The sequence below is a fragment of the Pseudomonas sp. NFPP12 genome (assembly GCF_900103205.1).
Classification (GTDB): domain Bacteria; phylum Pseudomonadota; class Gammaproteobacteria; order Pseudomonadales; family Pseudomonadaceae; genus Aquipseudomonas; species Aquipseudomonas protegens.
On sequence record NZ_FMWW01000006.1, the window covers coordinates 575331 to 630183 of the forward strand.

Below are 54853 nucleotides of genomic sequence, written 5' to 3' on the forward strand. Positions count from 1 at the left end.
ATCATCAGGAAGGTCGCCATGAGGAACAGCATCAGCGGCACCACCTTGGCGATCGGCCCCTGGGCCTTGCCGCTTTCCTCCACGGTGCCGCCGGTGGCCACCGAATAGCCGGCGGGCAGTTGCGCGGCGAAATGGTCGATGTCCGGCTTCAGTTGCTTGACCAGGTCGGTGGGCTGGATCGCATCGCGCACCGCGGCCTTGATGGTGATGGTCGGCTTGCGGTCGCGACGCCACACCAGCGGCTGCTCCAGCTCGTAGCGCACGCTGGCGAACGCCAGCAGCGGGATCGAAGTGCCGTTGGGGGTGACGATCTGCAGGTTCTGCAGGGTTTCCGGGGAGCCGCGCTCGTTGTCGTCGGCGCGACCGACCACGTTGATCAGGTAGATGTCGTCATGCACCTGGGTCACGGTGGAGCCGCTGACGATGCTGTTCATCAACTGCGCCACGTCTTCGGAGGACAGCCCCAGTTGCCGCGCCTTGTCCTGGGCGATGTCGATGCGCAGCACTTTGCCGGGCTCGTTCCAGTCATAGATGATCTCGCCGATGTGCGGGTTCTTGTCCAGCTCGGTGGCCAGTTCGATGGCGTGCTTGCGCACCTGGTCGATGTCCTTGCCACTGACCCGGTATTGAATCGGCCGCCCCACCGGCGGGCCCATTTCCAGGGCCTGCACATAGCTGCCGATGCCGACGAAATCTTCCCGCAGGCGTTTCTGCAAGCGCTGGGTCAGGGCCGTGCGCTGCTCCAGGCCCTTGCTGACGATCACCAGCTGGGCGTAGTAGGGGTTCTGCAGTTGCTGGTCCAGGGGCAGGTAGAAACGGATCGCGCCCTCGCCGATATAAGTGCTCCAGCGCTCGATGTCCGGGTCGTCCTTGAGGGTGGCCTCCAGGCGGTCCACGGCCTGGCGGGTCTCGTTGATCGAAGCGTTCTGCGGCAGGTTGAGGTCAACGAGGATCTCCGGCCGGTCCGATGACGGGAAGAACTGGTTCTGCACGAAACGCATGCAGAACACCGAAGCCACGAACAGCAGCACGGTGATGCCGATGGCCCACCAGCGGTTGCGCATGGCCCACAGCAGGCCACCGTTGAAGGCGCGTCCGATACGCCCCGGCTCATCGGAATGGGGTTTGACGTTGGTGCTGAGGATGTGGATGCCGATCACCGGGGCAAACAGCACCGCGACTATCCACGACACCAGCATGGCCACCGCGATCACCGCGAACAGGGTAAAGGTGTACTCACCGGCAGAACTGGCGTTGAGGCCGATGGGCACGAAGCCGGCCACGGTCACCAGGGTCCCGGTGAGCATGGGAAAGGCGGTGGAGGTGTAGGCGAAGGTCGCTGCCTGCTCCTTGCTCTCGCCCTTCTCCAGCCGCGTGACCATCATTTCCACGGTGATCATCGCGTCATCCACCAGCAGCCCCAGGGCGATGATCAGCGCCCCCAGGGAGATCCGCTGCATGGTGATGCCGCTGTACTCCATGAACACGAAGACCATGGCCAGCACCAGCGGAATCGAGCAGGCCACCACCAGCCCGGCGCGGACCCCGAGGCTGATGAAACTCACCACCAGCACGATGATCACCGCCTCGAACAGGGCACTGGTGAAACCGCCCACTGCCTCTTCCACCACCTCGGCCTGGTCGGAAACCTTGTGCACCCCGACGCCCACCGGCAGGTCGGCGGTGAGCTGGTCCATGCGGGCGTGCAAGGCCTTGCCGAAGTCCTGGATGTTGCCGCCCTTCTTCATGGCGATCGCCAGGCCGATGGCCGGCTTGCCATTGAAGCGGAACAGCGGCGTGGAAGGGTCGACATAGCCGCGGCTGATCTCGGCGATGTCCGCCAGCCGGTAGAAGCGGTCGTTGAGCCGCAGGTTGACCGTGGCCAGGTCCTTCTCCGAGGCGAACTGCCCGGACGTGCGCACCGAGATGCGCTCCGGCCCTGCCTCGATCACCCCGGCCGGGGTCACCGCGTTCTGCGATTGCAGGCTCTGCAGGACCTGGCGCTGGTCGATGCCCAGGGCCGCCAGCTTGCGGGTGGAGAAGTTCAGGTAGATGACTTCGTCCTGCTCGCCGACCATCTCCACCTTGCCCAGGTTCGGCACTTCGCGGATCTGCGCCCGTACCTGTTCCACGTAGTCACGCAGCTGGCGCATGCTCAGGCCATCGGCGGTGAAGGCGTAGATCGAGCCGAACACATCGCCGAACTCATCGTTGAACCCCGGGCCCTGCAGGCCCTGGGGAAAGTCGCCGCGGATGTCGTTGATCTTCTTGCGCACCTGGTACCAGATCTCGGGAATGTCCTTGGCACTGGTGGTGTCGCGCAGGTAGACGAAAACCGTCGATTCGCCGGGGCGGGTGTAGCTTTTCACGTAGTCCAGCGAGTCCAGCTCTTCGAGCTTCTTCTCGATGCGGTCGGTGACCTGCTTCAGGGTTTCTTCCTGGGTCGCGCCGGGCCAGCGGGTCTGGATGACCATGGTCTTGATGGTGAAGGAGGGGTCTTCCTCGCGCCCCAAATTCATGTAGGAAAACACGCCCATCAGCAGCGCGACGAACATCAGGTACCAGACGAAGGACTGATGCTTGATCGCCCACTCGGACAGGTTGAAGCTCCCTTTGCTGTCGGGCGTCATTGTGCGCGGTCCTCATCGATTTTGACTTTCTGCCCCGGCTTGAGGCTGTTGACCCCGGCACTGACCACCCGCTCGCCGGGCTTGACGCCCTGGCTGATCAACGCCGAAGCGCTGTCGCGGCTGAGCACCGTGACCTCGCGCGGAGCCACCGTCTGGCTCTGGGGGTCGACGACCCAGATCCGGGTCTGGCCCTGCACCTCTTGCAGGGCGGTCAGCGGCACCTCGGTGCGCGGCTCGATGGCCGAGCTCAGGGTCACGCTGATGGCGGTGCCCAGGCGAAAGGCCTCGGGCGTGTCCTTGAGGGTCAGGCGGGCGCGGCGGGTACGGGTTGCACTCTGGGCCTGGGGTTCGATCTCACGCACCGTGGCGGTGGTGCTGATGCTCGGATCCAGCTGTGCCGCGACCTTGAATTCCACACCGGCCGGCAACTGGTCCACCAGGCTGGCCGGCAGGTCGATCACCGCTTCCTTGATCTCCGGCCGGGCCAGGGTCACCACTTGCTGGCCGGCGGTCACCACCTGCCCGGCCTCGGCGTTCCAGGCGGTGATCACGCCGCCGTGATCGCTGCGCAGTTCGCTGTAGTTGAGCTGGTCCCGGGCCTGGCGCACCGAGGCCTTGGCCTGGTCCAGGGAGGCACCGGTGGTCTTCAGGTCGGTCTGGGCGATGTCCAGTTGCGCCTGGGCGCCCACGCCGCGATCGAACAGTTCCTGCTGGCGCCGGGCATTGGCCTGGGCGTTGATCCACTGCGCCTCGACCTTGGCCAGGTCGCCCTGGGCGGCCCGCAGCTGGTTCTGCTGGTCGGTGGGGTCCAGAGTGGCCAGCAAGTCCCCGGGGCCCACTTCGGCACCGACATCGACATTGCGGTTGGCAATGCGCCCCGGCACCCGGAAGCCCAGGTTGGTCTCGTAGCGGGCCTGGATGGTGCCGGCAAAACGCCCCAGGCTTTCCTCGGCCTGGGGCGCCACCCGGAACGACAGCACCGGGCGCACCGGCTCCGGCGCCGGCTCTTCCCTGGAGCAGCCCAGCAACAAGGCGCTGGCACACAACAACAGCAGCAGGCGCTTCATGGCTGTGCTCCCTGGTCACTCGTTTGCGAGGCGATCTCCACGAACATCCCCGGGTGCAGCAACTGCCCACCCGCCACCACCACTTTCTCGCCGCCCTTGAGGCCGTCGCTGATGATCACCTTGCCGGTGAGGTAGCGCCCGACCTTCACCGTGTGCAGGGCCGTCTTGCCGTCCTCGCCCACCAGCCACACGGCAGGCTCGCTGAGATTCTTGGTCAGGGCCGACCAGGGCAGCACCACACTGGCCTTGCCATGGGCCCGGGCGGTGGCGCTGACCACCGAGCCCAGGTCCATGCCCGCCGGCAACGAATCGAGCACCACCTTGACCTGCACCGTGCCGCTCTGGGCCGAGACCACCGGCGTCACCTCGCGCACCTTGCCGGTGGTGGTCACCTTGGGGTTGTCCAGCAGGCTGATGTGAATGGTTTCCTGGCCCGGTGGCTGCATCAGCAGCGACTCGTAGACGTTGAACACCGCATCGCGCTCGCCATCCCTGGCCAGGCTGAAGATCGGCACCGTGGCCTGCACCACCTGGCCGACCTCGGCCTGGCGCGCGGTGATCACCCCAGGAGCCTCGGCCACCAGCTCGGTGTAGCTCAGTTGCTCGCGGGCGTTAGCCAGTTGCGCCTGGGCCGCGCTCAGGGCGCTCTGGCTGCTGCGCAGGGCGGCCTGGGCCGAATCGTATTCGCTCTGGCTGGTGTAGCCCTTGGGCAAGAGTTTCTGCTGGCGGACAAACGCCGCGCCGGCCTGCTTGACCCGGGCCTGCTCGGCGAACACCGAGGCCGCGGCAGAATCGACATTGGTCTGCAGGTCCTTGGGATCGAGCTTGGCCAGCACCTGTTGCGCGGTAACCCGATCGCCGACATCGACCATGCGCTGGATGATCTTGCCGCCGACGCGGAACGACAGTTCGGTCTGCACCCGGGCCTGGACGTCACCGGTCAGGGTCACCGAAGGGGCGAAGTCACTGCTCTGCACCTCCAGGATGCGCACCCGCGGGCGCTCCTTTTCCCCGGGCTTTTCCGCCCCGCAGCCGCCAAGCAGCAGCAACAGGGTCAATCCCACTATCCACTTCGAATTGAACGCAGCCATGCAGGCTCCTTTTGCGTGATGCTGTCTCGCCAGTGACGTTACGACTGTGAGCTTAGAACAGGGTTCAACCGCTGCACGCCAGTCTCATCAGAGAGGGTTTCGGTGGCGCGGAGCTTGCTCCCGCTGGCCGGCCGGCGCCCCGGGGCGCAGCAGCCGCAACGGCCCTCGACGCGCTCTATCCTGGCAAGCACAACGTCGGTTTCGAGGGCCGCCGCAAGCAAGCTGCGGCTCCACAAATCAGGCACACTGCGCACCACGCAACAGGAGACCCGGCATGCTCAAGACCCTGGCGGTGGCCAACTACCGCTCCATCAACAAACTGGTGATCCCCCTGGGTCGGCTGAACCTGGTCACCGGCGCCAACGGCAGCGGCAAGTCCAACCTGTACCGCGCCCTGCGCCTGCTGGCGGAGACCGCCCAGGGCGGCGTGGTCAACGCCCTGGCCAAGGAAGGCGGGCTGGAATCGACGTATTGGGCCGGGCCGGAACAGATCAGCCGACGCATGGGCCAGGGCGAGGTGCCGATCCAGGGCGGGCCGCGCAAGGCCGCCAGACGCCTGCAACTGGGCTTTGCCGGTGAGGACTTCGGGTACGCGATCAGCCTGGGGCTGCCGGATTCCAGCGGCCATTTCATGTTGCCCGGGCACAGCTCGCCGATTGCCTCACGCTTCACTCTCGATCCGTGGATCAAGCGCGAGAGCATCTGGGGCGGGCCCCTGTACCGCTCGGCCAGTGCCCTGGTGGACCGCCAGGGCCCGATGATACGAGCCCGTGCGGGCCGCCAATGGGAGGTGCTGGCGCAGCACACGAGCAGCGGCGACAGCCTGTTCGACCGGGTGGGCAACCTGAGTTCATCGCCCGAGGTCCTGCATCTGCGCGAGCAGATCCGTGGCTGGCGTTTTTATGATCACTTGCGCACCGACAGCCAGGCACCCGCGCGCCGACCACAACTGGGCACCCGCACCCCGGTGCTGCACCACGATGGCCGGGACCTGGCCGCCGCGTTGCAGACCATCATCGAAGTGGGCGATCAGCAGGCATTGCACGAAACCATCAGCGATGCCTTCCCGGAGTCGCGGCTGGAGATCGATGCCGTTCCGGGGGGGCTGTTCGGGGTGCAGTTCTATCAGGAAGGCCTGTTGCGACCGTTGTCGGCCGCGGAACTGTCCGACGGCACCTTGCGCTACCTGTTGCTGGTAGCGGCCCTGCTGACCCCACGACCACCGACCCTGATGGTGCTCAACGAACCGGAGACCAGCCTGCACCCGGACCTGTTGCCGGCCCTGGCGCGCCTGATCATTCGCGCCTCGCAGCAGTGCCAGGTGTGGGTGGTGTCCCACGCCCGGCGGCTGATCGCAGCCTTGCAGCAAGACCCCGAATGCAACTGCATCGTGCTGGAGAAACAACTGGGCCAGACCGGCATCGTCGGCCAGCGCATGCTGGACGAACCGGCGTGGAACTGGCCTGACTGACCCCTCCCCGCCAGCCCCGACTGCCATGCCCCCCGTAGGAGCCAGCTTGCTGGCGAAGAGGCCCTCGAGCCCCGCACCGTCCTCGCGGACGCCTTCGCTGGCAAGCCAGCTCCTACAGGTCGGGCAGGATCAGCCCTGCCACTTGCCGCCTTCGACAATCACGCTTTCGGGCTTGGTGTCGTCGCTCAGTTCCTTGCGCACGTACTGGTCATACAGCTTGAGCAGGTACTTCTCCTCGCCCAGCTTGGCCAGTTCGGCATTCACCCAGTCCCGCAATTCGATGTTGCCCTTCTTCACCGCCGGGGCGATCGGTGCCTGCTCGCCCAGGGTCTGCGGCAATACGCGGTAGCCCGGGTTCTGCTTGGACCAACTGAACAGGATCAGGTTGTCCTGGGCATAGGCGTCACCGCGACCGTTGGCCAGGGCCTGCAGGGATTCAGTGTTCTTCTCGAACTTGAGCAGCTTCCAGTCCGGGTGGTTCTGGGTCAGCCAGATGTCCGCGGTGGTGCCGGTGGTGACGATGGTGGTGCGGCTCGCCAGGTCATCCAGGCTCTTCACCGCACTGCCTTCAGGCACCAGGGCCTGGACCGCCACCTTGAGGTTGGGGTTGGTGAACTCCACCGCCTCCTTGCGCTCCGGGGTCACGGTCATGTTGGCCAGGATCAGGTCGACCTTGTCGCTCTGCAGGAAGGGAATGCGGCTGGCCGGTTCCACGGCGACAAATTCAACCTTGTTCTCGTCCCCCAACAGGTCCTTGGCGAATTGCCGGCCGATGTCGGTATCGAAGCCCACGTAGCGCCCGGTTTCATCGACGAAACCGAACGGCGGCTTGTCGGTGAATACACCGACGATCAGCTTGTCCCGGGCCTTGATCTTGTCCAGGTAGCCGGCCGCCGGCGCGGCGCTGGCGGCCGTGGCCGCAGGCTTGGGTGCATCATTGGATTTATCGCAGCCGGCCAGCAGGGCCAGACCGAACAGCGGCAGTAACAACAGCGAAGACTTGGCAGTTTTCATAAGAGCTCCAGTTCCTTTTTAGGGGCTTTCTTGGGCAGTGCTTCAACGAAGGAGAACTTCTCCAGGAACTGCTGCGCGCGTGCGCTCTGCGGGTTCGTGAAGAAAGCCTCGGGGGTGTTCTGTTCCACGATGCGCCCGCCGTCCATGAACACGACACGGTCGGCCACGGCCCGGGCGAAGGCCATTTCATGGGTGACGATCAACAGGGTCATGCCGTCGCGGGCCAGGCCCTGGATCACTTGCAGCACTTCCTTGACCATCTCCGGGTCCAGCGCCGCGGTGACCTCGTCGAACAGCATCACCTGGGGGTTCATGCACAACGAACGGACGATGGCGATGCGTTGCTGCTGGCCGCCGGAAAGCTGCCGGGGAAAGGCCTCGCGCTTGTCCAGCAGGCCCACTCGTTCCAGCAGCGCCTCGGCCTGGGCCCGGGCTTCCCGGGGCTCGCGCTTCTGCACCTTGAGCGGCCCCAGGAGGATGTTGTCCAGCACGTTCATGTGGGGAAACAGGTGATAGCTCTGGAACACCATGCCGATCTGCTGGCGCACCTGGCGCCAGTCGGTAGCGGGGCTCAGCAGTTCGCGCCCGGCAAAACGCAGGTGGCCGCTGTGGGCGGTTTCCAGGCCATTGAGGCAGCGCAGCAAGGTGCTCTTGCCGCAGCCGCTGGGGCCGAGGATAACGATCACCTCACCCGCCGCCACGCAGAGGTCGACCTCCTTGAGCACCTGCTGCGGGCCGAAGAACTTGTTGAAACCCTGGAACTCGATCAATGCGCTCATGCTTGCGTCCAGCGCCGTTCCAGCACGCGGGAGGCGGCCGACAACGGGTAGCAGATAAAGAAGAAAAACAGAAACAGCACGCCGTAGATCAGCACCGACTCGTAGGTGCGCTCGATGATCTGCTGGCCGACCTTGATCACGTCCACCACGCCGATCAGCACCGCCAGGGAACTGGTCTTGATGATCCGCGTGTAGACGTTGATGGTCGGTGGCGTCATGCGTTTCAGCGCCTGGGGCAGCAACACGTAGCCGTACAACTGGGCACCGGAAAGGCCGATGGACAGCCCTGCCTCACGCTGGCCCCGGGGCAGGGACTGCAGCGCCCCGCGCACCACCTCGCCGACCTCGCTGGCGCCCCACAGCGACAACACCAGCACCGCGCAGGTGAAGCTGGGAATGCTGATGCCGAAGAAGATCGGAAAACCGAAGAACAGCAGGTACAGCCAGACCAGCACCGGAATCGCCCGGAACAGCTCCAGGTAGATCCGCAGCGGCACGTCCAGCACCTTGCGCTGCAGGCTGCGCAGCACGCCGTAGAGCACGCCGCCCAGGGTGCTGAAGGCAATGCTCAGCAAGGAAATCGACAAGGTCTGCGCAGCGCCCCTGGCCAGTTGCGGCAGGGACACCAGCAACAGCTCAAGACCCGAACTGGCCATGCTGCAACCTCCTTTCCAGACGGCTGAGCAACAGCGACAGGGGCAGGAACAACAGCACGCAGATCAGCGTCAGCACCGCGAGCATTTCGTAGGTCTTGTAGTACAGGGCGATGTAGCTCTTGGTGGTGTAGAGAATTTCCGGCACTGCCACCGCCGAGACCACGGTGGTTTCCTTGAGCAGGAAAATGAAATTGGCGAACAGCGATGGCAGGCTGAGGATCCCGGCCTGGGGCAGGATCACGTAGCGCAGCAACTGCCACTGCGACAGGCCGATGGAGCGCCCCGACTCCAGCTGCGCCTGGGGCACGGCTTCCACGCCGGCCCGCAGCACCTCGGTGAGGTAGGCGCCGCCAAGAAAAGTCATGGTGATGATCGCCGCGGTGAAGCCGGAGACCTTGATCCCCAGGGCCGGCAAGGCGAAGTAAACGAAGAACAGCTGGATCAGCAACGGTGTATTGCGCGCCAGTTCCACGTACAGGCCGATCAGCCGGTGCAGGTAAGGGGTGCGAAATACCAGGAGCGTGGCGTTGATCAGGGCCACTAGCAGGGAAGTGCCGATGGCGATCAGGCCGACCTGCAGGGTTACCCCAACGGCTTTGAGAAAGGCCGGCAGGGTGCTGAGGATAAAGGCGTAGTCGAGGGTCATTGAAAGTCCTGGACGCCGCTGGGGTACAGCGGCGGTGGTGCAGTCCATGGGGCGATGGGTAACCGCCCGGCTGCCGCGACTTTATAGCTATAAAAAGCAGAATTTAAATACCGTTAAGGCATATTGATATCACCCAAAAACCTAACCCGCGGATTTGCCGGGCTGGCGCCCAGCTACTACCTTCTCTGCCGGGCCTGCCGGGTTCTTTCGCACTCGAACAGCCCCACTGGACGCTGCACTTCTCAAGGACGACCACCATGGCCGATGCAAAGACCCCGCAACCCCTGGACCCCCATGAACTGATGAAATGGCTGGCGGCCCTGCGCCGGGCCACCCAGCCCACCGCCCAAAACGCCCCTGTGTAGGCGCCGGCTCCTACGGTTTTTTCGGGCGCAATAAAAAACGCCGACGCTGCGCTAGCCGTCGGCGTTTAAACCTTGAAGGGGTTTGTCGCGTCAGTAGCCTAGTTCATCAGAACGCCGGCAGTACTGCGCCGCTGTATTTTTTCTCGATGAAGGCTTTGACTTCCGGGCTGGTCAGGGCCTTGGCCAACTTCTGGATGGCCGGGCTGTCCTTGTTGTCCGGGCGGGCCACCAGGTAGTTCACGTAAGGCGAATCGGAGCCTTCGATGATCAGCGCATCCTTCGCCGGGTTCAGGCCGGCTTCCAGGGCGTAGTTGGTGTTGATCATGTCCAGGTCAACCTGGTCCAGGACCCGCGGCAGCATGGCCGACTCAAGCTCCTTGAACTTGAAGTTGTGCGGGTTCTTGGCGATGTCCTTGGGCGTGGCCACGGCGTTCTTCGGGTCCTTGAGCTCGATCAGGCCGGCCTTCTGCAGCAGGATCAGGGCGCGGCCGCTGTTGCTGCCTTCGTTGGGGATGGCGATGGTTGCGCCATCTTTCAGCTCGGCCAGGGTCTTGACCTTCTTCGAGTAACCGCCGAAAGGTTCGACGTGCACGCCGATCACGGTTTCCAGGTGGGTGCCTTTGCCTTCGTTGAAGCTTTTCAGGTAGGGCAGGGTCTGGAAGTAGTTGGCGTCCAGGCGCTTCTGGTCGACCTGCACGTTGGGCTGCACGTAGTCGGTGAAGACCTTGATTTCCAGGTCCACGCCTTCCTTGGCCAGGGTCGGCTTGATCAGCTCGAGGATCTCGGCGTGGGGCACCGGGGTCGCAGCGACCACCAGCTTCTCGCCAGCCTGGGCGATACCTGCGCTCAGGGCTGCCGCCAGTGCGGTGAACAACAGAACTTTTTTCATGCAAGGTCCTTAGGTGTCGAGGTCGACGACGGCTTCAAATAGGGAACTGATTGAGGTGCCAGTGAAGTGCCACTGCTGGCGTGAGGCGGACAATACCGAGATTTTTTATTCCCGAACAATATCTTTTTCGCAAGAACTTATACCCTTTTGACTGGTACAAAATGGATAGCTGGCTAGCCTGCCGGTACGTCTCGTTGCTCCGTTACACAACGCCTGCGATCTATCGATTACCGACTTCAATGGCAACCTTGGTAATGACCGACGTCAGTGCCTTCTCCAGTGCACCATCACCCTCCAGGCTGGCGTAAATGTCATACCTCACTTCATGCTTCGAGTTCATCCAGCGCAACCCGGTCTTCCTGACTCCGCCCACTACTTTTTCCGACGTTTTCACCAAGGGCTTACCGAGGTCTTGAGGCTTGGCGTAATCATCGTCGTAAACAACTACACGCTGCGTCAGCTCACGTTCATAGTGGGACTCGTAGGTGACGACATAGTCAGCACCGCACGAATAAAGTGACATGACACCGTTCAAACCGCCTTCCTTCATCTCGACACCGGAGGGGGCTTCTTTGGAAAACTGACATCCCAATTTTTCAATTGCCGCTCTCGACTCCGATTTGAACCTGACTGCTTTAGATAGCCTTTTATCGGTCTTCTGAGCGAGTGTGACCATCGAACTGAATTGCTCGAAGCTTGGAAAGCTCGATCTTTTCTCAGGCTCAATTCAGGATGAGGCGGGTCTCTTGTTAATGATACTTTGAATATGTGCGTTACCACTTAGAGGGTGAATTTCCAACTCCGCAATTGCCGAGAATGAAACGAGCAACATGCTTATGCAGATCATCAACAAGCGCATCATCACCACTCCGTCAGATTGCAAGAGGTCGTGTAGGTTTCGAGGCAGGGCGAACCGTCAGCTACGCTTGGAGACCAGCCAGGAGTACAGACATTGACAAGCAGATGATCCTGTTAAGCGCTGTAGTCAGGATCGCCATATTTCCCGTCCGCATAATGGAAACCGTAGACTTCCCAATCCATGCCACAAAATCCGCAACCTGCATAAGAACGCCAGGTACTGTCGGATTTATCGTAAAACTCCCTGTAACTGCCATCCACAGTGTTGTATTGCACAGACGATGTTTCTAATTTCCATGTACGTATCGTGTCCCAACTGACTGACTCGTTGAAACCGAAACAGTTGGCACGAGAAAACATCGCCAGTTCAGTGAGATACGCATAGGCGTTGGGGGTCAGAGCAGATAGAAAAATGACCGCACAAGATACTCTTCTCATAAAAATCCCTTTAATGCTTGAAGCAGATTTCCTTTTCGAAGAAGTTAATGCAAATCATTTGCATGTAAAACCATTGCTTTTGCAATAACTCTCGTGCTCGCTCCGCTCTACAATCCCAACCGCTGCGCAACCTTCTCCAGCACAGCCTTCAACCCTCCGCGCTCACTCTCACTTCCCCGCAGCAACACCTCTATTTGCCGCTCCAACTCACTCAGCGGTGACACTGTTTCCGGCAGGTTGAGGTGCTCGGGCAGTATCTCCTCGCCGCTGCTGACCAGCAGCGCAAAGTGGATGACGTTCTCCAGCTCCCGGGTGTTGCCCGGCCAGCTGTGGCGATTCAGGGCCTGCTGCGCGGCTTCGCTGATCAGCGGCACCGGCAGGTCCAGGCGCTGGCTGTAGATGCCGAGGAAGTATTCGGCCAGGGACTCGATGTCTCCCACCCGTTCCCGCAGCGCCGGCAGCTCCAGCTGGCCCTCGCTGAGGTAGCGATACAGGCGCTCGTGAAACTTGCCCGCCGCCACCGCCTGGGCCAGGTCGATGCTGGTGGCCGCCACCAGGCGCACGTCCACCGGGCTCGGTTGCTGGGCGCCGACCCGGGTCACTTCGTGGTTCTCCAGGGCGGCCAGCAGCTTGGTCTGGATCGGCAGCGGCAGGTCGCCGATTTCATCCAGGTACAGGGTCCCGCCGTTGGCCGAGCCGAACCAGCCGGCGCGGCTGCTGGCCGAACCGCTGAAACTGCCGGCGGCATAACCGAACAGTTCGGCGTCGGCGTAGGTCGGGCTGATGGCGCCGCAGTTCACCGAGACGAACAGGCCACTGCGATCGCTGGCACGGTGGATGTGCCGGGCCAGCAGCTCCTTGCCGGTGCCGGTTTCACCACGGATCAGTACCGAGACCGAACGCGGCGCCAGTTGCTCCAGCTCTTCGCGCAACTGCCGCGAGCGCGGGTCGACGAACACCAGCGCCTTGGCGCGGATGCTCAGGGGGCTTTTCTCGGCATCGGGGAAGGTCAGCAACGGCTGACCGAATGGGGTATGGGCACTCATGGCAGGCTCCCGCCCCAGACCGCCGGGGGACGGGGCGTTTAAACGAAAAAAGGACGATCAGGCACGACGCAGGGCGTGTTGTTCCATGCGGTTCTGCAAGCGGTACAGATAAGCGAAACCCTGCTCCCAGCGATGGTGGCCGGACTTGACGTTGATATGGCCGGCGCCGGCCAGGATCCCGGCTTCGGCGCCCCAGTCACGGGCCAGCTCCAGGGCCCGCGGCGCGCTCACGGCACTGTCGTTATCCGAGCTGACCACTTGGCTGGGGAACGGCAGCAGGTGCCGGGGGATCGGCGCGAAATTGCGCAGCGCCGGGGCACAGGCCGGGCGCTCGACGTCCGCCGGGGCCACCAGCAACGCACCGCGCACCTGGCGCAGGGCCGCTACGGGCGCGCGCGCGGCCCAATGAGCCACGGTAATGCAACCCAGGCTGTGGGCAATCAGGATCACCGGAGTGTCGTCGGCGGCAATGGCCTCGGCCAGGGCCGCCACCCAATCTTCGCGGCGCGGCGTCAGCCAGTCGGCCTGCTCCACCCGCGCGCTGTTGGGCAGGCTGTTCTGCCAGTGGGTTTGCCAATGATCTTCTGGCGATCCTTGCCAGCCCGGCACAATCAAGTAGCGAATGGATTCGTTGCGCATGGGGAACTCTCCTGCTGCGTGTCTGTTCCCGGACGAGTATAGGGAGGGGATTTATATTCGTTAAGGAATAAGAAGCTATTTATTAATTCCTTAAACGAATATAAAACTTCCCCCGGCCTCCGTAGGAGCCGGCTTGCCGGCGAAGGGGCCCGCAAGCCTTGCGTCGCACTCAAGGACGCCTTCGCTGGCAAGCCAGCGCCTACATCTGGCGCGATTACGGCGGTGTTCTTGTAGGAGCCGGCCTGCCGGCGAAGGGGCCCGCAAGCCTTGCACCGCGCTCAAGGACGCCTTCGCTGGCAAGCCAGCGCCTACGGCTGGCGCGATTTCGGTGGGGGCCTTGCGGGGGCTTTTCGCCAGGCAAAAAAAAGGCCGCACCCTGCCAAGGAGACGGCCTGAAAAGTCGTGGCGTTGTTGCTCGGTCTCAGCGCGCGGTAATCACCGACAGTTTGGTGATGCCCGCACGCTCGATGGACGCCATGGCCCGGGCCACTTCGCCGTAGTTGACGCCATCGTCGGCCTGCAGCTGGACCCGCACTTGCGGGTCCTTGGCCTTGGCCGCTTGCAAGTTGGTTTCCAGCAGGTCCGGCTGGATCTCGTCCTTGTTGATAAAGAGTTTGCCGGCACCGTCGATGCTCACCACCAGCGGGTCTTTCTGCTCCACCGGGGCCACGGCCTCGGTCTTGGGCAGGTTGATCGGAATGGCGTTGGTCAGCAGCGGCGCGGTGACGATGAACACCACCAGCAGCACCAGCATCACGTCCACCAGCGGTGTGACGTTGATCTCACTCAGCACTTCATCGCTGTCTTGGGTGGAAAAGGCCATGTCAGGACGCCTCCTTCACTTTTTGCGGGCTGCCCTGGGCCGCGGCCTTGTGCACGCTCGGGTGGATCAGCACGCGGAAGGAGTTCTTCTGCGCCAGGCTGTAGAAGTCGTGGGCGAAGTCGTCCAGGTCCGCGGCCGTGAGCTTCAGGCGCCGCAGGAAGTAGTTGTAGACCAGCACCGCCGGCACTGCGACGGCGATCCCCACCCCCGTCGCCACCAGGGCTGCGCCAATGGGACCGGCCACGGTTTCCAGGCTCGCCGAACCAGCAGCGCTGATGCCTTTCAAGGCTTCCATGATCCCCCACACGGTGCCGAACAGGCCGATGAAGGGCGAGGTGCTGCCGATACTGGCAACCACCGCCAGGCCGGTTTCCAGGGAACGACGCTCACGCACGATCTGCTGGCGCAGGGCACGTTCGAGACGGTCCTGGTGGTTGATTGCCTGGCTCAGGTCCGCCGCGTGGGGCGCTTCGCCAACCTGGATCGCCGCATAGCCGGCCTGGGCCACCCGGGCCGCCGCGCCGGGCTGGGTTTCACTCAACGAGGCAGCGGAGTCGAGGCTGGACGCTGCCCAGAACTGATTGTGGAACTTGCGATCCTGGGACTTGAGGCGGGCGAACTGCACGCCCTTGACCAGGGCCAGGCCCCAAGTGGCGACGGAGAAGACCACCAACAGCCAGATCACCGCGCTTTCGATGGATTCCAGTGGAGATGCCAGTAACGTCATGATGTGTTCCCTCTGTGTAAGCGTTTAGCGCGTGTTGGTTGATCGGCCTTGCGGCTCAATGAATCTTGAAATCTATGGGTACGCTGACCCAGCCGTCCTGGGCCACGTCGCCCTGCTTGGCCGGGACGAAACTCCAGCGCTTGACCGCGGCCAGGGCGGCGTCATCGAGTTGCTGGCGACCACTGCTCTTCTGGATCTGGATCTCGCCCGGCTTGCCGCTGGCCAGTACATGCACCCGCAGCAGCACCGTGCCTTCCCAACCGCGACGCTGGGCCAGCGACGGATATTCCGGCGCCGGGTTCTTCAAGTACGCGGCATTCGCCGAAGCCGGGGTCACGGGCGCCGGGGCCGGTGGCGCGGGCGGAGCCGGAGCGGCTACCGGGGCCGCGGGCTGTGGCGGCGCGGGCTGTTGCTGGACCGGTTTCGGCGCCGGCTTGGGCTCAGGCTTGGCCACCGGTTTCGGCTTGGGCTTGGGAATCGGCTTGGGCGGTGGCGGCTTGACCGCCAGCTCGTCCTCCACTGGCGGTGACGGCTCCACTACCGGCTGTACCGGCTGCGGTGGCGGCGGTTCGACCACCGGCGGCGCGGGCCGAGAAAACTCGATAGTCATTGGCGGGATTTCCGGCGGCACGATCGGCAGCACCGGGGTCGGCTTCTGGCTCAGCCAGTAGATCACTGCCGCGTGCAGTACCAGGGCCGCGGCGCCGAGGATGATGGCCTCACGGCGACGCAATATCCCCTTGGGCGTGCGTTGCAGACGCAATTGGCCCAGCGGCAAGCGGTGAGGCCGGCCGAGGTCGACCAACTCGCCGCTCGGTGCCTGGCGCCACAGCACCTCGTGTGCACTGGCGGCGGTCTGGACATTGCCCATGGATTCACTCCCTACGATCTTTTGAAAAACCCGGCACCGGCGTTTGAACTGCCCCCACGCAACGGTGCCGCGGGGTCAATGATCAGTGCCCCGTGCTTATCTCTTAAAGTAATCTTTCAAGTTATAGATAGATCGAAATCGAATACCTGATTTCGCGAAAAAGCCCCAGGCCCCGTGGTTCAAGGGCTGCAGCCAAGAGGGAAAAACACCATGCCTTGCGGGCATCGAAAATATTCCCGCAAAGCATCGAAACAAGACGCTTGGCGGGGGATGGAACAGCTCTCCAAGCAGCAGCGCCCCCTCAAGATCAGCCCTTGCGCTGCTTGAACAATCTTGTGAAGGGGCATTCCAGGGCCGCTGGAGCACTGTGCTACCGGCATGAGGCGACGAGATCCCGGCGGCCGCCTGTTATCGAACGCGCGACGGCTAGACGAAGCTGTTCCGCAACTCGCCCCCCGGATGATCGGCCTGTACAGCCCTGGTGCAGACGAACCTGGCCAACCAGCAGACAGTTATCGCCTGGCCACTTGCGGCTTGACGCTTGCCACTGCCCGCAACTGTTCCTGTAGCTCCTTGCCGGCCCGGCTCAAGCCACTGCCGGCGTACAACGCCAGGCGCACGCCCTGGATGTCCGGCAAACCGCTGTCGGCGTCGAGCACGCGATGCCCCTTGCCCAGCACCCGTACCGGCAACAGGCTGATGCCCAGGCCCGCCGCCACCGCCGAACAGACGCTGGCCAGGCTGGCGCTGGAATAGGCGATGCGCCACGGCCAGCCTCCGACCTCCAGGTGATGGAGCATTTCCTGGCGGTACAGGCCGCCCACCGGGAACGCCACCAAAGGCAACGGATCGCGGCCAAAGGCGGGCTGGCGAACGCTATCGACCCAGCACAGCGGCTCGGGCCAGGAGTCCACGCAGTCATCGCTGTGGCCCATCTGCTTGACCAGCAGCAGGTCGAACTCACCCCGCCGGTACTGGCGCAACAGCTCCGGGCCCAGGCCGCTGCTGACCTCCAGGCGCACTGCCGGGTAGTCCAGGCCAAAGCGCGAGAGCATGGGCATCAGGCGCTCGGCGGCGAAATCTTCCGGCACCCCGAGGCGCAGGACTTCTTCGCCGCGCTGGTTGACCAGCATATCGCTGGCCTCTTCATGCAGCGCCAGGATGCGCCGGGCGTAGGCCAGCAGCCGCTCGCCCTCCACCGTGGCCACCACCCGGCGCTGGTCACGGTCCAGCAACTGGCAGCCCAGGCTCTCTTCCAGGCGCCGCACCTGCTGGCTCACAGTGGACTGGGTGAGGTGCAGGCGCTCGGCGGCGCGGGTGAAGTTCTGACTGTCGGCGACCGCGACAAAACTGCGTAACAACACCGGATCCAACATGTTGACCTACCATCCTGACTGCCACTGGTTGGCATGATTATATTTAATTTCAGAATACCCAGGGCCGTCACCATACTTCCCTTTCATCAGCCGGAACGGGAGGTTCTCATGCAACTCAAGCGCTTTCTCAAACGCGGCCTGATCGCCGCCGGCCTGTTCACTGCGGGGGTGGTCATGGCCAGCGATGGCGCGTTGCTGGAAGCGGTACGCAAGGGGCAACTGCAACAGGTGCAACAGTTGCTTGAGCAAGGCGCGGCGCTCGATGGCCGTGGCCTGGACGGCAGCAGCCCGCTACTGGTGGCCACCCGGGACAACCGCATCGACATCGCCCGGGCGCTGATCGAGGCCGGGGCCGACGTCAACCGCAAGAACCTGATCCAGGACAGCCCCTACCTGCTGGCCGGCGCCAGCGGTCACAACGAAATCCTCAAGCTGACCCTGGCCCACGGCGCCGACCTCAAGAGCACCAACCGCTACGGCGGCACCGCGCTGATCCCGGCCTGCGAACGCGGCCACGTGGAAACCGTGCGCCTGCTGATCGAGGCCGGCGTCGAGCTGGACCACGTCAACCACCTGGGCTGGACCTGCCTGATGGAAGCCATAGTGCTGTCCGACGGCGGCCCGGCGCACCAACAGATCGTCGCCCAACTGATTGCCGCCGGCGCCGACCTGAACCTGCCGGACCGCGCCGGCCTCAGCCCGTTGCAACAGGCCGAGCGCCGTGGCCAGGGCGCCATCGCCAAGCTGCTGCGCGATGCCGGCGCTGCCTGAGCCCGCCCCTCTTTTGAAGGAACCTTGCATGCACGACGATCAACACTACCTGCAACAGGCCGTGGCACTGGCCCGGCGCAATGTCGAACAGGGCGGCCGCCCGTTCGGCGCATTGCTGGTGCGCAACGGCCGGGTACTGGCCGAGGCGGTGAATGAAATCCACCTCAGCCAGGACCCCACCGCCCACGCCGAGATGCTGGCCATCCGCGCCGCCAGCAGGCAATTGGGCCCGCGCCTGGATGATTGCGTGATCTACGCCAGCGGCCAGCCCTGCCCCATGTGCCTGGCCGCCATGTACCTGTGCGGCGTGTCCCGCGCGGTATTCGCTGCCAGCAATGAGCAAGCTGAGCCGTTCGGCCTTTCCACCGCGGCCATCTACCAACAACTGAGCAAACCCCTGCAAGCCCAGCGCCTGCCGGTGCTGCACCTGCCCCAGGCAGCGATGAGCGCCCTCTACCAGGATTGGCAGGAGCGTCATGCAGCGAACTGAATCCACCTTCCGGCGCTGGGCCGGCTGGGCCCTGCTGGTGTGCCTGGGGCTGAACCTGCGGCCCATCCTCAGCTCGGTCAGCCCGCTGCTCAACGAGATCCGCGGCGCCACCGGCATGAGCTTCCAGAGCAGCGCCTGGCTCACCAGCCTGCCGGTGATCTGCATGGGCCTGGTGGCCTTGCTCGGTGTACGCATCGAAGCCCGCCTGGGCGAGCGCCGGGGCGTTTCCCTGGGCTTGCTGCTGGTGCTGCTGGCCTGCCTGGTGCGGCTGTTCTTCGGCCAGGCCGCGGCCTTGCTCGCCACCGCCCTGCTCGGCGGCGCCGGGGTGGCCTTGATCCAGGCCCTGGTGCCGGCGTTGATCAAGCGCCAGTTCCAGCAGCGCGTAGCCCTGGCCATGGGCGTCTACTCGGCCTCGCTGATGGGCGGTGGCGGCATTGCCGCCCTGCTCAGCCCGCAGGTGGCTAGCCACTTCGCCAACTGGCAGGCGGGGCTTGGCGTCTGGCTGCTACCGGCGATGGCGGCGCTGCTGCTCTGGGCCTGCCTGCCCCTGGGGGCCGGCCGCCGCAACGGCAGCCCGGCTCCCCTGGCCGGGCTCTGGAACAACCGCCGCGCCTGGCTGCTGGCGTTGTATTTCGGCCTGGTGAACTGCGGCTACATGAGCATGGTGGCCTGGCTGCCGGCCTACTACCTGCAGATGGGCTGGAGCGCCAGCCAGAGCGGTTCGCTGCTGGCCTTCATGACCATTTTCCAAGTCAGCGCCGCCCTGCTGATGCCGGCCCTGGCCCAGCGCAGCAGCGACCGCCGCCCGCTGCTGGGCATCAGCCTCGCGGCCCAGGCCGCGGGTTTTCTCGGGCTGGTGCTGTGGCCCTTGCAGAGCCCGCACCTGTGGGTGGCGCTGATCGGCTTCGGCCTCGGAGCGTGCTTTGCCCTGAGCCTGATCCTCACCCTGGATCACCGGCGCGCCCCTCGGGAAGCCGGGCAACTGGCGGCTTTTGTCCAGGGCGTGGGCTTTCTGATCAACGCCGTCTCGCCATGGCTCAGTGGCTGGCTGCGGCAAGTCACCGGCAGCTTTGTCAGCGCCTGGTGGGTGCTGATCGTGGGTGTCCTGGCGATGCTGCTCCTGACCCGGATCTTCAGCCCCGCCAGCTATCAGGCCCGGGCCCAGCTCGATACCGCGCCCCAACCGGCCTGACACCGGCCCTCCAACCCACCGCCTGCCAGCACGGCAGGCGGCGTTCTTCATGTCGCCACAGCACCACTATCCTTCTCGAACGGCTAAGATCGGCCGCCAACGCCACCCGCGACAACGGGCACACACTCAACTCAGGACACAGGAATAGCGATGGACGCCGCAACGATCGGCCGCTGGGTAAGCAGCCTGGGGCTCAGCCATGAAGAACTGATCGCCCGGGGAGAACGCATCGAGACCCCGACGGACAAGATCTACGACGAATTCGATTGGCTGACCGTGATCGTCGAGCCCGGCCTGATGCTGGACTTCTGGGAAGACAGCCTGGCCCTGGAAAAGGTATTGATCGAACTCATGCCCCTTGAACAGGGGCGCTCATTCTACAGGGGCGAGCTGCCCGCCCCGTTCTCGCGCAGCATGACCCACGCCGATATTCGCGAGCTGCTGGGTACGCCCCTGCGATCGGGGGAGCGCAGGCCATCAGCAGATGGGCAATACACGCTCAACGCCTGGGAGAGCTACCGCCTGCCGGAGCACCTGCATCCCGGTGCGCGGGTTGGGTTCGTCTATAGCGCCGACCGGCAGATCAAGGTCCTGTCGTTCGACTTGCTGGAGCCGCAGCGCGACTGATTCGGCCACACAGAGTGGCTCGTGGAAACTCGCGGCGATCCGCCAGGCATCAGAGGACCGGCGCGAGATCGCCAAGCAAGGCCCTGCGGTCCTTTTCGCAGCCTCGCAGGCTCGGCAGCGGCGACAGGGTACGTGGCGGCCGGTAGGCCGCCGCCACGCACGGCCCGGCGACAAAGGCATTAGCCAAAGGTTTTCATAAAGGGCTCGGCACAGTGCCGGATCGCGGCGACGACATTCGGGGCCCGTTCGGCCCATTCGGCCGATCGGTTCAACACCCGCTCCAGTGCTGCCAGCTGCCCGCGAATGACCTCTTGCGGACGAGCCACATCACAGACCTTGGCAAACTCCAGCAACCCCTGCCGCGAAGCAAACAGGGACTTGTTGCCCAGCAGATCCAGGGCCAGCACGTCCTGCGGGATGTAGGCCGTGGTGTTGACGATGTCGTAGGCCGGCGCCAACCGCGCATCGCGCTGGCCAGGATCGGAATACAACAGCCCGAAGTTTTTCAGGTGGGCATCGCCATTCCCCACAATGCAGCTCAGGCTGACCATGGCAAACAACTGCGCCAGTGAACCTGGCACCTGCTCAGGCGGGCAAAACAGGCGGACGGCCTTGGCAATGGCCGAATAGCTCTTGCTGTATTTCTGCTCCGCCCCCAGCCCCATCAACGCCGCCATGTCTTCAAACCCCAGGCAACCGAGCTGCTCGTCCCGATCGAAGCGGCGCATGACGAACAGTTTGGCGTTATCGGAGAGGTAGAACTCGGGCACCGCGATCCCCGCCTCCCTGGCCACCGACATGCAAAGGAACTCGTTGATTGCCAACCCCGGCAACTCATCCCGGCCGCTCTTGATGATCAGTTCGCAGGTGTTCGAGGTAAAGCGCCGCGCTCCAGCATCAGGCCGCTCGGGCACCATGACCTTGGGTTGCACGCCAGATATCCCGGCACGCAGGATGTAGCGGTCCACCAGGTCGGCAAAAATATCCTCGGCGCCATCCCACGCGAGGATTTCTTCCAGTTTTTCCCCGGGAAACTGCTGTCGCTGCAACAGCCCATCGACTTCGGGCGAGCTCACCGCGACCCGCCCGATCGGCGCACTGCTGCCGGACAGCGCCAGCAGCAACATCGGGTCGACCTTCACCACCTTGGCCAGGCGGTTGCGCAATTGTTCCAGCACATAGCCTTCGGGCAGGTTCATCTGGAAGATCGGGTGCAACTCCCGATAACGGTAGTCATCCAGACGCACAGGCATCAACAGGCTGATCGCCGCCTGCACCCGGGCATCATCCTGATAGCGAAACAGATAATCACCAGCGCCACGGTGGATTTTTCCGCTCTCACCGGCCGGGGTTGATACCTGCAGCACCGTGGCCATCAGTCGAACACTCTCTGGATCTCGTCCAATGTCGGCATGGCAGCCGGCACCAGGGTGAGTTCACAATCCAGGGCTCCCAGCACCCGCGCATAGGCCGCCATGCCCACCGACAAATCGCCCCGCTCGATGGCGATGACCTTCTGCCGGGTCACGCCGGCCAAGGCGGCCAGGCCGGCTTGGGTCAGGCCACGATGCAGGCGGCGCTGGCGAACCTGCTCGCCAAGGCGCGCGGTGATAAGAAAGTAGTCCATGTTCTATATACGTAACAAAATTTAAGGTATGTAACGTATACCTAACATAGCAGAAAATCAAAGCACCACTGCGCGCCGGGACGCCGGCCGCACGCACGGGAACAAGCTCCCTCGCCACAGCATGATTCCCGGCTTGGAGTCGTGACGATTATTGAAAATAAATTATTGTAATTCGATAATTTTTTATCAATAATTTGCCACCCCCAAAGTTTTGCAAGGAATAACGCATGAACTCCCAAATCAACGGCTCGGCCCAGTACCGCTTACGACGGGTCGGCCTGCTGGCCGCGATCCTGGCCTGGGTCATGGGCGTGGTGGAGCTGGGCGGCAATGCCGGGCTCTGGATCTACAGCAAGGACCAGGTCCTGGGCGCCCTGCTCAGCGTATTTGCCGAACACTCGCCGCGCCTGCTGGAAGCCGACTTCAAGCTCTCGTCGCTGAGCTTCGCCCTGCTGGTGATCCTCGACTTCCTGCCACTGCTGCTGTCGAGCTTCGCCCTGTACCTGACCGGCGTGTTCTTCCTGCGCCTGTCCCGTGGCGAAACCTGGAGCGATCGCAACATCCGCATCCTCTGGCGCGTGGGCATGCTGTGGATAGTCGCCCCGGCCACGTTCCCGATGATGGAAACCCTGCAAGGCCTGGCCCTGTCCATCGACCTGCCGCCCGGCCAGCGCATCCTGCAGATTTCCGCGGGCTTCTCGTCCTACGCGGCCTACGAGGTGGTCAAAGGAATCTTGCTCTGCTCGTTTTCCATTATCATGCGCGACGCCAAAGTCCTCAGTGATGAGCACAGTCACTACATATAGAACAATGAGATGACCATTATCGTTCGGCTTGACGTTGTCATGGCTAAAAACAAGATTCGCTCGAAAGAGTTGGCCGCCATCCTGGGCATTACCGAGGCCAATCTGTCGTTGCTGAAAAATGGCAAGGTCAAGGGGATGAAAATCGAGACCCTGGACAAACTCTGCGCCGCACTCGACTGCCAGCCCGGCGACCTGCTGGAATATCAGGCCACCGAGCCCGCGTGACACCCCCGCGTTTGTTTGATCCGAGTCCCGATCGTTAAAGCCTTACCACTCCTCACGTTGCACATTGGCTTATTCATGACTCGCTACCTGCTCTGCCCGCTGCTTTTGCTCGCCTGTCTTTTGACCGGCTGCGCCAACAAACTCGAAGTGGCGATTGCCGCCACTCCGGCCCCGGACTACTACTTCGACCCTCAGGCCCCGGTGCTGGTAAGCATCAACGGAGCCAACGATGCCCACGGCCTCAACGCCAGCTACTACCTGCGCGACATGGTCGCCGCCCTGCATGGCATGGGTTTCAAGCAGGTCTACACCGATACGTCGCTGCCCAAGAACCATCCGCCGTTCCGAATGAACTTCACCCTCGACGTGGGCAGTGAAAAGGTCAGCTACCGCTACACCGCCACCGACTACGGCCAGGTGCCCAGCAGCACCAAGACGGTGTGCAAGCAGAGCACCCATAAAGACAAGAACCTGGTGTGCAACAGCACCCCGACCACCACCTGGGGCCCGGTGGGTTCCTCGGAGCGCACCGGCTACACCACCCTCAGTACCTTCAACATCAAGGCCAAGGACGAGCAGAGCCGGCGCACGGTATTCCTGCTGCGGGCCTCGTCCTATAACGAGGACTGCCAGGACGCCAAGGTCGAGGATTTCCTGGTGCAGGAAAGCCTGGACAACCTCGACTTCCGCAACCGGGTGCAGCGCAAATACACCGTCACCCTGCCCGAAGGCCATAGCTGCAAATAAGCGCCTACCCCGCACCGGGCGACACGCCTACAATCGCCCCTCGACGCTCGCCCGATCCTCCATCGGGTGGGCGCGGCCCCTCAACGACAAGGCGCATGTCGAGCATGACCCTGGATTGGAATGCCTGGGAAATAGAACCCGGATCTATCGTGGACGAACAGCTGATCGCCCAGGTGCAGCATCGCCTCGGCGTCGAGTTTCCGTCGCTGTACCTGGAGCTGGTGCAGTACGCCGAGGCCGCCACGCCGGGGATCGGCGGCTTCGCCTATGACGGCGGCTACACCTGCATCAGCGAGTTCTTCGAATTCGGCCTGAGCAGCCAGCCCTGGACCCTGCTCTGGTACGCCAGCCCTGGCCGTGTGCCGGGGCTCGCCGCAGGCTGCCTGCCGATTGCCCGGGATGCCGGCGGCCTGCTGATCTGCCTGGACTTCAACAGCCCGGCCGTAGCGGTGGAAATCTTTGACCCCGAGAGCGCCAGCCGTTACCCGGTGGCCGCCGATTTCAAGGCCTTTGTCGAGCTGTGGCAGCCATGAACACACCGCGCAAATGGATAGTCGTGCCCACCAGCAAAGAGGCCCAGCAACGCCTGGACCTGGACCAGTGCCTGCCAGGAGACCTGGAGGAACTGGCGCTGTCCCCGGAGCAGTGGGCAACCCTGTCCCACAGCGACCTGCTGCCCAGCTTGAACCGTGCCCTGGGCACTCTGATCGACGACTACGAAGACGCTTCGATCCAGGGTCGGGGCGCCCTGATCACGACTCTGTCGATCCTCACCCAGGCCGCGACGGCCGAGGATGAACTTATCCACAAGCTCATCGCCCTGAATCAACTGGCCCTGGCACGGGACACCGCTCTGTTCTTCTATTTCTGAGGCCGTCACCCAGGGCTGCCCTCGCCGCAGGTCGGCCTCAACAGCACGGCCGCAGGCTCAAATCCCCGCGCTGGCACTGGCCTGTTTGAGCCCCGAGTCCGGCACGCTCACTGCCGTTTCCGAACGCGGCGTGCCCTGGGGCACCCAGTCGTAACTCACCGGCAGAGCCCGGTACACCCAGTTGCTGATGGCCTCGCTGCCCGGCGCCTTGCCCAGATAGGGGCTGACGTATTCCCAGACGATTTCACCTGCGGCCGTCACCTGGAAGAAGCGCCCGTTCATGCCTTCGTCGATCAGGGTATTGCCGTTGGGCAGGCGCCGCGCACTGCTGATGAACGAGCTGTAGAAAGCCCAGCCCGGCTGCCGGGAACTGGCGGCGCTGTACTGCCAGACGATCTGGTTCTTGATCGGGTCGATCTCCAGCACCCGGGAGCCGGCGATCAACCCCAGGGGCACCGAGGGGTAACCGGCGGTGCCCTGGTTGTCGAACACCAGCAGATGCCCGGCCCCCGGCAAGCCGGCGGGAATGATGTGGGCGTCATGCTGGCCGACGAACTGGTCCACCGGGCGCGGCACCTTGGCGGCGGTCTTCGGGTTGATCGGCGACAGGTTCGGCCCCAGGCGCCAGACCACCTTGCCGCTGTGCTTGTCGAGGATGGCGATGAAGTTGGCGTTGCGCGAGTCGATCAGCAGGTTGTCCGGGGCGAAGCGTTTATCACCGGCGTCGAACCACTGGTTGGGGCCCACCACGCTGAGGTTGTTGATGTGCAGGTAGTCCGGGTTGTCGGTGCCGTACACCAGCTTCAGTTGCGCCGGGGTAAAGCCGAATTCCTTGAGGTGTTCGGAGGCCAGCCACTGCCATTTGACCTGGCCCTCGGGGCTGACTTCATAGATCGCGTCGTCGATCACCTGGGGCACCTTGAACCCCGCCACCTTGTGCACCTTGTTGGCCAGCACCAGGGTGTTGCCGTTGCTCAGCCGGCGCTGGTCATGATGCTGCTGGGCCGCACCGCCCGGGGCCTGGTCGCCCCACTGCCAGACCAGCTTGCCGTTCCAGTCCAGCTCGCCGACGCTCTGGTTGCCCAGGCCGTTGCCCGCCGAACCCAGGGGCCCGGGCTCCTTGTCCTTGAGCTGCAACAGCACCCGGCCACGCTCGCCGCCCACCAGTTGCGGGTCGATGATGGCCGAGGGGAAACCGGCCTGGGGCCAGTTCTTCACTTCGTTGCCGTTCATGTCGATCAGGTGGGTCTGCTTATCGGCACCACTGAAGATCACGTACTGGTTATAGGCCCTGGCCGGGTCGTAGCGAGTGACGCCGGTGGGGTAGACGCTGGGCGCGGCCTGCACCGCCGAGGCCAGCAGGGCGGTGGACAGCAGCAGGGGCAAAGCGGTGGTGAGGCGCAACATGACAAGCACTCCTGTTCAAGTCGAAAGGCGCCGGAGAACCCGGCGCAAGGTGCGAAAAGCCGGGTATCAGAAGTCGTAGCGACCGGTCACGCCCAAGGTCCGCGGGGTGCCCAGCAGGCCTTCGTAACCGCCGTTGCCGCCGGTCCAGAGGGTGGTGTAGTAGGTCTTGTCGAAGGCGTTCTTCAGCCACAGCGAAACGTCCCACTGGCCCTGCTCGTAGTTGCCGCGCAAGCCGGTGGACAGGTTGACCACGGCGTAGCTGGGGATCTGCCCGTACTCGGAATCCTCCACGGTGCCCACCGCCTTGGAACGGAACGCATAGCTGGCGGTGACGTACTCTTCCAGGCCGTTGTCCAGGTTCCACTTGTATTCGCCGTTGGCGTTGCCGATCCATTTCGAGGCGCCCACTACCTGGTGGCCGCTGAGATCGCACGAGGCCGGGGCACCGGGGCGCAGGCTGACTTCCGGCGGGCACGGCGCATCCTTGTAGGAGAGGTAGCGCACGTCGTTGTAGGAACCGTTGAGGTTCAGGGTCAGGCCACGGATCGGCACCAGGGTGCTTTCCACTTCCACCCCGCGCGAGCGCACCGAACCGGCGTTGGTCAGGTACTGCACGCGGTTGACGTCGTCGTAGGCGTTGGTCTGGTAGCCGTTGACCTGGGTCCAGAACAGGTTGGCGTTGAGTTGCAGGCGGCGGTCCCACAGGGTGCTCTTGAAACCCAGCTCGGCGTTGTTGGCGCGCTCGGTGCCGATCAGCAGCGAATCGGCCCCGGCGGTAGGCGCCGACCCCACCGTCAGGTTGACCCCACCGGACTTCTCGCCGTGGGACAGGGTGGCGTAGCCCAGCAGGTCGTCGGTGATGCGGTAGCTGAGGTTGAGCAGGCCCGAGGGGCTGGTGCTGTACTGGTTGAGGTCGCCGGAGTCATAGGCTCCGGTGCGCCCGCGCCGCGCGTTGGCGGCGGCGCCGGCCACCGCCGCGCCACCCAGCGGGGCGTTGCGGGTCACCCAGGCGCTTTTCTCCTCGTAGGTGCCGCGCAGGCCGGCGGTGAAATCCAGGCGCTCGGTGAGGTGCCAGGTGCCCTGGGCGAACAGGGCGAAACTGTTGGTCTGGATATGCCCGTTGCCGATGCTGGTGACGTTGCTCAGGGCGCCGGCCGGGGTGCCATTCCAGATGTCCGCCTTGGGCCCGTAATAGGCGAAGGATTTGTTGTCCAGGTCGGAGCCGAAGTAGTAGGCGCCCAGCACGTAGTCGAAGAAGCCGCCGGTGGGCGAGGCCAGGCGAAATTCCTGGGACCACTGCTTGTCTTGCACCGAAACCCCGGCGTTGTAGCTGGCCGGAACGTTGAGGCCATCGTCGTTGCGCGGGGTGAAATTCCACCAGCGGTAGGAGCTGACCGAGGTCAGGGTGAAGTCGCTGGGCAGGGTCCAGTTGGCCTCAAGCGAAGTGCCGCCCTGGAACACCGTCACGTGCTGGTCGTTGTCCAGGTTGACCTTGCGGTGCGAACCATTGACCAGGGTCGCGCCGGCCGCCGCCGCGCGCGACTCGTAGACATTGGTGCCGTTGATGGTCGGCCCGGTGCTGTACAGCACTCGGGTGCCGGCGCTGGAATCCTCTTCGTTGTAGTCGCCGATCCAGCGCAGGTTGAAGCTGTCATTGGGCTTGTACAGCAACTGCCCGCGAAAGCCCTGGCGTGAGCCGCCATTGAGGTCGTGGCCGTCGAATTCGTTCTTGATGTCGCCGTCGCTGCGGGTGCGGTAGGCGGAAAAACGCCCCGCCAGCTCATCGGTCAGCGGCCCGGAAATCGTGCCCTTGGTCTGGAAGTAACCATCCTCGCCGAGGGAGGTTTCGATGCTGCGCTCCGGGGTGAAGCTCGGCGCCCGGGTGCTGATGTTGATCACCCCGGCGGTGGTGTTCTTGCCGAACAGGGTGCCCTGGGGGCCGCGCAGCACTTCCAGCTGCTCGATGTCCATCAGGTCGAACACCGCCATCCCCGGCCTTCCGAGGTAGACGTTGTCGATGTACAGCCCGACGCTGCCTTCCAGGCCGTCGCTGGCCGGGTTGTTGCCCAGGCCACGGATCGACACGCTGGACTGGCGCGCATGCATGTAGGCGACGTTGACGCTGGGCACCAGTTGCTGCAGATCCTGGATGCGGTACACCCGCTGGCTCTCCAGGGCCTGGCCGCTGACCACGCTCATGGGGGTGGGCACGCTCTGGGAGCTTTCCTCGCGTCGACGGGCAGTGACGGTCACCGTCTGCAGCTGGCCATCATCGGCCTTGGCCTTGTTGGCACTGCTCTTGGCCGGGGTGGCTTGCGGCGCCGGGGCCTCTTCGGCCCAGGTCGGTGTCCAACTGGCACTGCCGGCCAGCAACAGCGCCAGGGGCAGGCGCTTGAGCCGCCGGGGCGAGAGGGGTGAAGCGAGGGACAACGGGCTCATGGGCGGCTCCTGGTCAGAAAATATACAGCCTTGTATATTCCTTAAAGTTATTTATTTATGTTTTTACAAAGATTTACTGCATAAGAGATTGCCTTTATAAGGAGTCGACCTAATGCATAGCCAATGCATTTCCCCGATATTTTTTATGTGAAAAATGCATATCGACCTGCGCCAGCTCCGCCACTTCATCGCCCTCGCCGAACAGCGCAGCTTTGTCGCGGCCGCAGCGGCGGTGAACCTCTCGCAATCGGCCTTCAGCCGCAGCATCCAGGCCCTGGAACACAGCGTCGGCTGCCAACTGGTGGATCGCGGGCGCAAGGACCTGGCGCCGACCAAGCAGGGCCAGTTGCTGCTGGAGCACGCGCGCCGGCTGGTCAGCGGCGCCCAGCAGATGGCCAACGAGATCAGCCAGTTCAATGGCCTGGAAGCGGGAGAGTTGCGCTTCGGCTGTGGCCCGGCGCCAGCCGCAGGGCTGATCCCCCGGGCCATCGGCAGCTTTATCGGGCGTTATCCCAAGGCCCGGGTGCAGTTCCAGGTGGATGACTGGCAAAGCCTGAGCAAGCGCCTGCTCAGCGAAGAGTTCGAATTCTTCGTTGCCGACACCCGGCACTTCGAGGCCGATCCGGACTACCTGACCCAGCGCCTGCGCCCGCGCAAATGGCATTTCTGCTGCCGCGCCGGACACCCCCTGGCCCAGCGCGAAAGTGTCAGCGCCAGCGAACTGATGAGCTACCCACTGGCGGTGACCATCCGCCCGCCCAACCTGCGCAAGGTCATTGTCGACCTGAGCGGCAAGCCGGACTTCACGCCCAATGTGGAATGCGAAAACAGCTACAGCCTGCTGGGGGTGGTCATGCGCTCGGACGCCATCGGCATCGTCGGTTCCTACAGCGACGCGTTGCACAACGCCAAGGGCGAGTTGGTGTGCCTGAAGATCGACGGCCTGGCCGACGACCTGGAAGAGCTCTACACCCGCTACGGCATCGTCAGCCGTGCCGGCTATCGCCTGTCGCCTTTGGCCGCGGCGATGATCGACGAGATCAAGCGCATCGACGAACAGGACGAGGACGTGTGCAGCCTGGACAACTTGGCGGTCTGAGCCACCTGCATGCTCTCACCGTAGGAGCCGGCTTGTCTGCGAAGAGGCCCTTGAGCCTTGCAGCGCTCTCAGGGACGCCTTCGCTGGCAAGCCAGCTCCTACAAGACCCCGCCGTCCGCACACGACGTGGGGGGCCGGCCGGCATTGCATGAAACGCATCGAAACTATTCGGCAAATGCGCTTGCCGGAAGCCCCCGCCGGAGGCGAAAAACCTCGCCTGTCTTCCCCTCGGTGAACCCCATGTCCAATACCCATCCGCCCGTGCGCAACGTGCTCTACATCATGTGCGACCAGCTGCGCCGGGATTACCTCTCGTGCTACGGCCACCCGCACCTGCATACCCCGAACATCGACCGCCTGGCCAACGCCGGGGTGCGCTTCAGCCGCGCCTACACCCAGGGCACCATCTGCGGCCCGTCGCGCATGTCGGCCTACACCGGGCGCTACGTCAGCAGCCACCAGGTGGCCTGGAACGCCGTGCCCCTGCCCCTCGAAGAACTGACCCTGGGGGACTACCTGCGGCCCCACGGCATCCGCACCGCGCTGGTGGGCAAGACCCACGCCACGCCCAACCTCGACGCCCTGCAACGCCTGGCCATCGACCCCGGGAGTGCCCAGGCCGAGGTGCTCAACGAAGTCGGCTTCGAGCCCTATTTCCGCCATGACGGCATCTACCCCGACGACCCGGTATTCGACGACAAGCGCGAGTCGGCGCCCTACACACACTACCTGCGCGACCTCGGCTACCAAGGGCGCAACCCCTGGCACGACTGGGCCAACGCCGGGGCCGGCGAGCAGGGGCAAATCCTCAGCGGCTGGAAAATGCGCAACGCCCACCTGCCGGCCCGGGTCGCGCAAGAGCACTCGGAAACCGTCTACACCACCGACCGCGCCATCGACTTCATCAGCGAACAAGGCGAGCAGCCCTGGTGCCTGCACCTGTCCTACATCAAGCCGCACTGGCCCTATATCGCGCCTGCCCCGTACCACGCACTGTATGGCCCCGAGCAGGTCATCCCGGCGGTGCGCGCCGCGCCAGGGCAGCTCAGCGATCACCCGGTCTACGCCGCCTTCCGCCAGCATGAAGAAAGCCTGAATTTTTCCCGGGACGAAGTGCGCCTGAACGTGGTGCCCACCTACATGGGCCTGATCAAGCAGGTGGATGACCAGCTCGGCCGGCTGTTTGACTTCCTGCAGAGCAACGGCCGCTGGGACGACACCCTGATCGTCTTCACCAGCGACCACGGCGACTTCCTTGGCGACCACTACCTGGGGGAAAAGGAATTTCTGCTGGAACCGGCGGTGGGCGTGCCGCTGATCGTCCGCGACCCGCGCACGGCGGCAGACAGCAGCCGCGGCACCGTGGACGAACGCCTGGTGGAAACCATCGACGCCCTGCCGACCTTTCTCGAGGCCCTGGGCCTGCCGGGGGCCGAGCATCGCCTGGAAGGCCGCTCGCTGATCCCCCTGCTGCACGGCGCCGAACCGGCCTGGCGCCGCTATGCCATCAGCGAATACGACTACGCCTTCCAGGCCCCTGCGCGAGAGCGCCTGGGCCAGCCCATCGACCGCTGCCGCATGACCATGGTGCGCAGCGAGCGCTGGAAGTACCTGGCCTACGATGGCTTGCGCCCGCAGTTGTTCGACCTGCACAACGACCCCCAGGAGTTGCACGACCTGGGGGCCGATCCGGCCTATGCCGCGGTGCGCGAAGAACACCTGGGGTATGTGCTGGAATGGCTGCGCGGCCTGAAACGCCGTACCACCATCAGCCATCAAGAAATCGACCTGCGCGGCCAGCGTTTTCGCTACGGCGAGCCGGAAAGCGAAAAGCTGGTACAGATCGGCGTGTGGTAACCCCCACCCGTACCTGCACCTTCCCCCGTAGGAGCCGGCTTGCCGGCGAAGAGGCCCTTGGACCTTGCAGCGCTCTCGAGGGCGCCTTCGCTGGCAAGCCAGCTTACGGGGATGGGGCAGCGGTCAGAGCCCCTTGATGGTCTGGCTGCGCTGGCCGTGGACGCCCACCGGAACGTCGCCCTTGAGGGTCACGCGGCGCACGATGCGGTCCTGGGTGCCGTAGTCGTCCACGGCATAGTGCTGGGTCGAGCGGTTATCCCAGATCGCCACGTCCCCTGCGCTCCAGCGCCAGCGCACGGTGTTTTCCAGACGGGTGACGTGGCTTTGCAGCAAACCGAACAGATGCGCCGAGTCCGCCTGGGAATAGCCCTTGATGCGCTTCACGAAGTGCCCCAGCACCAGGCTCTTTTCACCGCTCTCGGGGTGCACGCGAACGATCGGGTGCTCGGTCTCGAACACCGTGGAGGTGAACACCTTGCGGTAACGCTCCAGCTTCTCCGCCGAAACGTCCGGCTTGGCCCCGGCGTAGTCGTATTCATTGCTGTGCACCGCCCAGAGCTTGTCCGCCAGCTCCCGCAGTTCCGCCGACAGTTCGTTGTAGGCCGTGGCGGTGTTGGCCCAGACGGTGTCGCCACCGGAGGCCGGGGCCACCACCGAGCGCAGGATCGAGGCCTTGGGGTAGGCGTCGACGAAGGTCACGTCGGTGTGCCAGGAGTTGGCCCGCTGGCCCTCGGCGCCATCCAGTTCCAGCAGGTAGCGGGTGCCGTCGCGTACCGGCACGGTGGGGTGGGCCACCGGTTCGCCCAGCAGGTGCGAGAAGGCTTCCTGGCTCTGGTCGTCGAGGTGGGTCTGGCCACGGAAGAAAATCACCTTGTACTGCACCAGCGCTTGCTGGATCGCTTCCACGGTGGCGGCGTCGAGATCGCCGGACAGTTGCACGCCACGGATCTCGGCGCCGATACGGCCGGCCACCGGGTGAATATCAAGGGCATGAACAGCAGGTTGAACGGCTAAGGCGGCATTGCTCATCAGGTACACCCTCATCGGACTGCTTACGGTGGAACCGCCGCGAAACAACGCTCTATCTATATTCAATTTAGATCTAATAGATAACTACATGCTTCGTTGACGGAATAAGAGCTTGCATTTAAAACCTCATTCCTCACTCGTCGCAAATGCCTTCGAGCTATTTTTCGGATGCCGGGAAAGCATATGGATCTTCGCCAATTGCGTTACTTCATCGCCCTCAATGAACACCGCAGTTTTGTCCGCGCCGCCGACGCCATGGGCATCACCCAGCCGGCCTTCAGCCGCAGTATCCAGGGCCTGGAGCAGGAGTTCGGCTGCGTGCTGGTGGACCGTGGCAACAAGGATCTGCGCCCCACCCCGGAAGGCCAGGTGGTGCTGCAGCACGCCTTGAGCCTGGTGCAGGGGGCGGCCTTGCTCAGCAGCGAAGTGACCCAGATGACCAAGCTCGACGCCGGCGAAGTGCGCTTCGGCTGCGGCCCGGCCCCGGCGGTGAAGCTGGTGCCCGACGCGGTGGCGCAATTCACCAGTGCCCACCCGAAGGTGCGCACCTGCTTTGCCGTGGACAACTGGGAAAAACTCAGCCGCAGCCTGAACCGCGAAGAGATCGAATTCTTTATCGCCGACATCCGCCATTTCGAGGCCGACCCGAACTACCAGACCCAGCCCCTGACGCCCAAGCGCGGCGTGTTCTTCTGCCGCCCCGGGCACCCGCTGCTGGCCAAGGAGAGCCTGTCCACCAACGACATGTTCGATTACCCCCTGGCCACCACCCTGATCCCCCCGGGGATCCGCAAGCTGCTGGCCAACCTCAGCGGGCGCATCGATTTTTCCCCGACCATCGAGACCGAGCACTTTCCGGCGCTGGTGAAGATCGTCCGCCAGTCCAATGCCATCGGCGTGGGCACCGCCGAGGCCTTTGCCGAAGACATCGCCCAGGGTTCGCTGGCGCTGCTGCACTGGCGCAACCTGCCGCAGAACATCGACAGCCTGAATGCCCGTTGCGGCATCGTCAGCCGCAGCGGTTTTCGCCTGTCGCCGGCGGCGCGCAAGATGATCGAAGTGCTGGTGGCGGTCGACCAGCAAACCCACAGCATCGCCGTCTGACCCTGTAGCCGCTGCCGAAGGCTGCGAACGACGACACAGTCGGCGCAAGACGGCACCCGGTTCCTCCAGGTAGACCGCGTTGCCGGCCCTGGCGGCCCCTACGGTGCCGAACGCAGCCTGCGGCAGCGGCTACAGGGGTTCAGGAAGGGGTTTACAGGCCGGCAGCGGCCAACTGCGGGGCGACCCAGGCATCCACCTTGAACGGCTTGCGAATCAAGCGTTCCTTGGCCGCCAGGTCTACCGAATCCTGCAGTTTGCCGAGGAACACCGGGTCCAGGGTCGAGGGGAAGATCTCGCTCAGGCGCTGGTCCTTGAGGTCATCCTGCAAGATCACCGGCGGGTAGCTGGCCAGCCCCGAAACCAGCTGGATGTAGGCTTCCTTGTTGCTGTCCTGGGTCAGCCACTCTACGGCCTGCTGCTGGGCCTTGAGCAGTTTTGCCACGGCCTCGGGATGTTCGTCGACAAACTGGCCGGCGCCCACCAGCACGCTCTGCACGCTGCCGGCGCCGCCCAGGTCCTTGGTGCTCAGGGGCAGTTCGGCCAGGCCTTTGCTGCGCAGGGCCGAGAGCCCGGTGCTGCCCCAGGAGGCGTCGATCTGCTTGGCCGCCAATGCAGCCACCGCCGCGTTGAAGTCAAGGTTGACCACCTTCAGGTCCTTCTCGCTCAGGCCCCGGCTGGCCAGGGCCGCGTCGAACGACAGCTGGGTGGCGGTGCCACGGAACACTGCCACGCGCTTGCCCTTGAGGTCTTCCAGGGTCTTGATCCCGGAACCCGGCACCACCCCCAGATAGTGCTTGACCCCACGGGCCGAGGCGCTGAGCAGGCGGGTATCCAGGCCGTTGGACTTGCCGATGATGGCGGCCAGGTCCCCCAGGTACGCCAGGTCCACCTGGCCGTTGGCGAAGGCCTCGTTGATCACCGGGCCTGCGCCCTTGAAGAAATTCCACTGGATCTTGATGCCCTGGTCGGCGAAGGCCTTTTCAAAGATCTGTTGCTGGCGCAGCACATCCACCACCCCACCGCCGCTGTGCTGGGTGCCGGCACTGAGGTCGGGCACGGCAATGCGGATTTCCTTGAGTTCGTCGGCCTGGGCCAGCAGCGGCAGGCAGCCCAGGAGCCCCGCCAGGGCCGGGGCGGCGAACAGGCTGATGACGCGTTTGAAGGGAAGGTTCATGGGTGCGGCTCCTGGTGGCAAAGGCTGAGAGGAGCAAAAGGTAGGCACGGAATCGCTCAACATTTAAATACTATAAATTCACATTTTAATAACCATATCGAATAAATCAGCTGCCACGGGCGTCCCCGGGGATATGCATGAAATGCATGAAAAATATTCTTCAAATGCATTGGATGCGTGTCGGCGAGAAGCCTTAAATGGCCTTTCTTATCTCTTAATAGAATCGATAAGAATTTTAATAGATCATAAATGCATAACACGTAGAAACCGCCTTGCCAGCGAAGAGGCCCTCAAACGCTGATTCGCCGACAAGCCAGCCCCTACGGCATCGACCCACGCCATGCAGTACCCGACGACGGAGGTCATCCATGGCCCGTGTTTCCCTGCTCAGCCTGCCCCTGGCGGCGCCGTCCGACGGACGCCCGGGCTGGCCCCTGATCAGCCAGCGGCTGCTGCCCTGGCTGTTGCCCATCAGCCTGTTCGCCCTGTGGTGGCTGGCCAGCCGCAATCAATGGATGAGCGAACAGATCCTGCCGGCCCCGGCCCTGGTCTGGAGCAGTGCCCTGGAGCTGGCCCATGGCGAGCTGTGGAGCCATCTGGCGATCAGCCTGCAACGGCTGTTCTGGGGCCTGCTGGCGGGTATCGCCGCCGGCGCCCTGCTGGGGGGTGCCCTGGGCTTCAGCCGACGCCTGGAGCGCCTGGTGTTTCCCACCTTCGGCGCCCTGTCGCAGATCCCCACCCTGGCCTGGATCCCGTTGTTCATGGTGTTTTTCGGCATCGGCGAGGTGCTCAAGCTGGTGGTGCTGATCAAGGCGGTGGTGGTGCCCGTGACCCTGCACACCCTGGTGGGCGTGCGCGATGCCCAGCCCCGGCTGCGGGAAGCCGCCGCGGTGCTGCGCCTGCCGCCGGCGCTGCTGGTGCGCCGCCTGGTGCTGCCCGCTGCGCTGCCGGCCTTCATGGCCGGGGTGCGCCTGGCGCTGGCCACCGGCTGGACCTCGCTGCTGGCAGTGGAACTGCTGGCCTCCAGCGAAGGCATCGGCTACCTGATGGTCTGGGCACGCCAGCTGTTCATGCTGGACATCGTCTTCGTGTGCATCCTGGTGATCGGCCTGCTGGGTGTGTGCATGGACCGCGGCATCGGCTGGCTCGACCGCCGGCTGGTGCACTGGCCGCACCCGGCCACCGCCGAATTCCGTCGCGGCCCGCGCTACCAGGGCTGGCAGCGCCTGCAACCCTGGCTGCTGCCCCTGGCGCTGCTGGCCCTGTGGCAAGTGGCGAGCGACCAGCAGTGGGTCGACCCGAACATCCTGCCCAGCCCCCTGGCGGTACTCGCCACCACCGGCAACGGCCTGCTCGATGGCAGCCTGCTGGGAGGCATGGGCCTGAGCCTGGGCCGCACCCTCGGCGGCCTGCTGCTGGGCGGCGGCCTGGGCTTTGCCTTTGGCCTGCTGCTGGGCCTGTCGCGGTTCAGTGAACGCCTGCTGGGCCCGACCCTGGCCGCCATCCGCCAGATCGCCATCTTCGCCTGGGTGCCGCTGCTCACCGCCTGGTTCGGCCTGGGGGAACTGGCCAAGTGGGTGTTCGTCGCCCTGGCCGCGTTCTTCCCGCTGTTCATCGCCACCCAGCGCAGCGTCGCCCAGCTCTCGCCGCAACTGGCGGAAGCCGCCCAGGTACTGCGCCTGAACCTCTGGCAACGGCTGCGCCGGCTGGTGCTGCCCGGCGCCGCGCCGGGGATTTTCGCCGGCCTGCGCATCAGCCTGATCTACGCCTGGCTGGGCACCATCGGCGCGGAATACTTCATGCCGTCCAACGGCGGCATCGGCAGCCAGATGATCAGCGCCCAGCAACTGCTACGCATGGACCTGATCATGGCCGGCATGCTCCTGGTAGGCCTTACCGGGGCCCTGCTCAACCTGATCGGGCAACAACTCGAACTTCGCGCCACCCGCTGGAGACACGCATGAACGCACCCCTGGTCAGTTTCACTCACGTGGGCAAGACCTTCGCCGTCGCCGGTGGCGAGGTGGAGGCGATCCGCGAATTCAACCTGGACATCGCCGAAGGCGAGTTCGTCGCCATCGTCGGTTCCAGCGGTTGCGGCAAGTCCACCCTGCTGCGCCTGCTGATCGGCCTGGACACCGAGTTTCGTGGCCAGATCCGGGTCGACGGCAAGGCCGTCAGCGGCATCGGCGGCGAGCGCGGCATCGTGTTCCAGGAACACCGCCTGTTCCCCTGGCTGACGGTGGCCGAGAACATCGGCCTGGGCCTGGTCAACGAGCCCCTGAGCGCCGCCGAGCGCCAGCAGCGGGTCGGCGAATTCATCGAACTGGTGGGCCTCAAGGATTTCACCCGGGCCTATCCCCACCAACTGTCCGGCGGCATGGCGCAACGAGTGGCCATTGCCCGGGGGCTGGTAGCCAGCCCGCGGATCCTGCTGCTGGACGAACCCTTCGGCGCCCTCGACGCCCTGACCCGCCAACAGATGCAGGACGAACTGCTGGCGATCCGCGAGCGGGCCAAGATCACCACGGTGCTGGTGACCCACGATGTCGAGGAAGCGATTTTCCTCGCCGACCGGGTGGTGGTCATGGAACCGCGCCCGGGGCGGATCAAGCGCGTGGTCGAGGTGGCCCTGCCCCACCCGCGCCAGCGCAGCAGTTTCGACTTCCACCAACTGCGTGAGGAGCTGCTTCACGAACTGACCCGCGACGAGCTCTACCAGGCGCCTTCGCCGGTACAGATCCGCGACCTGCCCCTGACCTTCATAGCTTGCTGAACAGGAGTGACTCGATGCCGCAACGTCCCAACTTCCTGGTGATCCTGGCCGACGACCTGGGCTTCTCCGACCTCGGCGCCTTCGGCGGCGAGATCGCCACGCCGAACCTCGACGCCCTGGCCGCAGGTGGCCTGCGCCTGACCGATTTCCATACCGCCCCCACCTGCTCGCCGACCCGCTCCATGCTGCTCACCGGCACCGACCACCACATTGCCGGGATCGGCACCATGGCCGAAGCCCTGACCCCCGAGCTGATCGGCAAGCCGGGCTACGAGGGTTACCTCAACGACCGCGTGGTGGCCCTGCCGGAACTGCTGCGCGAGGCCGGCTACCAGACCCTGATGAGCGGCAAATGGCACCTGGGGCTGACTGCCGAACGCGCGCCCCATGCCCGAGGCTTCGAGCGCTCGTTCTCGCTGTTGCCGGGGGCGGCCAACCACTACGGCTTCGAGCCGACCTACGACGAGCACACCCCCGGGCTGCTCAAATCCACGCCGGCGCTGTACATCGAGGACGACCGCTTCATCGATGAACTGCCAGCGGATTTCTATTCCTCCGATGCCTTTGGCGACAAGCTCTTGCAGTACCTGAAAGAGCGCGACCAGAGCCGGCCGTTCTTCGCCTACCTGCCGTTCTCGGCGCCCCATTGGCCGCTGCAGGCTCCGGAGGAAATCGTCGCCAAGTACCGGGGCCGCTATGACGCCGGCCCCGAAGTGCTGCGCCACGAGCGCCTGGAAAAACTCCAGGCCCTGGGCCTGGTTGACCCGCAGGTCGAGCCCCATCCGCTGATCAACCTCAACGCCGAATGGGACGCCCTCAGCGACGAACAGCGCCAGGTGTCGGCACGGGCCATGGAGGTGTATGCGGCGATGGTCGAGCGCATGGACTGGAACATCGGCCGGGTGGTGGACTACCTGCGCCAGCAGGGCCAACTGGACAACACCCTGATCCTGTTCATGTCCGACAACGGTGCCGAGGGCGCGCTGCTGGAAGCCTTCCCCAAGTTCGGCCCGGAGCTTTTGACCTACCTCAACCAGCACTACGACAACCGCCTGGAGAACATCGGCCGGGCCAACTCCTACGTCTGGTACGGCCCGGCCTGGGCCCAGGCGGCCACTGCGCCATCGCGGCTGTTCAAGGCCTTCACCACCCAGGGCGGAATTCGCGTGCCGGCGCTGCTGCACTACCCGCAACTGCCGCTCAAGGGGCAGATCAGCCACGGCTTCGGCACGGTGATGGACATTACTCCGACCCTGCTCGACCTGGCCGGCGTGCGCCACCCGGGCAAGCGCTGGCGCGGGCGCGATGTGGCGCCGCTGCGGGGCAAGTCCTGGCTGGGCTTTCTCTCCGGCGAAACCGCCCGGGTACATGATGAACAAACGGTAACCGGCTGGGAGCTGTTCGGCCGCCGGGCAATTCGCCAGGGCCAGTGGAAGGCGGTGTACATCCCCGGCCCCGTGGGCCCGGCGACGTGGCAGCTGTACGACCTGGGCCAGGACCCGGGGGAGATTCACGACCTGGCCCACAGCCAGCCGGAAAAACTGCGCACCCTGCTGGAAGAATGGCAGCGCTACGTGGATGAAACCGGAGTGATCCTCAGCGAATCACCGTTCCAGCCCGATTGACCCGGGGGGAGCTGGCAATCGGACCATGTAGGAGCTGGCTTGCCAGCGAAAAGCGTCCCCCGGGCTGCGCCAGGCGCTGGCCTCAGCCTCGGGTGATGCGGCAAGCCGGGGTATTCGGCAGTTCCTTGACCACGATGTAATGCCCAGCCCGGTTTTTCTCGACCCGCAACGGCGAAGCGGCCAAGTAGCTGCCGCGCAGGCTCTGGTCGACAAAACAGATGGCGATGCCCTGCTTCCCCTGCTCCATCACTCTGACGCTGTAGACCCAGCTTTGCTCTTCGTCCACCGCGCTGTAGGTGCCCTCGGCGCCTGCGGCCTTCTCGTAGATCCGATAGGGCGTCTGGCCCAGCGTGGTGCCGTCCGGGTAATGCCGCGGCCGCAAGGAATTGCGAAAACCGTTCACTTCCAGATGCTTCAAGATACTCAGCGCCAGTGCCTCGTCACTGCCCTGCGCCACCGAGTCGGCCAGCGACACGCTGCCCACACTCATCAAGGCAACGGCGATCAATCGCCTTACCGCACTGCTCATACTGTCTCCCTGTCGTTGCCTCTTCGCGGATTCCGGGCGTTTCCCGGCACCGCGTGACCTTGGCTTAACGTTATCGGTCCTTGGGTATTTAACCAGAAAGACAGTCCGCCCCCTCAAGCCCGGGCGTTATGCGCCGGTTGCATCGCTTCGCGCTCCTGCCGGGTAAAGCGGTTGGCCCGGGCAAAAGTGCCGAAATCGTTGAAGCGCACGCCCATCTCGGCCATCACTTTATGCGCCACCGATGCCGTCATCTGGCGGATGTAGAACGGCTCCCTGACCACGAAATGGTGGATGCCGTGGGTGCTGCCGAAGTTGCAGCAGAAGGCCTGCAACGGCCACATCCACCAGGGGTTGAGTACCTGGGTCTGCTGGATCACGTTGCCCGGCTCGATGTCGCCGTAGTAGTGCATGTTGGAACTGACAAAGTGCAGGCAGAAGGTGCGCAGCACGTTGGGGCCGATGATCACCACCACGGCGATATCGACGTAGTGCATCAGCGACGCGGTGTCTTGCGACCACTGGATCGGGCTGCCCAGCAGGGCGGCCACGCCGTTGGCCCCATGAAAGCCCAGGAACACATACCAGGCGCCCCAATGCAGCAATGCCAGCGGCGCGTACACCGCCAGGGTACGAACGAGGATGCCCAGCTTGCGCCTGGCCCCCGGCGCCCGCAGCAGGCGGATGAAGGCAGCCATCAGGTTGTCCCCCACCATCAGCAGGCGGGCGATGCCCCAGGGCTCGCCGTTGGTGATGGCGCGCTCCTCGATGTCGCTCTCGCTGCCGGACACCTTGTGATGATTCAGGTGCAGGTGGCGGCGCACCCAGGGGTTGATGGTACTCGGCCGCGCCAGCCACACCAGCCCCAGCATCAGGTTGTGGGGCAGGCGCTGCTTGCGAAAGTACATGCTGTGGATCAGGTCGTGCTCCAGCTCGTGGGTCAGGGAGGCGAAGAACGCGTTGAGCAGCAGGCACGCCCACCAGGCCAGGTGACCCGTGACATAGAGCAGCGCTGACCCCAGCATCCCCGACAGAGCGAACGCAAGGATCCCCGCGCCCAGCGCGTCCTGGTGCCGCAGCAAGGGAAAACGCCGGCGCAGTTCATCACCCCGGGCCAGGACCACCTGGCGTATATGCGCCGCCCGCTGCTGTGCGTTCATCCGCTCGGGGCTTGCAGAAATACCCTGCATGATTCCATCCTCTGGTCAGTGATGTGTGCATCCTGCCCCGAGCCCCGGCTCCGGGCGCTAGCCGTAAACGCCAACCTGTTGACCGGACGCGCCAATCGCATGACCGAAGCCACCTCCCTTGCCAGCTGGACCCGCGCCTTGCGCAAGCAACTGGACGCTCTGGACCTCGACAGCGCCGCACTGTGCCGCGAAGCCGGGCTCGACCCGCAATTGATGGACGACCCCAACGCCCGCTACCCGCTGTCGGCCACCACCCGACTGTGGCATCTCGCCGTGCAGGCCAGCGGCGACCCGGCCATCGGCCTGCGGGTGTCGCGCTTTGTCAGCCCCACCACCTTCCACGCCCTGGGCTACGCCCTGGTGGCCAGCGGCAGCCTGCGGGAAGTGTTCGAGCGCATCGTGCGTTATCACCAGGTGGTCAGCGACGCCCTGGAACTGGCCCTGACCCGGGAAGCGGACCGCTACCGGTTCTTCCTCAAGGTGCCGGAGGGCGCGCCGCAACCGGCCTTCGAAGCCATCGACGCCTTTGCCGCGATCTACGTGCGCACCTGCCGCAACCGCCTGGGCCGTGACTACGCGCCGCTGGCCGTGCAATTGCGGCGCCCGGCCCCGGCGGACCCGAGCCAGTGGCACAAGGTATTCCGCTGCCCGGTGCAGTTCGCCGCCGTGGACGACTGCCTGGAGTTCGGCCTGCACGATTTCGACAGCCACCTGGACGACGCCAACCCGGAGCTGGCCGAGCACAACGAAGCGGTGCTCAAGCGCACCCTCCTGCAACTGCGGCCCCTGACCTGGGAGCGCAAGGTACGCGGGGTGATCGAAGCCCAATTGCCCGAAGGCGAACCTTCGGCGGAGCGAGTGGCCCAGGCCCTGCACCTGAGCCTGCGCAGCCTGCAACGGCACCTGGCGGATGAAGGCACGCGCTTTGACACCCTGCTCAACGAATGCCGGGAAAACCTCGCCCTGCTGCACCTGCGGGACCTGGAATGCTCCCTGAGCGAGATCAGCTACCTGCTGGGCTTTGCCGATGCCAGCAGTTTCAGCCGGGCATTCAAGCGCTGGACCGGGATGACCCCGGGGCAATTTCGCGACGGCCTGCGCTAAGCCCCAGCAGCCTTGTAGCCGCTGCTGAGCCTGCGAAGCTGCGAACGACCGCAACGCGGGCGCAAATACTGCAGGCCGCTGAAGGCCTGGCGGCCTTGTCGCAGCCTCGGCAGTGGCTACAGGAGGGGGAAGCCCAGTTCGAATACCGTGGCCTGCTCATCGCTCGTGACCCGCACCTGGCCGCCATGCAGCAGCATGATCGAGTGCACGATGGCCAGCCCCAGGCCCCCGGAGTCCCCCGGCTCGGCTCGGGACGGGTCGACCCGGTAGAAACGGTCGAACAGCCGGGGCAGGTGCTCGGGGGCGATCGCCGGGCCCTGGTTGTGCACCTGCAACCAGCACCAGCCCGCTTCGTCGTGGCGCCGCAGGCGGATCAGCGACCCTGCATCGGCATGACGCACGGCATTGGCCAGAAGGTTGCCCAGGGCCCGTTGCAGCAATTGCTGGTCAGCCCGCAGCTCGCCGGAAAAACCGTTCTCCAGGCGCAACTGGCGGTCGTCGGCCAGGGCTTCGAAGTAGTCGCACAGTTGCGCCCCGACACCGGCCAGTGACAGTACCTGCAGGTCCAGCACCGCATCGGCCTGCTCGGCCCGGGCCAGGAACAGCAGGTTCTCGGCCATGCGTCCCAGGCGCTCGAACTCTTCCATGTTGGAGGCCAGCACTTCCTGGTACTCCGCCGCACTGCGCGGCTGGTTCAAGGCCAGGCCATTGCTGCCCAGGAGGTTGTGCAACGGCGTGCGGATCTCGTGGGCCAGGTCGGCGGAAAATTGCGACAGACGCTCAAAGCTCTCTTCCAGGCGCGCCAGCATGGCGTTCAGGGCCTGCACCGGCTCGTGGAATTCCGCCGGGATGCCGTTGGTGTGCAGGCGCCGGTCGAGGCTGCGCAGGTCGATCTGGCGGGCCGCTTCGCTGAGCTGGCGCAAGGGCTGCAAGCCCCGGCGCAACAGCAGCAGGCCCAGGGCGAAGGCCAGCAAGGCCCCCAGCCCCACCGCCAGGTACAGGCGCAGGCGGTAACTGGCGAGCATCTGCTCGCGCTCGCTGAGAACCTTGCCGGCGACCACGGTCAGGGCCAGGCCCTTGGGCCCCCGGGCCTGGCCCGCCAGCAGCGCCACCGGCACATCGTCCGGCCCCGGCCAGAGGCGGACATCGGTGCGTTGCGGCGCCTGTTGCAGCGCAATGGGGTCGAGCGCGGGCAGGGGCTGCCGGCGCGGGTTGATGTCGATCACCGTCGAGCCATCGGCCCGCAGCACCAGCAGCAGGCTTTCCTGGTTGCCCAGCATGTTCTGGTACAGCCGGGGCCGGGCTTGCAGGGCATCCAGGCTGTCGCTGTCCTGCAGCAGGGCCCGCACCTGTTCCAGGCGGCCGAGCAGGGCCAGGTCGTCGCGGTAGGCGATTTCCCCGGCCAGGGAACGGTAGAGGAACACCCCGATCACGCTGAGCACCAGGGCGCAGACCGCGGCAAAGGCCAGGGCCAGCCGCCAGGCGATGGAACTAGAGCGCTTCATCCGGGGCTTCCAGCTGGTAGCCGACGCCACGCACGGTGTGGATCAGCTTGGGCATGTAGGGGTCGTCGACCTTGGCCCGCAACCTTCGTACCGCCACTTCCACCATATTGGTGTCGCTGTCGAAATTCAGGTTCCACACCTGGGAGGCGATGAGGGTCCGCGACAGCACTTCGCCCTGGCGGCTGGCCAGCAGGTGCAGCAGGGCGAACTCCTTGTTGGTCAGGGCGATGCGCTGGCCGCCACGGCTGACGCGACGGCGCAGCACGTCGATCTCCAGGTCGGCGATGCTGAAGGACTCGGCCTCGCGCAGCGGTCCGCGGCGCAGCAGGGTGCGCACCCGGGCCAGTAGCTCGGCAAAGGCGAAGGGCTTGAGCAGATAGTCGTCGGCGCCCAGTTCCAGGCCGCGGACCCGGTCCTCGATAGCGTCGCGGGCGGTGAGGAACAGCACCGGGGTGGCACCGCGCTGGCGCACCAGTTGCAGCAACTGCCAGCCGTTGAGGCCGGGGAGCATGACGTCGAGGATGATCAGGTCGTACTCCTGCTGCTCGATGAAATAGCGCCCGTCAAGGCCGTTCAGGGCCACGTCCACGGCAAAGCCGGACTCTCCCAGGCCCTTGGCAAGGAAATGGGCGGTCTTGGATTCGTCTTCAACTACCAGCAAACGCATGGTGCACCTCGGAAATGATCGGCACAGGCTAGGCGCCCGGCGCGCGCTTGCCCATTACAAACTTGTAATCAAGACGACGGAGTTCTGACGGAGTGCGCTGGCTAAGGTGGCCACCGGTCTTTATGGAGCTCGTTCGATGATCTGCAAACCTCTTGTCCTGGGCCTCGGCCTGAGCCTCGCCGGCACGGCCCTGGCGGCGCTCGAACTGCCGCGCCATGCCGAACTGGACCTGGCCGCCGCCCGCCAGCTGGCCGATGCCAGCCTGGCCCAGTGCACCGCGGCGGTATCGGTGCTGGACCGTGGCGGCAACCTGCTGGTGGCGATGCGCGGCGATGGGGTGGGCCCGCACAACGGCCCGGCCAGCCAGCGCAAGGCCTACACCGCGCTGTCGACCAAGACTTCGAGCCGGCTGTTCGCCGAACGGGCGCGCAACAACCCCGAGGCGGCCAATCTCAATACCTTGCCGGAGCTGTTGTTGCTCGGTGGCGGCCTTGCGTTGTTTGCCGGCAAGCAGTTGGTGGGGGCCATCGGGATTGCCGGGGCCGGTGGCGCGGCGCAGGACGAGGCATGTGCGCTCCAGGCCGCGCAGCGGGTGGGGTTGGCTGCCGAGGCCGGGCGTGAGTGATCGTGAAAGCCTGCGCCCGCGTTGCGGTCGTTCGCAGCCTCGCGGGCTCGGCAGCGGCTACAAGTTCTGTTGTTTGTTCAATCGAGGAAGGAGTGGGGCATGAATGTTTTGCGTAATAGTCTGGCGGCCATCGGCCTGTGTGGTTTGTCGAGCCTGGCCCTGGCGGCAGGCAATCCGTTGAGCGTGCACGTGCTGAACCTGGAGAACGGCCTGCCATCGCCGGGGGTCAAGGTGACCCTGGAGCAGCAGGTGGGCCAGGACTGGAAGCCCTTGTCCGAAGGGGTGACCAATGAGCAGGGGCGGATTGCCGAGCTGTTTCCGGCGGGCCGGGCGCTGACGGCCGGCGAGTATCGGGTGGTGTTCAAGACCGGCGAGTACTTCAGGCAAGCCAAGCGCGAGACCTTCTTTCCGGAGATCCCGGTGATCTTCGAGGTCAGGCAGACCGAGCAGCATTACCACATTCCGTTGTTGCTCAGCCCTTATGGGTTCTCGACCTATCGTGGCTCGTAGGAACCAGCTGCCGGCGAAGGCGATCTCGCGGGCCTCTTCGCTGGCAAGCCAGCTCCTACGGGAGGCAGGAACAACGCGGGGGCTTCTGTAGGAGCCGGCTTGCCGGCGAAGGCGATCTTGCGGCCTCTTCGCTGGCAAGCCAGCTCCTACGGGAGGCAGGGACATCGCGGGGGCTTCTATGGCGAGGTCAGGGCGCGCAGGCGCTCGGTGTCGAGGATTTCGATCTCGCCATAGCTCAGGCGCAGGATGCCCTGGTGCTGCAGCTCCTTGAGGATCTGGTTGGTGGTCTGGCGCGACAGCGAGAGCATCAGCGCCAGTTGTTCCTGGGGCAGTTGCAGCACGCGGCGGGCCTGGGCCACTTCACCGTAGCCGGCGGCCATCGCCAGCAGGCGGCTGGCCACCCGCGCCGGGGCCGGCATCAGGCTCAACTGCTCCAGGTTGATAAAGGCCAGGCGCAGTTTGTGGCTCATCAGCAGGGCGAACTGGCGCCAGTATTGCGGCTGCTGCTCCAGTAGTTGCAGCAGGTTCGCCTGCGGCACCTGGAGCAGGGTGCAGGCGCCCTCGGCGTAGGCATCGTGGGTACGGGGCTGGCCGTCGAACAGGCAGATCTCGCCGAACCAGTGGGGCGCTTCCATCAGGCTCAGCAAGGCCTCCTTGCCCTGCTCGCTGACCGCGCCCACCCGCACCGTGCCCTCCAGCACCGCGTACAGCCCGCAGGGCGGATCGCCGCGCCGGAACAGGCACTGCCCCGCCGTCAGCCGGCGCAGGCGCGCACTGTCGAGCAAACTATTCTGTAAGGAAGCCGGCAGGTGGCTGAACCACTGGCCGGTCATCAGGCATTCACGCCACTGGTGCAGGTCCATGAACAGGTCTTTCCCTCAGGGCATCGCAATGATTGTCGCCTAGCTGACAGAGCCGAGCACCGCCGCCGGGCATGATCGAGCCATCCTAACGGAGGAACAACAATGAAAAGCCTCGTTGATCATCTCAGTCAATACGCCGCCTACCACCGCGACCCGCGCAATATCGCCAGCCACTTTATCGGCATTCCGATGATTGTGGTGGCGGTGGCCGTGCTGTTGTCGCGTCCCGCCTGGAGCATGGCCGGGCTGTCGTGGTCGCCGGCGTTGCTGCTGGCCCTGGCCGCGTCAGTGTTCTACCTGCGCCTGGAAGTGCGCCTGGGGGTGCTGATGACGGTGCTGATGGCGCTATCGGTGTGGGCCGGCCAGGTGCTGGCGGCGCAAAGTACCGGGCTCTGGCTGAGCAGCGGCCTGGGCCTGTTCGTGATCGGGTGGGTGATCCAGTTCATCGGCCATTACTACGAGGGCCGCAAGCCGGCCTTCGTCGACGACCTTTCGGGGCTGATTGTCGGCCCGCTGTTCGTGGTGGCCGAACTGGCCTTCCTGCTGGGGCTGCGCCATGACCTGAAGCAGGCCATCGAGCAGCGTTCCGGGCCGGTGGCCCTGCGGCACAAGAAAGCCATGGTCTGAAGCCCGGGAACGCTTCGGGAATATTGGGCCGGCCCCCGCAGGAGCCGGCTTGCCGGCAAAGAGGCCTTCGAGCCAGGTGCAAACCTGAAGGACGCTTTCGCTGGCAAGCCAGCTCCTACAGCGGGCGTGATGTCGGCGGGGTCAGAGGCTGGCGTGTTTCTGCCAGACCTTGGGCTTGAAGAACAGGGTTTCGCCACGGGCCAGGCCGATCAGGCTGTCGTGGTCCTTCACCACTTCGGCTTCGATCAGTTCGCTCTGCCCTTCCACCTTCAGGGTCACCCGGGTGGTGGCCCCCAGCGGACGGATATCCCGTACTTCGGCGGCGTGGTGGTCTTCCAGTTCGGAACGCGACAGCGACACTTCGTGAGGCCGGAACAGCACGTGGTTGTCCTCCCCCAGGTGCAGGCGGTTGGAGTCGCCGAGGAAGTGGTAGACGAAGTCGCTGGCCGGGTTCTCGTAGACCTCGCCCGGGGAACCGATCTGCTCGATCACGCCCTTGTTCATCACCACGATGCGGTCGGCCACTTCCATGGCTTCTTCCTGGTCGTGGGTAACGAATACCGAAGTCAGGTTGATGTCTTCGTGCAGCCGCGCCAGCCAGCGCCGCAGCTCCTTGCGCACCTTGGCGTCGAGGGCGCCGAAGGGTTCGTCCAGCAGCAGCACCTTGGGCTCCACCGCCAGGGCGCGGGCCAGGGCGATACGCTGGCGCTGGCCGCCGGAGAGCTGTTCCGGGTAACGGTCGGAGAGCCAGTCCAGCTGCACCATGTTCAGCAGCTCGTGGACCTTCTCGGCGATCTTGCTCTCGCTGGGGCGCTGGTTCTTCGGCTTCATGCGCAGGCCGAAGGCAACGTTGTCGAACACGCTCATGTGGCGGAACAGGGCGTAGTGCTGGAACACGAAACCGACGTTGCGATCACGCACGTCGTGGCCCGAGACATCCTCGCCGTGGAACACGATGCTGCCTTGGTCCGGGGTTTCCAGCCCGGCGATGATCCGCAGCAGGGTGGTCTTGCCGCAGCCGGACGGGCCCAGCAGGGCCACCAGCTCGCCGCTCTGGATGTCCAGGTTGATGCTGTTCAGGGCCTTGAAGGCGTTGAAGTTCTTGCTGACGTTACGGACTTCGATCGACATGACTTATTCCTCCGCGGCGCTGGCGCGCAGGCGGTTGATTCGGGATTCGCTCCACTGCTTGAGCAGCAGGATGAACAACGCAAGGATCAGCAACAGGCTGGCGACGGCAAAGGCGGCGACGTGGTTGTACTCGTTGTAGAGGATTTCCACGTGCAGCGGCAGGGTGTTGGTGACCCCGCGAATGTGCCCGGAAACCACCGACACCGCGCCGAACTCACCCATGGCCCGGGCGGTACACAGCACCACGCCGTAGATCAGGCCCCATTTGATGTTGGGCACGGTGACGTGCCAGAACATCTGCCAGCCATTGGCCCCCAGCAACCTGGCGGCCTCCTCTTCCTGGGTGCCCTGCTCCTGCATCAGCGGGATCAGTTCCCGGGCAACGAAGGGCACGGTGACGAAGATGGTGGCCAGGACAATGCCCGGCAAGGCGAAGACGATCTGGATGTCGTGGTCCGAAAGCCACGGGCCGAACAGGCCCTGGGCGCCGAACATCAGCACATAGACCAGGCCGGCGATCACCGGCGACACCGAGAACGGCAGGTCGATCAGGGTCACCAGGATGCTCTTGCCGCGGAACGAGTACTTGCTCACGCACCAGGCCGCGCTGACCCCGAACACCAGGTTCAGGGGCACCGAGATCAGCACCGCGACCACCGTGAGTTTCAGCGCCGACAGGGCGTCGGGCTCGAAGATCGCATCGAAGAACGCCCCCAGGCCGAGCTTCAGGCCCTGGGACACCACGATGAACAGCGGCAGCAGCAGGAACAGGGCGAAGATCAGCCAGCCGAGGCCGATCAGCAGGCGCCGCGAGGTGGCGCTGCCACGGCGGGCAGCGTTGGCGGAGGACGCGGCGGAAATGGACGATTGGGACATGGTCGCGCCTCCTTAAGGTCGTTCGATGCGCCGCTGCAGCAGGTTGATCAGCAGCAGCAGAATGAAGGAAACCACCAGCATCAGCACGCCGATGGAAGTGGCGCCGGTGTAATCGTACTGGTCGAGCTTGACCATGATCAGCAGGGGCAGGATCTCGGTCTTCATCGGCATGTTGCCGGCGATGAAGATCACCGAACCGTACTCGCCCACGCCCCGGGCAAAGGCCAGGGCAAAACCGGTGAGCCAGGCCGGCAGCAGGGCCGGTACCAGGATATGGCGGAACACCTGCCACGGCTTGGCACCCAGGCAGGCGGCGGCTTCTTCCACTTCACGGGGGATGTCCGCCAGCACCGGCTGCACCGTGCGCACCACGAATGGCAGGGTGACGAAGGTCAGTGCCAGGGTGATGCCCAGGGGGGTGTAGGCGATCTTGAAACCCAGGTCGGTGGCGAACTGCCCCACCAGGCCGGTGGGCGCGTAGAGCGCGGTCAGGGCAATGCCCGCCACGGCGGTGGGCAGGGCGAATGGCAGGTCGATCATGGCATCGATGATCTTGCGCCCGGGGAAGCTGTAGCGCACCAGGACCCAGGCCAGCAGGGTGCCGATGACGCCGTTGATGATGGCCGCATACAACGCGGTACCGAAGCTCAGCTTGAGCGCGGCGAGCACCCGTGGCGCCGAAATGATCGCCCAGAACTGTTCCCAGGTGAGTTGCGCGGCATGCACGAACATCGCCGCCAGGGGGATGAGCACAATCAGGCTGAGGTACACCAAGGTGTAGCCCAGCGTCAGCCCGAAGCCGGGTATGACGGGGGAGATACGACGCGACATAAGAGTCCTTGGTTAACGGAACGGATACGCAAAACCCGCAACTCAATGCGGGCTCTGCCTGGTAGGAGCCGGCTTGCCGGCGAAAGGGCCCGCAAGTCGTGCTTTGCCCTCAGGGGCGCCTTCGCTGGCAAGCCAGCCCCTACAACAGGGTTATTGCGCCGTGTAGATCTGGTCGAACACGCCACCGTCATTGAAGAATTTCGGTTGGGCAGTTTTCCAGCCGCCGAAGTCCTTGTCGATAGTTACCAGGTCCAGTTTCGGGAACTGCTGGGCATATTTGGCGGCGATGTCCTTGTCCCGTGGGCGGTAGAAGTTCTTCGCGGCAATTTCCTGGCCGGCCGGGCTGTACAGGTGCTTGAGGTAGGCCTCGGCGATCTGGGTGTTGCCTTTCTTCTCGGCGTTCTTGTCCACCACCGCCACCGGTGGCTCGGCGAGGATCGACAGCGAAGGCACGACGATATCGAACTTGTCTGCGCCGCCGTCTTCCTTGAGGGCCAGGAAAGCTTCGTTTTCCCAGGCCAGCAGCACGTCGCCCTGGCCGTTGTTGACGAAGGTGATGGTCGAGCCGCGGGCCCCGGTATCCAGCACCGGTACGTGCTTGAACAGCTCCTTGACGTATTCCTGAGCCTTGGCCTCACTGCCACCGGCCTTCAGGCCGTAGGCCCAGGCGGCGAGGAAGTTCCAGCGTGCACCACCGGACGTTTTCGGGTTCGGGGTGATCACCGAGACGTCTTTCTTGATCAGGTCGCCCCAATCCTTGATGCCCTTGGGGTTGCCCTTGCGCACCAGGAACACGATGGTCGAGGTGTAGGGCGTGCTGGCGTCGGGCAGGCGCTTCTGCCAGTCCGCCGGCAGGGTCTTGCCGAGCTTGGCGATTTCGTCGATGTCACCGGCCAGGGCCAGGGTCACCACGTCGGCGCGCAGGCCGTCGATCACCGCCCGGCCCTGCTTGCCGGAGCCACCGTGGGATTGCTGGATCTTCACGTTGTCGCCCGGGTGGTCCTTCTTCCAGAAGTTCACGAACTCGGCGTTGTAATCCTGGTACAGCTCACGGGTCGGGTCATAGGACACATTGAGCAGCTCATAGTCCTTGGCAACGGCGGAACCGGCGAAAACGGCGCTGGCGAGGGCGGCCAGGGCATAACGGCGAATCGACGACATGGTGAAGCTCCTGAAATTTTTTAAGGTGCTGGCATTTTTCTTATGGCGATTTCAGCCCGCATTCGAAAAGGAACGCTGGGATTCGTGCAGGGGGTCATGGATGACGCCCTCCGGTTGACCAGTCGGGCCTCTCGTTCGCGAGAGGGTGACGCGGTGTTCAGCGAGGTACTTTCAACTCGGTTTGTGGCCGGGCTGCTGCAGACGGAATTTTTCCTTGCGTTCGATCTGCACGACCTGGGCGTTGTGCACGGTGATTTCCACCGCACCGAAGCGCAGGTCGCGCAGTGCGCTTTGAATTTCCCGCAAGATGGTTGCTTCGTCCTGGCCGTCAACGCTGCGTAGAGATGCGCTCATGGTGTTGCTCCTGAGTGGGATGTGCCTGGCAGTGGCGGCACTGCTTGCGGCGTGGGAGCAATACTAGATAGGGCCGGATATTCTTAAAAATACTATTTAAGAATGTTTATATAACCAGAAGAAATTATTCGAGCTGACAGCAGCTTAGCCCCAACCCTGTAGCCGCTGCCGAGCTTCAGCGAGGCTGCGCAAAGGCCCCCAGGGCCTTGCCTGGCGCCCTTGCGCCAAACCTCAACACCGCGCCTGCCACGTCGGTATGCCGCCCAAACCGTTCGCAGCCTGCGCCAGCGGCTACAGGGATCAACGGATCTGCGGGGCGTTGCTCCAGACCAGTTGCGCCGCCGGCATCGGCCGGCCGAACCAGTAGCCCTGGCCCAGGTCGCAGGCGTGTTCCAGAAGAAAACGCGCCTGTTCCACCTGCTCGATACCCTCGGCATGCACCTGCATGCCCATGCTCTGGGCCAGGGCAATGATGACCCGGGATATCGCTGCATCGTCCTCGTCGAACGGCAGGCCGGCGACAAAACCCTGGTCGATCTTGAGCTTCTGCACCGGCAGGCGCTTGAGCCGCAGCAGGGAGGAGTAGCCCGTGCCGAAGTCGTCGATGGCCAGGCGAATACCCAGCTCGCGCAAACGGTGCATCTGCTCCAGGGCCACTTCGGGATCGTCCATCACCGCGCTTTCGGTGACCTCCAGCTCCAGGTAGGCCGGGTCCAGCCCGGTCTCGTGCAGCACCTGGGCCACCTGCTGGTACAGCTCGCTGCGGGCGAACAGGCGGGTCGAGACATTCACCGCGATAAACGACAGCACCACGCCATCGGCCTGCCACTGGCACATCTGCCGGCAAGCCTGCTGCATGACCCAGGCATCGATCTCGGCGATCATCCCGGTGCGCTCGGCAATCGGTATGAACTCCGCCGGCGACACCAGCCCGCGCTCGGGATGCTCCCAGCGCACCAGGGCCTCGACGCCTACCAGGCGGCTGGTCTTGAGGTCGTGCACCGGCTGGTAGTAGACCCGCAGTTCCTGCTGGTCCAGGGCGCGGCGCAGCTCGAAGGCGATTTCCACCCGCTGCTGGGCATGGGCGGTGAGCTCCTCGGTGTACAGGGCGTAACCGTTGCGCCCGGCGCTTTTGGCCTTGAACAGCGCCGCATCGGCGTTGCGCAGCAGTTGGCTGGCGCTCAGCGCGTCGCTGGGAAACAGGCTGATACCGATACTGGCGTTGATCACCACCTGCTGCTCGCCGAGCTGGAAGGGCTCCTTGAGGCCGTCGATGATGCGCTGGGCCAGGGCCGCCGCCTGCACCAGCTGCGGGCAGCTTTCGGCCAGCACCGCGAACTCGTCGCCGCCCAGGCGCGCCAGGGTGATGCCCGGGCCGAACATCCCGCCCAGGCGCTCGGCCACCGCCTTGAGCAGTTGGTCGCCGACGTTGTGCCCCAGGCTGTCGTTGATCATCTTGAAGTGGTCCAGATCGATCATCAGCATGGCGCAGCCGCGCTTGTGGATCTGCGCCGAAGCCAGGGCCTGTTCGGCACGGTCGGTGAACAGCAGGCGGTTGGGCAGGTCGGTCAGCGGATCGTGATGGGCCAGGTGAGCCAGCTCGTGCTCGGAATCCTTGATCGCGCTGATGTCGGAAAATACCGCAACGTAATGAGTCAGCTCGCCCTGCTCATCGCGGATCGCGCGGATGGTCTGCCATTGCGGGTAGATCTCGCCGCTCTTGCGCCGATTCCAGATTTCACCGCTCCACTCATCGGTCTTCTGCAACGAGTCGAACATCGATTGATAGAACTGCGCCGAATGATGCCCGGACTTGAACAGGCTCGGCTGGCGGCCCAGCACCTCTTCGCGCTGGTAGCCGGTGATTTCGATGAAGGCGCGGTTGACGTGGACGATCTGCCCCTGGGTATCGCTCACCAGCACCCCTTCGCGGGTGCAGTCGAACACCGCCGCCGCCTGGCGCAGGCGCTCGCGGTCCTTCTGCTGGTGGCGCAGCCAGCGATCGGCCCCCAACACCCGCAGCAGACGGGCCCGGGCGAAGAAGATCAGCACCGCGCTGACCACCGCCCAGGCATAGCCGCCAACCAGTTGCCAATGGGCCCGATCGGAAAACTCATCGAAGAAACTGCTCAATAAATAACCACTGAACTGCAACCAGACCAGCGACAACAGCAGATAGAGCAGCGCGGCACGCAAACCATTGCGATAAGAAACCGACATAAGTCCGTCTATTTCCACACGAAAAGTTTGGGATTATAGAGGAAGAAACATTCCGCCACTCTTATCTGAAAGGGCGACTGGTTTTCTCAGTGGGCTTAGTGATAATGCCTGGGCTGTTTTTTTCTTTATCGAGGGCCTTATCGCCTATGTGGTATGAAGGTTTACTTGGCTTGTCCGCCTGGCAACTGGTGGCAGTCACCCTGTTGATGACCCACGTGACCATTGTCGCGGTCACGGTCTATCTGCATCGCTATTCCGCGCACCGTTCCCTGGAACTCAACGCCGGCCTGAAACATTTCTTCCGCTTCTGGCTGTGGCTGACCACGGCGCAGAACACCCGCGAGTGGACCGCCATCCACCGCAAGCACCACGCCAAGTGCGAAACCGCCGACGACCCCCACAGCCCGGTGGTCAAGGGCCTGTCCACCGTGCTGCGCAAGGGCGCAGAGCTGTATCGCGAAGAGGCGAAGAACCCGGAGACCCTGCGCATCTACGGCAAGAACTGCCCGGAAGACTGGATCGAACGCAACCTCTACAGCCGCTACAAGCTGGGCGGCGTGGCGCTGATGGCAGCCATCGACCTGCTGCTGTTCGGCACCATCGGCATCACCATCTGGGCCATCCAGATGATGTGGATTCCGTTCTGGGCCGCCGGGGTCATCAATGGCCTGGGGCATGCGGTGGGCTACCGCAACTTCGAATGCCGCGACGCCGCCACCAACCTGGTGCCCTGGGGCATCATCGTCGGCGGCGAAGAGCTGCACAACAACCACCACACCTACCCCAACTCGGCCAAGCTCTCGGTGAAGAAGTGGGAGTTCGACCTGGGCTGGGCCTGGATCAAGGTCTTCAGCTTCCTGCGTCTGGCCAGGGTCCAGCGCGTGGCGCCCATCGCCCACCGGGTCGAAGGCAAGGGCCACCTGGACATGGACACCGCCATGGCCATCCTCAACAACCGGTTCCAGATCATGGCCCAGTACCGCAAGCTGGTGATCGGCCCGCTGGTGAAACAGGAACTGGCCAAGGTCGATCATTCGGTGCGCCACCAGTTCCACCGTGCCAAGCGCCTGCTGTCCCGGGAAACCAGCCTGCTGGAAGACCGCCACCACCTGCGCATCCAGAGCATGCTGGAGCACAGCCAGGCCTTGAAGGTGATCTACGAGAAGCGTCTGGCCCTGCAGCAGATCTGGGTCAAGACCAGCTCCAACGGCCACGACATGCTCGCGGCCATCAAGGATTGGGTACACGAGGCCGAGGCCAGCGGCATTCAGTCCCTGCGCGATTTCGCCCATCAGCTCAAGACCTATTCCCTGCGTCCCACCACCGCCTGACCCCAGCCCCTCGCCACTCCCGTGGCGAGGGGCTGCCCTTCTGAAATCAAGCCTTGCAGGCCCCTCTCGACCGTCTGGCG

General features: G+C 64.4%; 53 protein-coding genes (1 of these 53 running past the window's edge). 21 read left to right on the forward strand and 32 right to left on the reverse strand.

What is annotated here, in order from left to right; genetic code table 11:
• The 3 genes in view from BLS75_RS27415 to BLS75_RS27425 are tightly spaced (each overlapping or abutting the next) and all read right to left on the reverse strand, a layout consistent with a single transcriptional unit that may run on beyond the window.
• Positions 1 to 2630 carry the 5' portion of an efflux RND transporter permease subunit gene (locus BLS75_RS27415; RefSeq protein ID WP_011058618.1) on the reverse strand. Its footprint begins 457 nt before the window's first position, so 2630 of the gene's 3087 nt are visible here — the first part of the coding sequence; its start codon is at positions 2628 to 2630; its stop codon lies off the left edge, out of view.
• Positions 2627 to 3697, reverse strand: a complete 1071-nt coding sequence (locus BLS75_RS27420) for an efflux RND transporter periplasmic adaptor subunit (RefSeq protein ID WP_072452156.1) — start codon at positions 3695 to 3697, stop codon at positions 2627 to 2629. Before BLS75_RS27420 ends, BLS75_RS27415 begins: the two co-directional genes overlap by 4 nt.
• Complete coding sequence (locus BLS75_RS27425; protein WP_011058616.1) at positions 3694 to 4788, reverse strand: efflux RND transporter periplasmic adaptor subunit; 1095 nt, start codon at positions 4786 to 4788, stop codon at positions 3694 to 3696. Before BLS75_RS27425 ends, BLS75_RS27420 begins: the two co-directional genes overlap by 4 nt.
• 274 nt (positions 4789 to 5062) lie before the next feature.
• On the opposite strand from BLS75_RS27425, the gene BLS75_RS27430 reads away from it, so the two are divergent.
• Positions 5063 to 6259 (forward strand): AAA family ATPase, encoded by a 1197-nt coding sequence (locus BLS75_RS27430; protein WP_072452157.1) that lies wholly within the window; start codon positions 5063 to 5065, stop codon positions 6257 to 6259.
• 129 nt (positions 6260 to 6388) lie between these two features.
• Here the strand turns inward: BLS75_RS27430 and BLS75_RS27435 are convergent, their stop codons facing one another.
• From BLS75_RS27435 to BLS75_RS27490, 12 genes are all read right to left on the reverse strand, one after another.
• A complete protein-coding gene (locus BLS75_RS27435) occupies positions 6389 to 7273 on the reverse strand; it encodes a transporter substrate-binding domain-containing protein (protein ID WP_011058614.1) in 885 nt (294 codons plus the stop codon).
• Positions 7270 to 8052, reverse strand: coding sequence for an amino acid ABC transporter ATP-binding protein (locus BLS75_RS27440; RefSeq protein ID WP_011058613.1), 783 nt, complete (start codon positions 8050 to 8052; stop codon positions 7270 to 7272). The genes BLS75_RS27435 and BLS75_RS27440 overlap by 4 nt, the downstream gene beginning before the upstream one ends.
• Positions 8049 to 8708 carry an amino acid ABC transporter permease gene (locus tag BLS75_RS27445; RefSeq protein ID WP_015633731.1) on the reverse strand — a complete coding sequence of 220 codons (660 nt, stop codon included), beginning with the start codon at positions 8706 to 8708 and terminating at the stop codon, positions 8049 to 8051. Before BLS75_RS27445 ends, BLS75_RS27440 begins: the two co-directional genes overlap by 4 nt.
• The gene (locus BLS75_RS27450) at positions 8689 to 9354 is read right to left on the reverse strand and encodes an amino acid ABC transporter permease (RefSeq protein WP_011058611.1); all 666 of its coding nucleotides are present in this window, start codon (positions 9352 to 9354) and stop codon (positions 8689 to 8691) included. The genes BLS75_RS27445 and BLS75_RS27450 overlap by 20 nt, the downstream gene beginning before the upstream one ends.
• Before the next feature lie 471 nt (positions 9355 to 9825).
• Entirely contained in the window at positions 9826 to 10608 is a 783-nt protein-coding gene (locus tag BLS75_RS27455) for a MetQ/NlpA family ABC transporter substrate-binding protein (RefSeq protein ID WP_011058610.1), read from the reverse strand.
• A gap of 220 nt (positions 10609 to 10828) precedes the next feature.
• Entirely contained in the window at positions 10829 to 11284 is a 456-nt protein-coding gene (locus BLS75_RS27460) for a hypothetical protein (RefSeq protein WP_072452158.1), read from the reverse strand.
• Between the two features lie 727 nt (positions 11285 to 12011).
• Positions 12012 to 12950, reverse strand: coding sequence for a sigma 54-interacting transcriptional regulator (locus BLS75_RS27465; RefSeq protein WP_072452159.1), 939 nt, complete (start codon positions 12948 to 12950; stop codon positions 12012 to 12014).
• A gap of 57 nt (positions 12951 to 13007) precedes the next feature.
• Positions 13008 to 13589 carry an alpha/beta hydrolase gene (locus tag BLS75_RS27470; protein ID WP_011058608.1) on the reverse strand — a complete coding sequence of 194 codons (582 nt, stop codon included), beginning with the start codon at positions 13587 to 13589 and terminating at the stop codon, positions 13008 to 13010.
• A gap of 421 nt (positions 13590 to 14010) precedes the next feature.
• Complete coding sequence (locus tag BLS75_RS27475) at positions 14011 to 14412, reverse strand: ExbD/TolR family protein (protein WP_011058607.1); 402 nt, start codon at positions 14410 to 14412, stop codon at positions 14011 to 14013.
• A 1-nt stretch (position 14413) separates the two neighbouring features.
• Entirely contained in the window at positions 14414 to 15139 is a 726-nt protein-coding gene (locus tag BLS75_RS27480) for a MotA/TolQ/ExbB proton channel family protein (protein WP_011058606.1), read from the reverse strand.
• A gap of 55 nt (positions 15140 to 15194) precedes the next feature.
• A complete protein-coding gene (locus BLS75_RS27485; RefSeq protein WP_072452160.1) occupies positions 15195 to 16010 on the reverse strand; it encodes an energy transducer TonB in 816 nt (271 codons plus the stop codon).
• Positions 16011 to 16522: 512 nt separating this feature from the next.
• Entirely contained in the window at positions 16523 to 17386 is an 864-nt protein-coding gene (locus BLS75_RS27490) for a LysR substrate-binding domain-containing protein (protein ID WP_011058604.1), read from the reverse strand.
• Between the two features lie 108 nt (positions 17387 to 17494).
• Between BLS75_RS27490 and BLS75_RS27495 the strand changes: the two genes are divergently transcribed.
• The 4 genes from BLS75_RS27495 to BLS75_RS27510 all read left to right on the forward strand — a co-directional run bounded on the left by BLS75_RS27495 (position 17495) and on the right by BLS75_RS27510 (position 20466).
• Entirely contained in the window at positions 17495 to 18157 is a 663-nt protein-coding gene (locus BLS75_RS27495; protein ID WP_011058603.1) for an ankyrin repeat domain-containing protein, read from the forward strand.
• A gap of 28 nt (positions 18158 to 18185) precedes the next feature.
• Positions 18186 to 18647, forward strand: a complete 462-nt coding sequence (locus tag BLS75_RS27500; protein WP_072452161.1) for a nucleoside deaminase — start codon at positions 18186 to 18188, stop codon at positions 18645 to 18647.
• The gene (locus BLS75_RS27505) at positions 18634 to 19839 is read left to right on the forward strand and encodes a CynX/NimT family MFS transporter (protein ID WP_072452162.1); all 1206 of its coding nucleotides are present in this window, start codon (positions 18634 to 18636) and stop codon (positions 19837 to 19839) included. Before BLS75_RS27500 ends, BLS75_RS27505 begins: the two co-directional genes overlap by 14 nt.
• A gap of 150 nt (positions 19840 to 19989) precedes the next feature.
• The gene (locus BLS75_RS27510; RefSeq protein ID WP_019095364.1) at positions 19990 to 20466 is read left to right on the forward strand and encodes a DUF6392 family protein; all 477 of its coding nucleotides are present in this window, start codon (positions 19990 to 19992) and stop codon (positions 20464 to 20466) included.
• Between the two features lie 179 nt (positions 20467 to 20645).
• On the opposite strand, the gene BLS75_RS27515 is transcribed toward BLS75_RS27510, so the two are convergent.
• Together BLS75_RS27515 and BLS75_RS27520 are read right to left on the reverse strand one after the other, a co-directional pair.
• Positions 20646 to 21842: a type II toxin-antitoxin system HipA family toxin gene (locus BLS75_RS27515; RefSeq protein ID WP_072452163.1), complete on the reverse strand. Its 1197-nt coding sequence runs from the start codon at positions 21840 to 21842 to the stop codon at positions 20646 to 20648.
• Positions 21842 to 22093 carry a helix-turn-helix transcriptional regulator gene (locus BLS75_RS27520; RefSeq protein WP_072452164.1) on the reverse strand — a complete coding sequence of 84 codons (252 nt, stop codon included), beginning with the start codon at positions 22091 to 22093 and terminating at the stop codon, positions 21842 to 21844. The genes BLS75_RS27515 and BLS75_RS27520 overlap by 1 nt, the downstream gene beginning before the upstream one ends.
• A 227-nt stretch (positions 22094 to 22320) precedes the next feature.
• Between BLS75_RS27520 and BLS75_RS27525 the strand changes: the two genes are divergently transcribed.
• The 5 genes from BLS75_RS27525 to BLS75_RS27545 all read left to right on the forward strand — a co-directional run bounded on the left by BLS75_RS27525 (position 22321) and on the right by BLS75_RS27545 (position 24742).
• Complete coding sequence (locus tag BLS75_RS27525) at positions 22321 to 22899, forward strand: hypothetical protein (protein ID WP_065364767.1); 579 nt, start codon at positions 22321 to 22323, stop codon at positions 22897 to 22899.
• A gap of 9 nt (positions 22900 to 22908) precedes the next feature.
• Positions 22909 to 23124, forward strand: coding sequence for a helix-turn-helix domain-containing protein (locus BLS75_RS27530; RefSeq protein WP_011058598.1), 216 nt, complete (start codon positions 22909 to 22911; stop codon positions 23122 to 23124).
• A gap of 75 nt (positions 23125 to 23199) precedes the next feature.
• Complete coding sequence (locus BLS75_RS27535; protein WP_047335383.1) at positions 23200 to 23871, forward strand: hypothetical protein; 672 nt, start codon at positions 23200 to 23202, stop codon at positions 23869 to 23871.
• Between the two features lie 95 nt (positions 23872 to 23966).
• Entirely contained in the window at positions 23967 to 24404 is a 438-nt protein-coding gene (locus BLS75_RS27540) for an SMI1/KNR4 family protein (protein ID WP_011058596.1), read from the forward strand.
• Positions 24401 to 24742 (forward strand): hypothetical protein, encoded by a 342-nt coding sequence (locus BLS75_RS27545; protein ID WP_176876773.1) that lies wholly within the window; start codon positions 24401 to 24403, stop codon positions 24740 to 24742. The genes BLS75_RS27540 and BLS75_RS27545 overlap by 4 nt, the downstream gene beginning before the upstream one ends.
• A gap of 57 nt (positions 24743 to 24799) precedes the next feature.
• Here the strand turns inward: BLS75_RS27545 and BLS75_RS27550 are convergent, their stop codons facing one another.
• On the reverse strand, positions 24800 to 26149 hold the full coding sequence (locus BLS75_RS27550; RefSeq protein ID WP_072452166.1) for an aryl-sulfate sulfotransferase: 1350 nt from the start codon (positions 26147 to 26149) through the stop codon (positions 24800 to 24802).
• 66 nt (positions 26150 to 26215) lie between these two features.
• Entirely contained in the window at positions 26216 to 28588 is a 2373-nt protein-coding gene (locus BLS75_RS27555; protein ID WP_072452167.1) for a TonB-dependent receptor, read from the reverse strand.
• A 154-nt stretch (positions 28589 to 28742) separates the two neighbouring features.
• Between BLS75_RS27555 and BLS75_RS27560 the strand changes: the two genes are divergently transcribed.
• Together BLS75_RS27560 and BLS75_RS27565 are read left to right on the forward strand one after the other, a co-directional pair.
• Positions 28743 to 29687 carry a LysR family transcriptional regulator gene (locus BLS75_RS27560; protein ID WP_011058592.1) on the forward strand — a complete coding sequence of 315 codons (945 nt, stop codon included), beginning with the start codon at positions 28743 to 28745 and terminating at the stop codon, positions 29685 to 29687.
• Positions 29688 to 29927: 240 nt separating this feature from the next.
• Entirely contained in the window at positions 29928 to 31544 is a 1617-nt protein-coding gene (locus tag BLS75_RS27565; protein WP_072452168.1) for an alkaline phosphatase family protein, read from the forward strand.
• Positions 31545 to 31667: 123 nt separating this feature from the next.
• Here BLS75_RS27565 and BLS75_RS27570 read toward each other — a convergent pair whose 3' ends face one another.
• Complete coding sequence (locus BLS75_RS27570) at positions 31668 to 32573, reverse strand: TauD/TfdA dioxygenase family protein (protein WP_072452203.1); 906 nt, start codon at positions 32571 to 32573, stop codon at positions 31668 to 31670.
• A 183-nt stretch (positions 32574 to 32756) separates the two neighbouring features.
• Between BLS75_RS27570 and BLS75_RS27575 the strand changes: the two genes are divergently transcribed.
• Complete coding sequence (locus tag BLS75_RS27575; RefSeq protein WP_011058589.1) at positions 32757 to 33677, forward strand: LysR family transcriptional regulator; 921 nt, start codon at positions 32757 to 32759, stop codon at positions 33675 to 33677.
• A 151-nt stretch (positions 33678 to 33828) separates the two neighbouring features.
• Here BLS75_RS27575 and BLS75_RS27580 read toward each other — a convergent pair whose 3' ends face one another.
• Entirely contained in the window at positions 33829 to 34851 is a 1023-nt protein-coding gene (locus BLS75_RS27580) for an ABC transporter substrate-binding protein (RefSeq protein WP_072452169.1), read from the reverse strand.
• A gap of 368 nt (positions 34852 to 35219) precedes the next feature.
• On the opposite strand from BLS75_RS27580, the gene BLS75_RS27585 reads away from it, so the two are divergent.
• The 3 genes from BLS75_RS27585 to BLS75_RS27595 are packed head-to-tail and all read left to right on the forward strand — an operon-like array spanning position 35220 to position 39252.
• Positions 35220 to 36815 (forward strand): ABC transporter permease, encoded by a 1596-nt coding sequence (locus BLS75_RS27585; protein WP_011058587.1) that lies wholly within the window; start codon positions 35220 to 35222, stop codon positions 36813 to 36815.
• Positions 36812 to 37627, forward strand: coding sequence for an ABC transporter ATP-binding protein (locus tag BLS75_RS27590; RefSeq protein ID WP_011058586.1), 816 nt, complete (start codon positions 36812 to 36814; stop codon positions 37625 to 37627). Before BLS75_RS27585 ends, BLS75_RS27590 begins: the two co-directional genes overlap by 4 nt.
• A 14-nt stretch (positions 37628 to 37641) precedes the next feature.
• The gene (locus BLS75_RS27595) at positions 37642 to 39252 is read left to right on the forward strand and encodes an arylsulfatase (protein WP_072452170.1); all 1611 of its coding nucleotides are present in this window, start codon (positions 37642 to 37644) and stop codon (positions 39250 to 39252) included.
• 82 nt (positions 39253 to 39334) lie between these two features.
• Here BLS75_RS27595 and BLS75_RS27600 read toward each other — a convergent pair whose 3' ends face one another.
• Both BLS75_RS27600 and BLS75_RS27605 read right to left on the reverse strand, forming a co-directional pair.
• Complete coding sequence (locus BLS75_RS27600) at positions 39335 to 39781, reverse strand: pesticin immunity protein (RefSeq protein ID WP_072452171.1); 447 nt, start codon at positions 39779 to 39781, stop codon at positions 39335 to 39337.
• A 113-nt stretch (positions 39782 to 39894) separates the two neighbouring features.
• Complete coding sequence (locus tag BLS75_RS27605; RefSeq protein WP_072452172.1) at positions 39895 to 40968, reverse strand: fatty acid desaturase; 1074 nt, start codon at positions 40966 to 40968, stop codon at positions 39895 to 39897.
• A gap of 99 nt (positions 40969 to 41067) precedes the next feature.
• On the opposite strand from BLS75_RS27605, the gene BLS75_RS27610 reads away from it, so the two are divergent.
• The gene (locus tag BLS75_RS27610; protein WP_011058582.1) at positions 41068 to 42072 is read left to right on the forward strand and encodes an AraC family transcriptional regulator; all 1005 of its coding nucleotides are present in this window, start codon (positions 41068 to 41070) and stop codon (positions 42070 to 42072) included.
• A 116-nt stretch (positions 42073 to 42188) separates the two neighbouring features.
• Here the strand turns inward: BLS75_RS27610 and BLS75_RS27615 are convergent, their stop codons facing one another.
• Positions 42189 to 43577, reverse strand: coding sequence for a heavy metal sensor histidine kinase (locus BLS75_RS27615; RefSeq protein WP_072452173.1), 1389 nt, complete (start codon positions 43575 to 43577; stop codon positions 42189 to 42191).
• On the reverse strand, positions 43564 to 44244 hold the full coding sequence (locus tag BLS75_RS27620; RefSeq protein WP_072452174.1) for a heavy metal response regulator transcription factor: 681 nt from the start codon (positions 44242 to 44244) through the stop codon (positions 43564 to 43566). The genes BLS75_RS27615 and BLS75_RS27620 overlap by 14 nt, the downstream gene beginning before the upstream one ends.
• A gap of 136 nt (positions 44245 to 44380) precedes the next feature.
• Here BLS75_RS27620 and BLS75_RS27625 point away from each other — a divergent pair, with 136 nt between their 5' ends.
• A complete protein-coding gene (locus BLS75_RS27625; RefSeq protein WP_072452175.1) occupies positions 44381 to 44869 on the forward strand; it encodes a GlcG/HbpS family heme-binding protein in 489 nt (162 codons plus the stop codon).
• 99 nt (positions 44870 to 44968) lie between these two features.
• Positions 44969 to 45379 (forward strand): hydroxyisourate hydrolase, encoded by a 411-nt coding sequence (gene uraH / locus BLS75_RS27630; protein ID WP_011058578.1) that lies wholly within the window; start codon positions 44969 to 44971, stop codon positions 45377 to 45379.
• Positions 45380 to 45555: 176 nt separating this feature from the next.
• On the opposite strand, the gene BLS75_RS27635 is transcribed toward uraH, so the two are convergent.
• On the reverse strand, positions 45556 to 46242 hold the full coding sequence (locus BLS75_RS27635) for a Crp/Fnr family transcriptional regulator (protein WP_011058577.1): 687 nt from the start codon (positions 46240 to 46242) through the stop codon (positions 45556 to 45558).
• A 102-nt stretch (positions 46243 to 46344) separates the two neighbouring features.
• On the opposite strand from BLS75_RS27635, the gene BLS75_RS27640 reads away from it, so the two are divergent.
• The gene (locus tag BLS75_RS27640; RefSeq protein WP_041115120.1) at positions 46345 to 46869 is read left to right on the forward strand and encodes an Mpo1 family 2-hydroxy fatty acid dioxygenase; all 525 of its coding nucleotides are present in this window, start codon (positions 46345 to 46347) and stop codon (positions 46867 to 46869) included.
• Positions 46870 to 47010: 141 nt separating this feature from the next.
• On the opposite strand, the gene BLS75_RS27645 is transcribed toward BLS75_RS27640, so the two are convergent.
• The 6 genes from BLS75_RS27645 to dibA all read right to left on the reverse strand — a co-directional run bounded on the left by BLS75_RS27645 (position 47011) and on the right by dibA (position 53442).
• Entirely contained in the window at positions 47011 to 48000 is a 990-nt protein-coding gene (locus BLS75_RS27645) for a sulfate/molybdate ABC transporter ATP-binding protein (protein ID WP_011058575.1), read from the reverse strand.
• A gap of 3 nt (positions 48001 to 48003) precedes the next feature.
• Positions 48004 to 48876, reverse strand: a complete 873-nt coding sequence (cysW, locus tag BLS75_RS27650; RefSeq protein WP_072452176.1) for a sulfate ABC transporter permease subunit CysW — start codon at positions 48874 to 48876, stop codon at positions 48004 to 48006.
• Positions 48877 to 48888: 12 nt separating this feature from the next.
• Positions 48889 to 49707, reverse strand: coding sequence for a sulfate ABC transporter permease subunit CysT (gene cysT / locus BLS75_RS27655; RefSeq protein WP_011058573.1), 819 nt, complete (start codon positions 49705 to 49707; stop codon positions 48889 to 48891).
• Positions 49708 to 49857: 150 nt separating this feature from the next.
• Positions 49858 to 50868: a sulfate ABC transporter substrate-binding protein gene (locus BLS75_RS27660; RefSeq protein WP_011058572.1), complete on the reverse strand. Its 1011-nt coding sequence runs from the start codon at positions 50866 to 50868 to the stop codon at positions 49858 to 49860.
• A 171-nt stretch (positions 50869 to 51039) separates the two neighbouring features.
• The gene (gene oscA / locus BLS75_RS27665; protein WP_011058571.1) at positions 51040 to 51222 is read right to left on the reverse strand and encodes a sulfur starvation response protein OscA; all 183 of its coding nucleotides are present in this window, start codon (positions 51220 to 51222) and stop codon (positions 51040 to 51042) included.
• Between the two features lie 300 nt (positions 51223 to 51522).
• Entirely contained in the window at positions 51523 to 53442 is a 1920-nt protein-coding gene (dibA, locus tag BLS75_RS27670) for a phosphodiesterase DibA (protein WP_011058570.1), read from the reverse strand.
• Positions 53443 to 53588: 146 nt separating this feature from the next.
• On the opposite strand from dibA, the gene desA reads away from it, so the two are divergent.
• The gene (gene desA, locus BLS75_RS27675; RefSeq protein ID WP_011058569.1) at positions 53589 to 54773 is read left to right on the forward strand and encodes a delta-9 fatty acid desaturase DesA; all 1185 of its coding nucleotides are present in this window, start codon (positions 53589 to 53591) and stop codon (positions 54771 to 54773) included.
• Positions 54774 to 54853: the final 80 nt, after the last annotated feature.

What these genes read in the sequence shown, in the direction of transcription:
- cysT (WP_011058573.1), bottom strand. Translation starts at nt 49,707, where the DNA reads ATGTCGCGTCGTATCTCCCCCGTCATACCCGGCTTCGGGCTGACGCTG.
- BLS75_RS27420 (WP_072452156.1), bottom strand. Translation starts at nt 3,697, where the DNA reads ATGAAGCGCCTGCTGCTGTTGTTGTGTGCCAGCGCCTTGTTGCTGGGC.
- BLS75_RS27535 (WP_047335383.1), top strand. Translation starts at nt 23,200, where the DNA reads ATGACTCGCTACCTGCTCTGCCCGCTGCTTTTGCTCGCCTGTCTTTTG.
- BLS75_RS27435 (WP_011058614.1), bottom strand. Translation starts at nt 7,273, where the DNA reads ATGAAAACTGCCAAGTCTTCGCTGTTGTTACTGCCGCTGTTCGGTCTG.
- BLS75_RS27485 (WP_072452160.1), bottom strand. Translation starts at nt 16,010, where the DNA reads ATGGGCAATGTCCAGACCGCCGCCAGTGCACACGAGGTGCTGTGGCGC.
- oscA (WP_011058571.1), bottom strand. Translation starts at nt 51,222, where the DNA reads ATGAGCGCATCTCTACGCAGCGTTGACGGCCAGGACGAAGCAACCATC.
- cysW (WP_072452176.1), bottom strand. Translation starts at nt 48,876, where the DNA reads ATGTCCCAATCGTCCATTTCCGCCGCGTCCTCCGCCAACGCTGCCCGC.
- BLS75_RS27595 (WP_072452170.1), top strand. Translation starts at nt 37,642, where the DNA reads ATGCCGCAACGTCCCAACTTCCTGGTGATCCTGGCCGACGACCTGGGC.
- BLS75_RS27530 (WP_011058598.1), top strand. Translation starts at nt 22,909, where the DNA reads ATGACCATTATCGTTCGGCTTGACGTTGTCATGGCTAAAAACAAGATT.
- BLS75_RS27460 (WP_072452158.1), bottom strand. Translation starts at nt 11,284, where the DNA reads ATGGTCACACTCGCTCAGAAGACCGATAAAAGGCTATCTAAAGCAGTC.
- BLS75_RS27440 (WP_011058613.1), bottom strand. Translation starts at nt 8,052, where the DNA reads ATGAGCGCATTGATCGAGTTCCAGGGTTTCAACAAGTTCTTCGGCCCG.
- BLS75_RS27540 (WP_011058596.1), top strand. Translation starts at nt 23,967, where the DNA reads ATGTCGAGCATGACCCTGGATTGGAATGCCTGGGAAATAGAACCCGGA.
- BLS75_RS27490 (WP_011058604.1), bottom strand. Translation starts at nt 17,386, where the DNA reads ATGTTGGATCCGGTGTTGTTACGCAGTTTTGTCGCGGTCGCCGACAGT.
- BLS75_RS27645 (WP_011058575.1), bottom strand. Translation starts at nt 48,000, where the DNA reads ATGTCGATCGAAGTCCGTAACGTCAGCAAGAACTTCAACGCCTTCAAG.
- BLS75_RS27560 (WP_011058592.1), top strand. Translation starts at nt 28,743, where the DNA reads ATGCATATCGACCTGCGCCAGCTCCGCCACTTCATCGCCCTCGCCGAA.
- BLS75_RS27510 (WP_019095364.1), top strand. Translation starts at nt 19,990, where the DNA reads ATGGACGCCGCAACGATCGGCCGCTGGGTAAGCAGCCTGGGGCTCAGC.
- BLS75_RS27610 (WP_011058582.1), top strand. Translation starts at nt 41,068, where the DNA reads ATGACCGAAGCCACCTCCCTTGCCAGCTGGACCCGCGCCTTGCGCAAG.
- BLS75_RS27455 (WP_011058610.1), bottom strand. Translation starts at nt 10,608, where the DNA reads ATGAAAAAAGTTCTGTTGTTCACCGCACTGGCGGCAGCCCTGAGCGCA.
- dibA (WP_011058570.1), bottom strand. Translation starts at nt 53,442, where the DNA reads ATGTCGGTTTCTTATCGCAATGGTTTGCGTGCCGCGCTGCTCTATCTG.
- BLS75_RS27620 (WP_072452174.1), bottom strand. Translation starts at nt 44,244, where the DNA reads ATGCGTTTGCTGGTAGTTGAAGACGAATCCAAGACCGCCCATTTCCTT.
- BLS75_RS27465 (WP_072452159.1), bottom strand. Translation starts at nt 12,950, where the DNA reads ATGAGTGCCCATACCCCATTCGGTCAGCCGTTGCTGACCTTCCCCGAT.
- BLS75_RS27555 (WP_072452167.1), bottom strand. Translation starts at nt 28,588, where the DNA reads ATGAGCCCGTTGTCCCTCGCTTCACCCCTCTCGCCCCGGCGGCTCAAG.
- BLS75_RS27640 (WP_041115120.1), top strand. Translation starts at nt 46,345, where the DNA reads ATGAAAAGCCTCGTTGATCATCTCAGTCAATACGCCGCCTACCACCGC.
- BLS75_RS27600 (WP_072452171.1), bottom strand. Translation starts at nt 39,781, where the DNA reads ATGAGCAGTGCGGTAAGGCGATTGATCGCCGTTGCCTTGATGAGTGTG.
- BLS75_RS27565 (WP_072452168.1), top strand. Translation starts at nt 29,928, where the DNA reads ATGTCCAATACCCATCCGCCCGTGCGCAACGTGCTCTACATCATGTGC.
- BLS75_RS27550 (WP_072452166.1), bottom strand. Translation starts at nt 26,149, where the DNA reads ATGTTGCGCCTCACCACCGCTTTGCCCCTGCTGCTGTCCACCGCCCTG.
- BLS75_RS27575 (WP_011058589.1), top strand. Translation starts at nt 32,757, where the DNA reads ATGGATCTTCGCCAATTGCGTTACTTCATCGCCCTCAATGAACACCGC.
- desA (WP_011058569.1), top strand. Translation starts at nt 53,589, where the DNA reads ATGTGGTATGAAGGTTTACTTGGCTTGTCCGCCTGGCAACTGGTGGCA.
- BLS75_RS27585 (WP_011058587.1), top strand. Translation starts at nt 35,220, where the DNA reads ATGGCCCGTGTTTCCCTGCTCAGCCTGCCCCTGGCGGCGCCGTCCGAC.
- BLS75_RS27450 (WP_011058611.1), bottom strand. Translation starts at nt 9,354, where the DNA reads ATGACCCTCGACTACGCCTTTATCCTCAGCACCCTGCCGGCCTTTCTC.
- BLS75_RS27520 (WP_072452164.1), bottom strand. Translation starts at nt 22,093, where the DNA reads ATGGACTACTTTCTTATCACCGCGCGCCTTGGCGAGCAGGTTCGCCAG.
- BLS75_RS27590 (WP_011058586.1), top strand. Translation starts at nt 36,812, where the DNA reads ATGAACGCACCCCTGGTCAGTTTCACTCACGTGGGCAAGACCTTCGCC.
- BLS75_RS27515 (WP_072452163.1), bottom strand. Translation starts at nt 21,842, where the DNA reads ATGGCCACGGTGCTGCAGGTATCAACCCCGGCCGGTGAGAGCGGAAAA.
- uraH (WP_011058578.1), top strand. Translation starts at nt 44,969, where the DNA reads ATGAATGTTTTGCGTAATAGTCTGGCGGCCATCGGCCTGTGTGGTTTG.
- BLS75_RS27625 (WP_072452175.1), top strand. Translation starts at nt 44,381, where the DNA reads ATGATCTGCAAACCTCTTGTCCTGGGCCTCGGCCTGAGCCTCGCCGGC.
- BLS75_RS27525 (WP_065364767.1), top strand. Translation starts at nt 22,321, where the DNA reads ATGAACTCCCAAATCAACGGCTCGGCCCAGTACCGCTTACGACGGGTC.
- BLS75_RS27615 (WP_072452173.1), bottom strand. Translation starts at nt 43,577, where the DNA reads ATGAAGCGCTCTAGTTCCATCGCCTGGCGGCTGGCCCTGGCCTTTGCC.
- BLS75_RS27605 (WP_072452172.1), bottom strand. Translation starts at nt 40,968, where the DNA reads ATGCAGGGTATTTCTGCAAGCCCCGAGCGGATGAACGCACAGCAGCGG.
- BLS75_RS27660 (WP_011058572.1), bottom strand. Translation starts at nt 50,868, where the DNA reads ATGTCGTCGATTCGCCGTTATGCCCTGGCCGCCCTCGCCAGCGCCGTT.
- BLS75_RS27445 (WP_015633731.1), bottom strand. Translation starts at nt 8,708, where the DNA reads ATGGCCAGTTCGGGTCTTGAGCTGTTGCTGGTGTCCCTGCCGCAACTG.
- BLS75_RS27635 (WP_011058577.1), bottom strand. Translation starts at nt 46,242, where the DNA reads ATGGACCTGCACCAGTGGCGTGAATGCCTGATGACCGGCCAGTGGTTC.
- BLS75_RS27580 (WP_072452169.1), bottom strand. Translation starts at nt 34,851, where the DNA reads ATGAACCTTCCCTTCAAACGCGTCATCAGCCTGTTCGCCGCCCCGGCC.
- BLS75_RS27545 (WP_176876773.1), top strand. Translation starts at nt 24,401, where the DNA reads ATGAACACACCGCGCAAATGGATAGTCGTGCCCACCAGCAAAGAGGCC.
- BLS75_RS27425 (WP_011058616.1), bottom strand. Translation starts at nt 4,788, where the DNA reads ATGGCTGCGTTCAATTCGAAGTGGATAGTGGGATTGACCCTGTTGCTG.
- BLS75_RS27475 (WP_011058607.1), bottom strand. Translation starts at nt 14,412, where the DNA reads ATGGCCTTTTCCACCCAAGACAGCGATGAAGTGCTGAGTGAGATCAAC.
- BLS75_RS27495 (WP_011058603.1), top strand. Translation starts at nt 17,495, where the DNA reads ATGCAACTCAAGCGCTTTCTCAAACGCGGCCTGATCGCCGCCGGCCTG.
- BLS75_RS27500 (WP_072452161.1), top strand. Translation starts at nt 18,186, where the DNA reads ATGCACGACGATCAACACTACCTGCAACAGGCCGTGGCACTGGCCCGG.
- BLS75_RS27480 (WP_011058606.1), bottom strand. Translation starts at nt 15,139, where the DNA reads ATGACGTTACTGGCATCTCCACTGGAATCCATCGAAAGCGCGGTGATC.
- BLS75_RS27470 (WP_011058608.1), bottom strand. Translation starts at nt 13,589, where the DNA reads ATGCGCAACGAATCCATTCGCTACTTGATTGTGCCGGGCTGGCAAGGA.
- BLS75_RS27505 (WP_072452162.1), top strand. Translation starts at nt 18,634, where the DNA reads ATGCAGCGAACTGAATCCACCTTCCGGCGCTGGGCCGGCTGGGCCCTG.
- BLS75_RS27430 (WP_072452157.1), top strand. Translation starts at nt 5,063, where the DNA reads ATGCTCAAGACCCTGGCGGTGGCCAACTACCGCTCCATCAACAAACTG.
- BLS75_RS27570 (WP_072452203.1), bottom strand. Translation starts at nt 32,573, where the DNA reads ATGAGCAATGCCGCCTTAGCCGTTCAACCTGCTGTTCATGCCCTTGAT.